Consider the following 57,671-nt stretch of genomic DNA (forward strand, 5'->3'; position numbering starts at 1 on the left):
ATGACCGCCGTCACCGAGAACCAGGCCGAGTCGGCATCGGTGGCCAACAGCACGAGCATCAAGACGTACTCCAGCGTCGCGGCGAGGGCGATCTGGAGCATCAGGTCGAGCAGAAAAGCGCCCGCACGGCTGGGGATGCGCGCGATGGGGAGGTCGAGCGCCACCGCTTCGCCGGTGGTGAATTCAGCCATGTGGCTAGCATTCCCGATATGGACACCGATGCCTACAGCTGGGCACGTCAACGGTCGTGGTATCGGCTCGATCAGCTGGTCCGCCAGCGCAAGCTGTCCGGCGCGGAGGCCGACGAGCTGGTCCGGTTGTACCGGTCCACCTCGCAGCAGCTGGCGAGATTGCAGGGGCACCACCCGGATCCGGAGCTCGTCGGCCGGCTGAGCGCGCTGCTGGCGCGGGCCCGTGGGCGGGTACTGGCGGCGCGGTCGCAGCCGTGGCGCGAAGTCGGCCGGTTCTTCACCCGGCACTTTCCCGCGGCTGTGTACAGAGCCTGGCCGTGGTGGTTGGGGACAACTGCGATCTTCCTCGGCGTCGCGGGCGTGATCGGGGTGCTTGTGGATCGTTCGGCGGCGGCCCGCGACGCGCTGGGGATACCGGAGGGCGACCTGTCGGATGTCACCGGACCTGGGGGTTCGTTCGAGTCGTACTACTCCGCGCACCCCAACGAGGCCTTCGCCGCGAAGGTGTGGACACACAATTCGCTGGTCTCGGCGATCGCGTTGTTCACCGGTGTCCTGATCCTCCCGGCTGTGTACGCACTGTTCATGAATGCGCTGAATCTGGGGATAACCGGTGGATTGATGGCCGAGGCGGGGCGGCTGGATTCGTTCTTCGGCTTCATCCTGCCGCACGGCACGCTGGAGCTCACCGCGCTGTTCGTCGCGGGCGGGGTGGGGTTGAAGCTCGGGTGGACGCTGGTCGACCCGGGCCGGCGCAGCAGGGCGGCCGCGATGGCCAGGCAGGGGCGTGCGACCGCGACCGTGGCCCTCGGGCTGGTGGGCGTGCTGCTGGTATGCGGCCTGCTCGAGGGTTTCGTGACGCCGAGTCCGCTGCCGGCGCCCGTCCGGATCGCGCTGGGGTTCGCGGCCGAGGCGCTGTTCCTCTACTACGTCTTCGGGATCGGCAGGCGGGTGGCCGAGGAACAGGATGCCGCGGCGGCGGCGCCGGTCGCGGCGGCGGATCCGGCCGATCGGTGGCTGATGGCGCCGGCGAAGGCCGTTGACCGGGCATGAGTTCGCAACTGTGCGTGCATTTGTGAGGCCGACAACTCCGAGCACACCGCGCCGGGACAGCACCGGACAATCGGCAGCTACGGAAGGTTAAGAGACGGTGACGAACTCCCCCATTTGAGTTCCGCTGGCCGCAGCGAGTCGGGCTCGAACTGCGGCCAGCGTTACCGTCAACTGTACACAATCGTTATGCCCACGCAACCCCCAACGCGCAGGTCCGGGGTAGGAATTGTGAACCTGCAAAGCCCTGTGGACGCACCGATTTTCACACCTTCAGCAAACTCCTGGCGCGACCCTCACCGAGCAGTCGGCGACACCGAGAATTCACCCCGAGCAAACCTTCGATAACGAATCACGCACCCTCAACAGAGCCCGCTCGCGAATGCCGGGCAAGGTTGCTTCGGATCACACTGAGGCCAAGACATAGCTGTCACCTGGGGTTTCGGCAACGGAATTACGGTTGCCGCCTACTTGAAACGTGAAAAGAAACCTCAGGTTTGTTAACTACGTTGCAAACGAGATGCGCGCCCAGCAATCACGGTGAAACACCGAATTCATCGCCTCTAACTGGACGAACGACTGGTTGCGAACGGTCCGCCGAACGGACAGAAATCGGCAGAAGAACATCCGGAATACAAGGTTGCACGCGCAGTGTGACCTTCGCCTCACCTGCGAGAATCGGGAGTATCCGACGGTGCGAGCGGGCATGTGTGTCTCGGCAGGGGCAGCAGCGATACCGGCAGGCCACGGTGGTCATCGGGCTGCCGAAACAGACGCGAGGTCGGGTTCAGCGCGCGAGACGGGCGCAGCCGATTCGGACGACCTCGGTGACGGTTCCTGCCGAGCGCGCTGCGCCGGGTGATGAGCGCGGCCCTCCCCAGCGGGTCCTCGGCGATCGCGCCCGGCAGCGGAGTCGAGGTGCGAACGGCGCGGGTCGAGGGGCCGAGAACGGCAGAATCGAATCCGTCGAGGGGGGTTGTCGGATCGGCCCCGACACGCCGCAGGGTCGTCGACGGCCAGCCGATCCCCGTTGCCGAGAGAGGTGTAGGCCCCGCCGAGCAGGCTGCCCCTCGGTCGACGGCCGACGGCGGCGCGAAGATGCCACCTACGATGACGAAATGACCGGGGTCAAAGATCGCCTGCTCACGACAATCGCCGGGCAGCTCGGCAATCCGCACGGTGTGCTCGGCAAGGGCGTGGCGTTCGTCCTCAACCGCGGGAACAAGCGTGCCATCGCGGCGGCGGTCGATGCCGCGGCGCCGCCCACCGGAGCGACGGTCGCCGATATCGGCTTCGGTGGCGGGGTGGGACTGGAGTTGCTGCTCGCTCGCGTCGGTGCCGAGGGCACGGTGCACGGCATCGAGCCCTCCCCCGACATGCTCACCCGCGCCCGTGGCCGTTTCGCGGTGGAGGTCGCGGAGGGCCGCCTCCTCCTCGCCGACGGCACGCTCACCGCGCTCCCACTGCCCGACGCGAGCCTGCACGCGGCGATCACCGTCAACACCATCTACTTCCTCGACGATCTCCCGGTCGCCTGCACCGAACTCGCCCGAGTCCTGCGTCAAGGCGGTACCGCGGTGATCGGCATCGGAGATCCGGACGCGATGGCCAAAATGCCCTTCACCCCTTATGGATTCACCTTGCGCCCGGTTGCCGATGTGGTGGCGGCACTGAGCTCCGCGGGACTGACGGTGGACCAGCGCACCTTGCCGAATCCGCCGATCCCCCACCACCTGCTGATCGCCCGCAAGGCCTGACCCAAGCCTTGACCGACCGGTCGGTCATAGCTACCGTCGGTCCATGACACCGTTCACCGTCACCACGCGGTACGGCGAGATCGCGGTCCACCTGAGCGGATGCTCGCCCGATGACGCACCGGGACTGCTTCTGCTGCACGCGAATCCGGGTGACCATCGCGATTTCGATCAGATCGTGCCGGCGCTGGACAAGACATGGGCCGTCGCCGCTGTCGACTGGCCCGGCTACGGCGCGTCCACGGTCACCGACCCGGACGCCGTCACCGTCGACGCGCTCGGCGACATCGCCGTGCGAGTGTCGACATCGTTGGCGCAGATCGGTTTCGGTTCACTCACCGTGATCGGCAACAGTGTCGGCGGGTACGCCGCGGTGCGGTTGGCCGAGCGCGCACCGGACCTGGTGCGCGGGCTGGTCCTGGTGCAGTCGGCCGGATTCGCACCGCTGAATCCGTTGACCAGAGCCATGTTCGGGCTGATCGCCTGCCCGTCGGTGGCCCGGCGGTTCGTCGTCCCGCACGCGCGGCTCTATCTTGGCTCGCCGCGCAACGAGGGTGTTCGCCCCCTCTTCGAGCGGGCACGCGAGGTATCCGGTGATCCGATCCGGCTCGCCGTGTATCGCAGTCTCTGGCGGAGCCTGGACGACCCGCGCGTTTACCTGCCCGCCGCGGCACCACTGCTGCCCGGGCTACCCGTCCAGGTCGTCTGGGGCCGCGACGACCCGACCAATCCCTGGCTGATGAACCGGCGCGGCATCGCCCGCGCCCTGCCCGGCGCGCCGGTCGCCGTCCTGCCCACGCGACACGAACCGTTCGCACAGGCGCCCGGGTTGTTCCTCGACGCCGTGCGCGAGTTCCTCACCGCCCGTGCTGGAATGCGGCAATGAGATCCGCCGAACCCGGGCGCCGCGCCCTCCTGAACGCGGGCAGGCAGCTACTGGCCACCGAGAATCTGAGCAAGCTCTCGGTCAACGCGATCGCGGCCGAGGCCAAGATGGCCAAGGGCAGCTTCTACCAGCACTGGCCGAGCCGCGAGTCCTACATACTCGCCCTGCACCGTGCCTTCCACGACGATCTCGACGATCAGGTCAGCGCGGCGACCGCCGACCTTGCGCCCGGCGAAGGACGGCTCGCGGCCGGGATCGCCGCCTACCTCGACGGCTGTCTGGCCGCCCCCGCGACGAAGGGCCTATTAGTACAGGCCAGAACCGATGCCGGCCTGGCCACCGAGGTGAGCGCCCGCAATTCCGCCGCCGCGGGCCTGCTCGCCACGGACCTCACGGCGATGGGCTGGTCCGACGCCGCGCCCGTCGCCGTCCTGTTGGTAGCGGCGATAGCCGAAACCGCCCTGCTCGAGCTGGACGCACAGTCGCCCCGGCCGGATCTGCGCGCGGCCCTGCTTCGCATCGCCCGTCACTGACCCCGGAAACGACCGAAGGCCCGATCCGGAAGGATCGAGCCTTTAGTCTTGTGGGCGAAGGGGGACTTGAACCCCCACGTCCTTACGGACACTGGCACCTGAAGCCAGCGCGTCTGCCATTCCGCCACTCGCCCGAGCGACTGGAAAAATCTAACATGCCCCGCGGGGGAAAATAAAATCGATTCCCTGACCTGCGGCGATGCCGATTGAAAGGGCGCGGGAACTGGGTCACGCCGCCGGGAGTTACCCAGGTAGAGGATCGTGGATATCATGCAAGGAACGTGGTCGGGTCCGGACACGCCGTAACCAGCGTGTCGAGGAGGGCGGACACGCGCACCGAAGGGAGGGCTGTGATGGGCATCGTGTCGAGATTCGAACGTCGCTTGCAGGGCGCTGTCGGTGACGTGTTCGCGAGGGTGTTCGGCGGCAGTGTGGTTCCCCAGGAGGTGGAGGCCGCGCTGCAGCAGGAAGCCGCAGATCAGATCCAGGATCTGGAGGGCGGGCACCGTCTCGCGCCGAACAGTTACGTGATCACGATCAACGAAACCGATCACGGCAAGCTCGACGCCGATCACGACCTGACAACCAAAGCGTTCGCCAAACATCTGCAGGATTACATCCGCGAGCAGGGCTGGCAGACCTACGGCGAAGTACACGTGGCGTTCGAGGCATCACCTACGCTGCACACCGGAATGTTCAGAGCGAGCGGCCGCGTCGACCCCGACGCCGGTCGCGGGACGGCCCCACCTCGCCCCGGACCGCCACAACGACCCGCACACCCGCAACCAGGAGCTGGCCCCATGACGCATAACTCAGGCTACGAGCCAAGCCGAGAGCCCGCGGAGTCCGATCCACGCAACCGCGGGTACGCACCGCCGCCCGCCGGCGCACCAGGGGCTTCCTACCCGGCCGACGATTACGGCCGCGGTGGCGGCTACGGCGCGCCCGAGGCGCAGCCCGGATACGGCGACGCGTACGGCCAGCAGGGTGGCGAATACCAGAACGGCTACGACCCCGCCGCGCCCGCACAGCAGGGCTACGGCCAGCAGGGTGGCTACGGCGCCGCGCCCGCGTACGGCGAGCCCGGTTACGACCAGCAGGGCGGCTACGGCCAGCAGGCCTACAGCCAGCAGGGCGGCTACGGCGCGCAGGGCGGCCAGGCCGGTTACGCCGAGCCCGGTTACGACCAGCAGGGCGGCTACGGCCAGCAGGGCTACGCCGAACCCCAGCAGCAGGGCTACGGCCAGCAGGGTGGGTACGGCCAGCAGGGCTACGCCGACCCGGGCTACGACCAGCAGGGCGGCTACGGCCAGCAGGGCTACGCCGAACCCCAGCAGCAGGGCTACGGCCAGCAGGGATACGGCGCGCAGCCCGGTTACGCCGAGCCCGCCTACGGCCAGGAGGAGCAGGGCGGCTACGCCCAGCCCGCCGCCGGCTACGGCCAGCAGGGCTACGGCCAGCCGCAAGGTGCGGGCTACGGCGCCGCCCAGTCGAGCTACTCGGCCACCCTCCAGCTCGACGACGGCAGCGGCCGCACCTACGCGCTGCGCGAGGGTTCCAACATCATCGGCCGCGGCCAGGACGCCCATTTCCGGCTACCCGACACGGGGGTGTCGCGTCGCCATATCGAGGTGCGCTGGGACGGCCAGACGGCCATGCTCTCCGACCTGGGTTCCACCAACGGAACCCTCGTCAACGGTTCCCCCGTGCAGGATTGGCAGCTCGCCGATGGCGACGTGATCCGGGCCGGACATTCCGAGATCCTGATCCGGATCGTCTGATCCCGTAAGCTGCGCGGTGCACGTCACGAGTCGACGCTGTCGGCTCTATGATGCTGCCATTACACGCACGGTCCCGACCTCGGGGCCCGCAAGCCAGCACGCTGGTGGGGGTGGTTCGCCCCGCACCTGCCGTACCGACGTACCCGGGCGAACAGGAGGTGGAACGCCGTGCAGGGATTGATCCTGCAATTGACCCGCGCGGGGTTCCTGCTGCTGCTCTGGTTGTTCGTCTGGGCCGTTCTGCGGACCTTGCGCAGCGATATCTACGCGGCATCCGGCATACGGATACAGCCGAGGGCAACCCGCGGAAATCGCGGATCCATCGGTCTGCCCTCCTTCAGCCGAAGCCAGAAGGGCGCCAAGTATCTAGTGGTGACTCATGGTTCACTCGCCGGCACTCGAATCACCCTCGGCACGCAACCGGTTCTCATCGGACGCGCCGACGATTCCACGCTGGTACTCACCGACGACTACGCCTCGACCAGGCACGCGCGACTGTCTCAGCGTGGTGACGACTGGTACGTGGAAGACCTCGGTTCCACCAACGGCACATATCTCGACCGCGCGAAAGTCACCACCGCCGTCCGTGTTCCGCTCGGCACTCCTGTGCGAGTCGGCAAAACAGTGATCGAGCTGCGATCGTGACACTTGTTCTGCGCTACACCGCGCGAAGCGACCGCGGACTCGTCCGGGGCAACAACGAAGATTCGGTCTACGCGGGCGCACGCCTGCTAGCGCTGGCCGACGGCATGGGTGGGCACGCCGCCGGAGAAGTGGCCTCCCAGTTGATGATCGCCGCGCTGGCGCATCTCGACGACGACGAGCCGGGCGACGACATCCTCGGCAAGCTCGACCACGCCACGCATTCCGGCAACGCCGCCATCGCCGACCACGTCGAGGCCGAACCCGAACTCGACGGCATGGGCACCACGCTCACCGCCATCCTGTTCGCGGGCCGCAAACTCGGCCTTGTTCACATCGGCGACTCGCGTGCCTACATGCTGCGCGACGGCGAACTCGCCCAGATCACCCGCGACGACACCTTCGTGCAGTCGCTGGTCGACGAGGGCCGGATCACCGCCGAACAGGCGCACACCCATCCACAGCGTTCGCTGATCATGCGTGCCCTCACCGGCAACGAGATCGAGCCGACGCTGATCATGCGCGAAGCCCGCGCCGGTGATCGTTATCTGCTGTGCTCCGACGGACTTTCGGACGTGGTGAGTGACGAGACCATCGGCAACACCATGCGCGAGGGCAACACCGACGAGTGCGCCGACCGGCTCATCGAACTGGCGCTGCGCAGTGGTGGGCCCGACAATGTGACCGTTGTCGTCGCCGATGTGATCGACCTCGACTACGGCCAGAGCCACCCGATTCTCGCGGGCGCCGCCTCCACCGAGGAGGAGGAAGACTCCCCGCCGCCGAACACCGCGGCTGGGCGTGCCGCCGCGATGCGTCCGCCGCGGGCGCAACCGCGCCGGGCTGCCGCCGCACCGCCGCCGCCGGAGACGAAGTCGCACAAGCTGCGCTGGCTGCTGCTGTCGCTGGCGTTGATCGCCGCGGTGGCCGTCGGACTCGTGGTGGGCTACAAGATGATTCGCAGCAACTACTACGTGGGCGCCGACAACGACAAGGTGGTCGTGATGCGCGGCCTGCCCGGTTCGATCCTCGGCTACTCGATCCACGATGTGGAGCTGACGGGCTGTGTGAACAGCAAGAGCGAGCTCACTCTGGTCGAGGTCGGCAAGTCCGCGCCGAGTGGGTGCAAGCCGCTGCTGGTCAGTGACCTGAAGCAGACCGGACGCGACCAGGTGCAGAAGGGCCTGCCGCCGGATTCGCTGGACAAGGCGCGCGGCAGCATGAAGGTGCTGGCGCAGAACGAGCTCCTGCCGCCGTGCCCGAAGAAGGAATCGGTACCGCAGCCCGGCGTGCTTCCGCCCGAGCAGACCCCGGTGATCCCCGGCGGCGCACCGACTCCCGGCCCCGACCAGCCCGCGACACCGACCACGACCGCGCCTGCCCCGACCACCACCACCGTCCCCCCGACAACCCCGCAGATCTCAGGGGAGAACTGCCGGGTGACGGACTGATGTCCGCACCGCCACCGCCGTCGGCTGGGGCGTTCCCCAGTCCCCCTGGTGGATTCGCGCCGGCGCCGCCGCCGTCGACGCGACGCAACCAGGAGTTGCTGCTGCTGGCGGGCGCGGCGGGCATCACCACGGTGTCGTTGTTCATCGTCGAGGCGAGCCAGGAACAGTCGATCACCACCGACATCGCCAAGTACGGGGTGGCTTTCCTCGCGCTGTTCGGGATCGCGCATCTCGCGGTGCGCCGGTTCGCGCCGTTCGCGGACCCGCTCCTACTACCGATTGTGGCGCTGCTCAACGGATTGGGGCTGGTGCTGATCCACCGGCTCGATCTCGCCGAAGCGCAGAAGGCGGCATACGACGCGACATCGGTCCCCTCCCCCGACGCCAACCAGCAGATCATGTGGACCGGCCTCGGCATCGTGGTGTTCATCAGCCTGCTCATCGTCTTGCGGGACTACCGCACGCTGGCGCGCTACACCTACACACTAGGCCTGGTAGGCCTGGTCGCGCTGGCGATTCCGGCACTGTTGCCGAGCCGGTTCTCCGAAGTGAACGGCGCCAAGATCTGGATCCGGCTGCCCGGATTCAGCATGCAGCCGGGCGAATTCGCGAAGATCCTGCTGATCATCTTCTTCGCGGGCGTACTGGTGGCCAAGCGTGACCTGTTCACCGCGGCGGGCAAGCACTTCCTCGGCATGGAATGGCCGCGACCGCGCGATATGGGCCCGATCCTGATCGTGTGGATCGTCTGCATCGGCGTGCTCGTGCTCGAAAAAGACCTCGGCACTTCGCTGCTCATCTTCGGCACGGTGCTGGTGATGATCTACATCGCCACCGAACGGGTGGGCTGGCTGATCATCGGTGGCGGCCTGCTCGCGCTCGGATTCGTGTTCGCCTACGAACTGTTCGGGCACGTGCGCGTGCGCGTGGACACCTGGCTGCACCCGTTCGACGACTACCACAACACCGGGTACCAGATCTCGCAGTCGATGTTCGGCTTCGCCACCGGCGGACTCGCCGGCACCGGCCTCGGCAGCGGACGGCCCCAGCAGGTGCCCTTCGCCAAGACCGACTTCATCGTCACCACCATCGGCGAGGAACTCGGCCTGATCGGGCTCACCGCGGTACTGATGCTGTTCCTGATCTTCATCGTCCGCGGGTTGCGCACCGCGCTGGCCGTGCGTGACAGCTTCGGCAAGCTGCTCGCGGCGGGCCTGTCGTTCACCATCGCGATCCAGATCTTCGTGGTCGTCGGCGGCGTCACCAAACTGATTCCACTCACCGGTCTGACCACGCCGTTCATCTCCTACGGCGGTTCATCGCTGCTGGCGAACTACGCGCTGCTCGGGCTGTTGATCAAGATCTCCGATGCGGCCCGCGCACCGGCACCGGCCCGTAAGCGCGCGCCCGCCCCGATCGCGGACGCGGCCACCGAACTGGTCCGCAGGCCGGAAAGCAGGGTGAGCGAATGAACACACCTCTGCGTCGCGTCGCCGTCGCCGTGATGGTGATGGTGGTGGCGTTGCTCGTGAACGCGACCTACCTGCAGGTGGTCAAGGCCGACGACCTGCGCAGCGATCCGCGCAACTCGCGGGTGCTGCTCGACGAGTACTCGCGCCAGCGCGGTCAGATCTCCGCGGGCGGCACCGTGCTCGCCGGCTCCGTCGCGACCGACGACCGGTACAAGTACCTGCGCGAATACCCCTCCGACCCCTCGGCGTACGCGCCGGTCACCGGCTTCTACTCGATGCAGTACGGCAAGACCGGGCTCGAATTGGCCGAGGATCCGCTGCTCTCGGGCAACGACTCGAGCCTGTTCGGCCGCCGGCTCATCGACATGTTCTCCGGGCGCGATCCGCGCGGCGCGAACGTGCTCACCACGCTGAATCCGATGATGCAGCAGGTCGCCTACGAACAGATGACGTCGAAGGGCTACACCGGCGCCGTGGTGGCGATCGAGCCGAGCACCGGCAAGATCTTGACCATGGTCTCCACGCCCAGCTACGACCCCAACGAGCTGTCAGGCCACGACGGCGCGGCGGGTCGCGCCGCCTGGGAACGACTGAGCACCGATCCGAGTCAGCCGATGCTCAATCGCGCCGTCTCGCAAACCTATCCGCCGGGGTCGACGTTCAAGACCGTCGTCACCGCGGCCGCACTGTCCAACGGCGTCGCCGGTCCGAACGACCAGTTCACCGCAGCGCCCAACATCACCCTGCCCGGAACCAGCACCACGCTGGAGAACTACAACGGCAGCACCTGCGGCGACCAGGCGACGGCCAGCCTGTACGAGGCGTTCCGGCGCTCGTGCAACACCGCGTTCGTCGAACTCGGCGTCAAGGTCGGCGCGGCCAAGCTCAAGGACGAGGCTGCCGCGTTCGGTATCGGAGTCGAGGATCCGCCCGGTGTGCCGATCCCGGTCGCCGAATCGACCGTCGGCCCGATCCCGGACAACGCCGCGCTCGGCCAGTCGAGCATCGGCCAGCGCGATGTGTCGGTGACACCGCTCAATGTCGCGGTGATCGCCGCGACCATCGCCAACGGCGGCACCAGGATGCAGCCGTATCTGGTCGATCAGACCCAAGCGCCCGATCTGTCGGAGCTCAGCAAGACCAAGCCGGTCAGCGTCGGGCAGGCGGTGAGCCCCCAGGTAGCGTCGACCCTGACGGATCTGATGGTCGCTTCGGAAGCCAATACCGCGGGCGGTGGACGGTCGCCGTACCAGATCGCGTCCAAGACCGGAACCGCCGAACACGGCAGTAATCCCCGTAACACCCCGCCACACGCCTGGTATATGGCCTTCGCGCCCGCGCAGAACCCGAAGATCGCCATCGCGGTGATCGTCGAGAACGGCGGCGATCGGGCGCTGGCGGCCACCGGAGGTTCGGTAGCCGCGCCGATCGCCAGGTCGGTACTGGACGCGGGCCTGGCAGGGGGCTGAACGAAATGAGTGTGCGAGTGACAACACGGGGGCCCCGATGCTGAACAACGGCGCCATGATCGCCGACCGCTACCGCCTGCAGCGGCTCATCGCCACGGGCGGTATGGGTCAGGTGTGGGAAGCGATGGACACCCGGCTCGATCGCCGGGTGGCGGTCAAGGTCCTCAAGACCGAGTTCTCCGCCGACCCGACCTTCCGTGCGCGGTTCCGCGTCGAGGCGCGCACCACCGCGCAGCTCAACGCGCCCGGGATCGCGGGCATCTACGACTACGGCGAGACCACCGACCCGTCGGGCGGCGAGACCGCCTACCTGGTGATGGAGCTCGTGCAGGGCGAACCGCTCAACGCGGTGCTCAACCGGATGGGCAGGCTCTCGGTCGTCCAGGGTCTCGACATGCTCGAGCAGACCGGGCGCGCGCTCGAGGTCGCCCACGCGGCCGGGGTGGTGCACCGTGACGTGAAGCCGGGCAACATCCTGGTGACGCCGACCGGGCAGGTGAAGATCACCGACTTCGGCATCGCCAAGGCGGTCGACGCCTCGCCGGTGACCAAGACCGGCATGGTGATGGGCACCGCCCAGTACATCGCGCCCGAACAGGCCGTCGGCGAGGACGCCACCGCGGCGTCGGACGTCTACTCCCTCGGCATCGTCGGCTACGAAGCACTGGCCGGCGTCCGCCCGTTCACCGGTGAGGGCGCGATCACCGTCGCGATGAAGCACGTGCGCGACGCACCGCCGCCGATGCCCGACGACCTGCCCGCGAACGTGCACGAACTGATCGCCATCACCATGGCCAAGGACCCGCTGCAGCGCTACAGCAGCGGCGGCGAGTTCGCTGATGCCGTGGCCGCGGTGCGTGCCGGGCACATGCCGCCGATCCCCGGTGGCGCCACCGGTCCGTCGATGACCGGGGCCACCCGGGTACTTCCGCCCGGCCCGACCGTGGTGCTCCCCGCCGCCGCGGCAGCCGCGGCCGCGGCGGACTACGACGGCGCGACCATGCGCTTCGGCCATCAGCCCGGCGGCCCGGTCGGTCCGCCCACCGGCGGTTACAGCGGTCCGGCCACCCAGGCTTCCGCACCCGCGCCGGTCCCCGCGAGCAACGCCAAGAACAACCAGAAGTGGCTGATCGCGCTCGGTGTCGGCGCGCTGCTGCTCGGCGGCGGTGTGCTGTGGCTGCTGTTCGGCGGTGAACCGAACCGGGATTCGGGGACCACGACCACCACCGTGCAGACCACCAAACCGCTGCCGCCGCCGGTGACCACCACCCGGCCGGTCCCGCCGCCGCCGGTGACCACCGAGGAGCCGCCGACCACGACGGTCCCTCCGACGACCACCGAGCCGCCGACGACGACCACCGAGCCGACGACGACCACGACGGTGCCGCCGACCACCACGACCAAGACCAAGCCGACGACCACGCCGAAGCCGACCAAACCGGAGCCGACCACCACGGCGCCGGCCGCGGGCACCACCACCGTCGGTCGTCCCCGGCTGCCCACCTTCGACCTGCCGTTCCCCGATGGCGACACGGCGGTAGGCCCGACCATAGGACAACCATGACGACCCCGAAGAATCTCTCCTCGCGGTACGAGCTGGGCGAGATCATCGGGTTCGGCGGCATGTCGGAGGTGCACCGCGCCCGCGACGTGCGGCTGTCCCGTGACGTGGCGATCAAGGTACTGCGAGCGGATCTGGCCCGCGATCCCACGTTCTACCTGCGGTTCAAGCGCGAAGCCCAGAACGCGGCCGCGCTGAACCACCCGGCCATCGTGGCCGTGTACGACACCGGCGAAGCCACCGTCGACGGCGGGCCGCTGCCCTACATCGTCATGGAATACGTCGAGGGCGACACCCTGCGCGACATCGTGCGCGGCAAGGGACCGCTCGCGCCGCGCAAGGCGATGGAAGTCGTGGCCGACGTGTGCGCCGCGCTCGACTTCAGCCATAAAGCCGGGATCGTGCACCGCGATATGAAGCCGGCCAACATCATGATCAACCGCGCCGGTGCGGTGAAGGTGATGGACTTCGGTATCGCGCGCGCGATCGCCGACAGCGCCAACCCGATGACCCAGACCGCCGCGGTGATCGGCACCGCCCAGTACCTCTCGCCCGAACAGGCGCGCGGCGAGACCGTCGACGCGCGCTCGGACGTGTACTCGGTGGGCTGCGTGCTCTTCGAGATCCTCACCGGGCAGCCGCCGTTCACCGGTGACTCGCCGGTCGCGGTCGCCTATCAGCATGTGAAGGAAGATCCGCCGCTACCGTCGTCGGTCAATCCCGGTGTGCCGCGTGAGCTCGATTCGGTGATCCTCAAGGCGATGGCCAAGAACCCGGCCAACCGCTACCAGACGGCAGCGGAGATGCGGGCCGACCTGATCCGGGTGCTCGGCGGGCAGAAGCCCAGCGCGCCCATGGTGATGAACGAGGAAGACCGCACCGATTACGACGACGAGCCGGGGCCGCGGAGTTTCCACGACCGCCGCGACGACACCTCCGAACACCCCGTGGTCGGGCCCGACGGCGAGGAACGTAACCGCACCGGGCTGATCGCGCTCGGTGTCGCGGCCGCGCTGGCTGTGGCGTTCGGGCTGTTCTGGGTACTGGTCGGTCCTGGTAGCCGGGCCGATCAGGTCGCCGTCCCCGATCTGTCGGGCAAGCCCGCGCAGCAGGCGCAGACCGCACTGCAGCAGGCCGGTTTCTATGTGGCCGTGCAGGAGAAGCCGGACGGCAAGGTCGCGCCGGGCAATGTGATCGCGACCCAGCCGCTCGGTGGTTCGCGCATCGACGAGGGCAGCACCGTGACGCTGCAGATCTCGACCGGGCCGACGCAGGTGCAGTTGCCGCGACTGATCGGCATGAGTCAGGCCGACGCCGAACGGCAGCTGAATTCGCTCGGTCTGCAACTCGATCCGAATGTGGCCCGCAAGCCGTCGAGTACGGCAGACACCGACAAGGTGATCGCGCAGGAACCGAGTGCTGGTGTGCGGGTCGACATCGATCAGCCGATCATCATCACCATCGGCGGCGGGCCGGAAGAGGTCCGAGTGCCCTCCGTGGTTGGCCAGGACATCTCCGTCGCCCAGCCGAATCTGGTGGATTCCGCCGGTTTCAAGGTCGAGATCCAGGAAATGAAATCCTCGCTGCCGAAGGGCCAGGTGCTCGCCACGAACCCGGCAGGCGGCAGCAACGCGGAGAAGGGCTCGACCATCACGGTCCATGTCTCCGCCGGTGACCGGATCACCGTCCCCGATCTCACCGGGCTCACGCCGGTGCAGGCGCAGGAAACGTTGCGCGGGCTCGGGTGGACCGGTCAGCTCAGCCAGACCACGGTGATCACGCTCGACGGCAATGCCTCGGGCAAGGTCGTCGGGCAGAATCCGGCGGCCGGTTCGGCAGTGACGATCAACGGCAATGTGGTGCTGCACGTGGGAGCGTCGCCGATTCCGCGATGAGGTCTCGATTGGATGGCGAACACGTCCGCCGCGTCCGCGCGGGCGCAGAATGAGGCTGCTTTCATCCCATCCAGCGTTGCTGACGAGGAGGTAGCCCCCTATGACGACAGCCAGGGACATCATGAAGCCCGGTGCGCAGTGGATCACCCGTGGTGACACCGTGACGACCGCGGCGACGGCGATGGCCGATCTCGGGGTCGGATCGATCGTCGTCGCCGATGACGACGAGCGCATGTGCGGCATCATCACCGACCGCGACATCGTGGTGAAGTGCGTCGCGCTCGGACTGTCACCTGATCTGACGACAGCGGCGGAACTCTGCGAGTCGACGCCGCGGTGGGTCAGCGCGGACGCCGATGTGGAAGACGTGCTCGACCAGATGGAATCGCACCGGGTGAAGCGGATGCCGGTGATCGAGAACAAGCGCCTGGTCGGGATGATCAGCGAGGCCGATCTGGCTCGGCACCTCGACGACAATCAGCTCGGCGAATTCGTGACCGCCATCTACGGGCGGCCCTGAGCTAACTCAGGTCGAGGTGGGTGTTCATCGACTTGGCTTCCGCGGCCAGGTCGGTGAGCTCCACCACGCGCACGCCATGGGTGCGGAGTTTGTCCACACCCTCGCAGGCGGCGACGAACAGGCTCGGCTCGCGCCAGGCGATCACCACCGTGGGGATGCCGGCGGCCAGGATGCGATCGGTGCACGGCAGCCGGGTCGCGGTGGCGCGGGTGGAGCACGGCTCGAGGGTGCTGTAGATCGTGGCCCTGGTCAGGCGGGGGTCGTCGGGGTCGAGCTTGTTGAGCGCGGACTCCTCGGCATGCACCTTCTCGTCGGTTTCGCGGGAGAAGCCGGTCGAGATCTCCACCCCGTCGGCGACGATCACGGCGCCGACCGAATAGGCCGTCTCGCTGGGCGGACAGTTCCTGGCGAGCTCTATAGCCCTGTGCATGAACCGGTGGTCGGTGTCGTCGTGGCTCATGTCGTTTCCCTGTGGTCGGCGAGTTATCCACAACTCTCGCGTGATGTGGAATCGGTCATGTTCAGGTGTGGAGCAAAGTTGTCCGCGAACTGTGGACAGCTGAATTTTCCCAGGTCGATGCAGTGATTCTGTTCGCGGTATCAGTTAGTTGCGGGGCTGTGAATCGGAGCTGACCAGGTAGTTCAGCACAGCGACATCCCCAAGTTGTTCCACACCCGCCAGGTGCAACCTGCGACCCGCCCCGCCGGGGAACTGCGCCGGTCCGACGAAGCGCGGCGCCGCCGGATCGCCGACCAGGATCGGCGCGATCGCCAGGCGGATCTCGTCGACCAGATCGGCCGCGAGGAAGCCGGTGTGCATGCCGGTACCCCCTTCGACCATCAGCCTGTGGATACCTCGCGCGCCGAGGTCGGCGACGAGGGCCGGGAGCGCGAGTCGCTCGCCGAGGCTGACCACCTCGGCGAGTCCGTCGAGCCGGTCGCCCAGCCTCCTGAGGCCCGCATCGGAGGTGTAGACGAGTTTGCCGCCGCCGGTGTGCCAGAAGCGCAGCCCCGGATCGAGATCACCGGACTCGGTGACGGTCACCTTCACCGGGAACTCCGGTTCACCCGCCGCCACCCGAGCGGCCCGGCGCTCGGCGCTGTTCACCAGCAGGCGGGGATTGTCGGTGCGCAGAGTATGCGCACCGATCAGGATCGCGTCGGACTCCGCGCGGATCTGGTCGACCCGATCGAAGTCCGCGGAGTTCGACAGCAGCAGGCGCTGCGCGCTCGCGTCATCGATATAGCCGTCCAGACTCGCCGCCACCGACAACCGCACCCACGGCCTCACTGGGTGACCAGCGCGGCGACCTCCGCCTCGAGCGCGGAGACGAGTGTCTCGGACGGACGCTCGCCGCAGACCTCCAGCCAGTTGGCGAGCATCCGGTGGCCACCCTGGGTGAGCACGGACTCGGGGTGGAACTGCACGCCGTGGATGGGCAGCGTGCGGTGGCGCATCGCCATCACGATGCCGCTCTCCGTGTGGCCGACCACCACCAGCTCCTCGGGAATGGTTTCCGGGAGAACCGTCAGCGAGTGGTAGCGGGTGGCGGTGAACGGGTCGGGCAGGCCGGCCAACACGCCGGACCCGAGATGGAAGACTTCGCTGGTCTTGCCGTGCAGCAGTTCGGGCGCCCGGTCGACGGTGCCGCCGAACGCCTCGCCGATCGCCTGGTGCCCGAGGCACACGCCGAGCAGCGGCTTGTTGTGCCGGGCGGCCGCGTGCACGAGCGGAATGCTCGCGCCCGCGCGGTCGGGGCTGCCCGGCCCGGGGCTCACCAACACGCCGTCGAACGCTCCACCTTCGTTCCCGACGGTGAGGAGGGTGTCCAGATCGTCGAGGCGGGGGTCATCATTGCGCCAGACCACGACGTCGGCACCAAGCTGGCCGAGGTACTGCACCAGGTTGAACACGAAGCTGTCGTAGTTGTCGACGACCAATACACGCATGCGTCGAGGGTACGGGAGTTGCGATAGCCTAGGAGTTACCTGTACTCCGAATTCGAGGACGTCATGCCCAAGTCCAAGGTCCGCAAGAAGGCCGACTACACCCCGAGCCCCGCCAGCCGCACGCCGGTGAAGGTGAAAGCGGGGCCGTCGCCGGTCTGGTACGTCGCGATCATGCTGGGCTTCATGCTCGCCGGCTTGGTGTGGCTGATCGTCTACTACCTGGCGCAGGACCACATCGGCTTCATGCTCGATCTGGGCGCCTGGAACTTCCTGATCGGGTTCGGCCTGATGGTCATCGGCCTGGTCATGACCATGCGATGGCGCTGATCGCAGCGGATTACACCGGTGTTATTCATGCACACCTGTGGATAACCCTGTGCACAACTCGAGGATAGAGGGGCGAACAACCGCGTGAGCGATGCACAACCCGTCTCGTGGTCCACCCCTGTCGCAGGTCTGCTCGCCATCAGCGGTGGCGGAATCCTGCTGGCCGTGCTGGCGATCCTCGCCCAGGACGGGCCGAGCAGGCTGCTCATCGGCGTCGCCGCGGCCGCTGTGCTGGCGATGTCCACGCTCGGTATCCGGCAGCGCCCTCGGCTCACCATGGTTCCCGGCCCCGCGCCGCGCCTGGTGGTCGGCACGCTCACCGGCCCGAAGGACTACCCACTCGACCGGATCGACCGGATCCGGATGGTCTCCTACCGCCGCATCGGCCGCAAATCCTCGATGCTCGAGGTCGACGTGCGCCACGAGGACACCGAGCGATTGCTGATCTTCGGCCGCTGGGACCTCGGCACCAATCCCCACGACGTGTACGACGCTCTGGTCGTCAACGGCTTCGCCTCGGTGACTTCTGACTGACGTTGTTTCACGTGAAGCAAAGAGAACTCCCCGCCGCGACGGTCCGCGGCGGGGAGTTCTGTGTGTGGCCTTGATCAGTCGATCGTCACAGCCGAGATGATGACCGGCTCGTCGGGGCGATCATTGCGATCGGTCTTCACCGAGGCGATAGCGTCGACGACCTTGCGCGAATCGGGGTCGACCACCTCGCCGAAGATCGAATGCTTGCGGTTGAGGTGCGGCTGCGCGCCGACGGTGATGAAGAACTGCGAACCGTTGGTCTCGGTACCCGCGCCCGCATTCGCCATCGCGAGCAGATAGCCGCGGTCGAAGCGCAGATCCGGGTGGAACTCGTCGGCGAACTCGAAGCCCGGCCCACCACGGCCGGTGCCTGTCGGATCGCCGCCCTGGATCATGAACCCCGGAATGATCCGGTGAAAGACGGCGCCGTCGTAGAACGGGCCACTTTCCGTCCCACCGGCATTGACGGTGGAGTACGGCGCGGTGCCGTCGGCGAGACCGACGAAGTTGCGCACCGTCTTCGGGGCGTGGTTGCCGAAGAGCGCGATCCTGATATCGCCGTGGTTGGTGTGCAGAGTTGCCACGGCCGTCTGGTTGGGTGAGGTCACGCAGTTATGGTGCCACGCGACACGTCGAATCTGTTTGTGCCACAGTGGTCGAATGAAGCTTCGTAATCCGCTGCTCGCGTCGATCGCGCTCGCCGGGGCGGGTGCCCTGGCCTACCTGGCCCGCGCCAAGCGTCCACAACTGCCGGAACCGGCCGCCGAGCCGCCGCGTCTGGGGTATTCCCGCAACGGCTCGGCGCACTAGTTCCGGCTGTTGTTCAGCGGCTGACCGACTTCTTGTACTGGATCTGAGCCAGCGGCACGAAGACGATCAGGATCACCACGATCCACATCAGCGTGGTGGTCACCGGATGCTGCATCGGCCACGCGTCCGAGGGCGGCGCCATCGGGTTGACGTTGCCGAACAGGTCACGCACCGCCTGGGTGAGCGCCGAGACCGGGTTCCATTCGGCGAAGACCCGCAGCGGAGCAGGCATGTTGTCGAGCGGGACGAACGCGTTGGACAGGAACGTCAGCGGGAAGATCACCATGAAGCTGGCGTTGTTGAACACCTCCGGCGCCCGCACGATCAGGCCGACCACGGCCATCATCCACGACAGCGCGTAGGCGAACAGCAGCATCAACGCGTACGCGAGCACCGCGTCGAGGAACGATCCGCGGATCCGCCAGCCGACGACCAGACCGGTCAGCGACATCACCACCAGGCTGACCACGTTGATCACCACATCGCTGATCGTGCGCCCGACCAGCACCGCAGACGGCGCCATCGGCAGCGACCGGAACCGGTCGATGATGCCCTTCTGCATGTCTTCGGCCAGGCCCGCGCCGGTGAAGGTGGCGCCGAACACCACGGTCTGGGCGAAGATGCCGGCGATCAGGAACTCCCGGTAGCCGCCTTCGAGCCCGGGGATCGAGATCGCCGAGCCGAAGACGTAGGCGAACAGCAGCACGAACATGATCGGCGACATCGTCGTGAAGATCAGCACGTCGGGCACGCGCTTGATCTTGATGACGTTGCGTTTGGCGATGGTGATGCTGTCGCTCACCACCATCGACAGTCGTTCGCCGAAGCTGGGAGGGTGCAGCTCGGCCTTGTCGAGTGCGACGGTCATCGGTTCTTTCCTTCCGTGGCGCCCACGGTCTCCGACTCGCGATCACCGTTGACGAGTTCTTCGGCCTCGTGCCCGGTGAGCGTCAGGAAGACGTCGTCGAGCGAGGGTCTGCGCAAGGCGACATCGTTGATGTCCACCTTGTGCTCGGTGAGCCTGCCGATGGCGGTGACCAGGTCCTGTGACCCGTCGGCGACCGGCACGATGAGCTTGCGCAGGCCGGGTTCGAGATGGATCTCGCCGTCGGCGAGCCCGCTCAGCACCTGCTGGGCGACGGCGAGCTGGTCGGCGGCGCCGACGGTGAGTTCGATCCGGTCGCCACCGACGAGGGCCTTGAGTTCGTCGGCGGTGCCGCGGGCGATCACCTTGCCGTGGTCGATCACCGCGATCGAATCGGCGAGGCGGTCGGCCTCGTCCATGTACTGGGTGGTGAGCAGCAGGGTGGTGCCGCCGGCGACCAGCTCCTCGATGACATCCCACAGGTCGAGCCGCGCACGCGGGTCCAGACCCGTGGTCGGCTCGTCGAGGAACAGCACCGGCGGGTTGGCCACCAGGGCGCCTGCCAGGTCGAGGCGCCTGCGCATACCGCCCGAGTAACCCTTCACCGGCCGGTCGGCCGCGTCGCTGAGGCGGAAGCGGTCGAGCAGTTCGCGGGCCCGCTCCTTACTTCGCTGGGTGCCGAGGTGGTAGAGCCTGCCGACCATTTCGAGGTTCTCGAAACCGGTGAGGTATTCGTCGACCGCGGAATACTGGCCGGAGGCGCCGATCCGCGAGCGCAGGGCCTGTGGATTGTCGAGTACGTCGATGCCGGCGACGGTGGCGCTGCCCTCGTCGGGTATCAGCAGCGTGGTGAGAACGCGAACAGTCGTGGTCTTTCCCGCGCCGTTGGGGCCGAGAAGCGCGGTGACGGTACCTTCCGGAACGGACAGGTCGAGTCCGTCGAGGGCGACGAGCTGCCCATACCGTTTGACCAGACCCTCGGCGACGATTGCGTCGGGCATGATTCTCCTGAAGTCGTGGTTGGCGATGCTGTGCCCAGTATTGCCCTACCCACCGACAAGTCGCATCCCAAATTTCCGCGCGACCGCATGTCAGATGTACACATTTGTTCGACATGCCGACGTGTCGCGACACGCGGCGAATCGGACTGATTTTCTGTCTCCCGACACGAACAAGAGCGCCTGTTCGCTGGACGGTCGCCACCCGCGAGACGAGAACATGTTCACCGGCGATTCCCCGTAAAACCTTGTGTACCAGCCGATTCCGATGTCCGTAAGACACCTGACAGGTGCCGGGAGCGCGCACCGGCCGAGCGCCGCACCCCGGGCCATCGCCGACACCCGCACCGGCACCCGAAAAATCTCGTGAACTCGCCCGGTGCGCGTACACGAATTCCGCGCGTATCGCGTAGGATCGTTCAGGTCGGCCCCTCCCCCCCGGGCCGACCCTACGCGGGCCTCGGCTAACTCCCCCCCTTCGCCGAGGCCCGCTCCCCATTTTCCGGCAAGGTCGCAGCTCGGCAGATCAGCCGAAGCGCACCGCAACGCCGAGCGTCACAGTCCGGCCACGTTCCGGCGATCACCCGGCAACCAGGGTTATCGTCGGCCGATGGTGCCTGGTCGCGGTGCGATCGCCGGGGTCGTCCTCTCGATGACGATCCTCGTTGGTTGTAGCGGATCCACCGAGGACACCCACACCACTACGACGACCACCGCCGAGCTCCCCCCGAATCAAGTCGCCGGTGTCGCCCTGCCCGCCGACGCGGTCGGCAAAGCCGTCGGGCAGCTCGACGAACTGGTGGGCTCGCTGATGGACTCCAGCCGCATTCCCGGCATGGCCGTCGCCGTGGTCCACGGTGGAAAGACCGTGTACGCGAAGGGTTTCGGTGTTCGCCAGGCAGGCGCGCCCGACAAGGTCGACGCCGACACCGTCTTCCAACTCGCCTCGGTGTCGAAGTCGCTCGCCGCGACCGTCGTGGCCAACCAGGTCGGCGCGGACACGATCGAGTGGACGACCCCGGTGGTCGCCCACCTCCCGTCGTTCGCGCTGGCCGATCCCGCCACCACCGCCCAGCTCACCGTCGGCGACCTGTTCGCGCACCGCAGTGGCCTGCCCGATCACGCGGGCGACCGGCTCGAAGACCTCGGCTACGACCAGGCCGCGATCTTCGACAAGCTGCGCCTCGAGCCCCTCGACCCATTCCGGATCACCTACCACTACACCAACTTCGGGCTCACCGCCGGCGCCGAAGCCGTGGCCGCGGCGGCCGGGAAGGATTGGGCCCAACTGTCGTCGGATGCCCTCTACGCACCACTCGGCATGCGCGACACCAGCTCTCGATTCGACGACTTCCTCGCCCGGCCGAATCACGCGGTGGGACACGTGAACATCGACGGCGACTGGGTGGCCCGCTACGTGCGCGACCCCGACCCCCAGTCCCCCGCCGGCGGCGCGAGCTCCTCGGTGAACGACATGGCCCGCTGGCTCACGATGCTGCTCGGTAACGGCACGGCGGGCGCGACAACCATCGCCCCGCCCGAAGCGCTGCTGCCCGCCGTCACACCCCAGATCGTCTCGGCGCCGCCCACGTCCCCCACCGCGCGGGCGGGCAGCTACGGGTACGGGTTCAACGTGTCGGTCTCCGCGGCCGGGCGCACCACCACCAGTCATTCCGGTGCCTTCGGCCTCGGCGCGGCGACCAACTTCCTGGTGATCCCGTCCGCCGACGTGGCCATCGTCGCGCTGACGAACGCCGCGCCGCTCGGCATCCCGGAGACGTTGACCGCCGAATTCGCCGATCTGGTGCAGTTCGGCGAGGTACGCGAGGACTGGCGCGGCCTGTACCGCGACGCGTTCGCCGCCATCGACGATCCGGAAGGCGACCTGTCCGGTGAGCCCGCCCCGGCGAATCCGGCCCCCGCACAGCCACTACCGACTTACGAAGGCACCTACGACAGTGCCTATTGGGGTCCCGCAACGATCGTCGCGACCGACACCGGCTTGCGCCTGACCATCGGCCCCGAGCAGCGGACCTATCAACTCCGGCACTGGGACGGCGACACCTTCGCCTTCGACCTGAGCGGCGAGAACGCCCCGCCGGGCAGCGTCACCTCGGCACGGTTCGCCGACGGCACACTGACCATCGACTACTTCGACGAGAGCGGTCTCGGCACGTTCACCAGAACGGATTGACACCGCACCGGAACCGGTCGATCAGGCCAGCGTGCGCCACGCGGTCGCCAGCCGCGCCGCCCGCACCTTGCCCGCGACCCCGAGCAGCGGCGCATCGCGCTCCCAGCGCTTCCTGACCTCCGGATCCACCGGCGTCCACAGCGGCTCCAGTTCGGTCCGCAGACCGGTCAGCCGATCGAAGATGCCTCCGAGCGCGATGTGCACACCCGGGGAGCTCGGGTCCTCGGCACCGACCCCACGCACCGCCGCAAACAGCGCCAGCAGCTGTTCTACGGGCTCCGCCGGCCACTGCGCTAGCCGGGCGACCCGGACGAGCTGACCGAGCACAGCGGCCACTACATGCAGGTCCTCAACGGTCCGGAACGGCTTCAGGTAATCGGCGTAGCCGTCACCGGGCAGCAGTTCGCCCGGCGCGGCATCGAAGACGACTTCCGCGTGTGGGATCTCCGGCGCGAACGGCAGCGTGGGCAGCGGCGTCACCGCGGCCGACGCACCGGCGCGGACGAGCACAGCGCGCAGCAGCGGCCTACCGTCGGGCTGGGTGCCGGAGCGGGCGATCACCAGGAACCGATCGGCGAACGCGCCCAGCGTGGCGAAGGATTTGGTGCCGCTGACGGTGCCGTCCTCGCGCACTGTTGTCGTCATCGTCGACGGTCGCGCACCGGCGCCTTCGGTCGCGCACATCGAGGAGAGCTCGGCGGGATCGAGCGAGGGAACCAGCGCGTGCAGGGCTTCCTGATATCCACCGAGGAAAGCGGGACCTGTTCCCGCGCCGTCGAATCCGGCGATCGCGGCCCGATCGAGCGAACTCGCGAACCCGGCCGTCCTGGTGCGGTGTCGCGCCCAGTCCGCCGCGAAATCAGCCGAAACGGCGTCGGCGGGAGTGCTGGTGAGAAGAAAATCGAATACCGAGGAATTCACAGATGTGGAGCCTAGGGGAATCGAACCCCTAACCCCTGCCTTGCAAAGGCAGTGCTCTGCCAATTGAGCTAAGGCCCCTTACCGGTCATCGACCGGTTGGCAACCCGAAATCAGCGGGTGGTGACCTCGCGCCAGAGGTCTGCGTCGTCGCGCTTGCGGAATTTGTTGACACCGATGAGAACGGCGATCACAACACCGACCATGAGGACAATCTTCATGATTCCCACCCTACTGTGCTGTTCGGGAGTGGGCCTAGGAGGACTTGAACCTCCGACCTCTTCGTTATCAGCGAAGCGCTCTAACCGCCTGAGCTATAGGCCCGAACTCATTTCGATCCCCGCCGGAGCAGTGAACCGCAACGAGAAACGAGGTTACCTTACCTGCCTGCCGATAACCAAAACGGCCGGTCAGACCCAGTTTCCTGGGACCGACCGGCCGTACCGGAAACCGCTTCTAGTCGGGATCGGCCAGAGTTACCTGGATGCCACCGACGAGATCGCAGCACTGGTTGTAGATGAACACGCCGACCGTGGCCAGCGCGGTGAACAGCACCACGTTGATCAGGCCGATCACACCCGCGTAGCCGAACACCGTGCCCGCGTCGATCAGGCTCGACGAGCTGCCCTCCTGGTTCAGCATCTCGCCCAGCGAGTTGTCCAGGTTGTCCCACACGCCCATGCCCGCCAGCACGATGTAGAGCAGGCCGACGGCCAGCATCCACACGAAGAACAGCGCGACACTGATCACCAGGGTGATCTTCAGGGTCGACCACGGGTCGATCCGGCGGATCTGCACGGTCGCGCGTAGTGGCTCACCCGACGCGGCGGCCGCGATGGCCACCGGCACCGCGGGCGAGACGCTGCCCGCCGCGGCTGCCCGCGCGCTCGGCCCCATGTTGTGCTGGGGCTGCGGCGCCATCGGCAGCCCGGGCGGCGCCACCGGCGCCTCGGGTGCCGGGTGGCGCACGTCGGACAGGTCGGGCATGTCCTTGACCAGCTCCGGACGCGCGATGCTGCGGGTCGGCCCGTCGATCCCGACGGACTTCACCATCGCCGCTTCCTTGCGGGCCGCCTTGGCCGCCAGGTCGGCAGTGGTGCGGGCGTTGGACGCCCCACTGCCCTTGAGACCGCCGCCGCCCGGTGCCCCGGACGAAGGCCGCCCCTGACTCGGCGATTCGCCGGGCCGGTACAGGTTCGACTGCGGTTCACGCTGCGGAAGCTGAGCCCACCCGTCCTGGTAGGGCGAGGATTTGCTGCTCTTGCCCTCGAACGAATCGGTCCCGGCCGCACCGGATTCCGGCGCCGCGCCCTCGGCCGGACCGCCCTGGCGTGGGATCGGCCGCGGCGGGATCGGAGACGTGGCGATCCGCTCGGTGACGCCGTTGGTCTGGTTCCGATCGTCGTTCGACTGATTCGGTGTGGTCAATGGAATCCTCAGATCCGTTCGTTGCCGCCGCTATTTGGTGTGTTACTCCGAAGCCACGTCGCCGAGGAGCTGATCGGGATCGGGCTCGTCGGCGTTGCGCGCGATCGCTAGCAAGGTATCGCCATCCGCGAGGTTCATCAATCGCACGCCCTTGGTCTGGCGTCCGGCCTTACGAACCTGCTTGGCTGCGGTGCGGATGACGCCACCACTGGAAGTGATCGCGTACAACTCGTCCTCGTCGTCGACGATGAGCGCACCCACCAGGCTGCCACGCTTCGGATCGTATTGGATTGTCAATACGCCTTTTCCGCCACGTCCCTGCGCGGTGTACTCCTCGATCGCGGTCCGCTTCGCGTACCCGCCGGCCGTCGCGACCAGCAGATATGTCTCCAAACGCACCACATTGAGCGAGAGCAGCTCGTCGTCGGTGTTGAAGCGCATACCCTGCACGCCGGAGGTGGCGCGACCCATCGGACGCAGCGCCTCATCGGTCGCCGCGAAGCGGATCGACTGACCGTGCGCCGAGACCAGGAGCAGGTCATCGTCGGACGAGCACAGCACCGCACCGACCAATTCGTCGTCATCGCGCAGGTTCACCGCGACGATGCCGCCGGAGCGGTTGGAGTCGAAATCGGTGAGTTTCGACTTCTTCACCAAACCCGCGCGTGTCGCGAGCACGAGGTACGGCGCGTCCTCGTAGGTCTTGAGCTGGATGATCTGGGCGATCTTCTCGTCCGGCTGGAACGCGAGCAGGTTGGCCACGTGCTGACCACGCGCGGTCCGGTTGGCCTCGGGCAGCTCGTACGCCTTGGCCCGGTAGACGCGCCCCTTGTTGGTGAAGAACAGCAGCCAGTCGTGCGTGGACGACACGAAGAAGTGCTTGACGATGTCGTCCTGCTTGAGGCCGGCGCCCATCACGCCCTTGCCGCCGCGCTTCTGCGAGCGGTAGAGGTCGGTCTTGGTGCGCTTGGCGTAGCCGGTCTCAGTGATCGTGACCACCACGTCCTCGCGGGCGATCAGGTCCTCGTCGGCGACGTCACCGTCGGCGGCGATGATCCTGGTCCGGCGGTCGTCGCCGTACTTCTCGACGATCTCGGCCAGCTCGTCGCGCACGATCGCGCGCTGACGCTCGGGCTTGTCGAGAATGTCCTTGTAGTCGGCGATCTCGATCTCGATCTTGGCCAGATCGTCGATGATGCGCTGACGCTCGAGTGCCGACAGGCGACGCAGCTGCATGTCGAGGATGGCGGTCGACTGGATCTCGTCGATGTCGAGCAGCTGCATCAGGCCGGTGCGCGCGGTATCGGTGTTGGCCGCGCCGCGGATCAACGCGATGACCTGGTCGAGCATGTCCAGGGCCTTGACCAGGCCGCGCAGGATGTGGGCCCGTTCCTCGGCCTTGCGCAGCAGGTAGCGGGTGCGCCGCACGATGACCTCGAGCTGGTGATTCACGTAGTAGCGAATCATCTGATCCAGCCGCAGCGTGCGCGGGACGCCGTCGACGATCGAGAGCATGTTCGCGCCGAAGCTGGTCTGCAGCTGGGTGTGCTTGTAGAGGTTGTTCAGCACCACCTTGGCCACCGCGTCACGCTTGACCGTGACCACGATGCGCATGCCGACGCGATCCGAGGACTCGTCGTGGATATCGGAGATACCCGCGATCTTCGCGTCCTTCACCTGCTCGGCGATGGAGTTGACGAAGTTGTCGGTGTTGACCTGGTACGGCAGTTCGGTGATGACGATCGTGGTGCGGCCACGCGCGTCTTCCTCGATCTCCACCACACCGCGCATGCGGATGGAACCGCGGCCGGTGGTGTACGCGTCGTGGATGCCCTGGCTGCCGACGATCAGGCCGTGCGTCGGGAAGTCGGGGCCCTTGACCCGTTCCATGCAGGCGGCGAGGGTGGATTCCTCGTCGGCCTCGTAGTTCTCCAGCGCCCAGTAGATGGCGTCGGCCAGCTCGTTGAGGTTGTGCGGCGGGATGTTGGTGGCCATGCCGACCGCGATGCCGTTGGAGCCGTTCATCAACAGGGCGGGCACGCGCGCGGGCAGCACGGTCGGCTCCTGCGAGCGACCGTCGTAGTTCGGGACGAAATCGACCGTCTCGGAGTCGATATCGCGCAGCATCTCCATCGCGAGCGGCGTCAGGCGGCACTCGGTGTAGCGCATGGCGGCCGCGCCGTCGTTGCCGCGGGAACCGAAGTTGCCCTGGCCGTCGACCAGTGGATAGCGCAGCGACCACGGCTGAGCCATGCGCACGAGGGTGTCGTAGATCGACGAGTCGCCGTGCGGGTGGTAGTTACCCATGGTTTCGGCGACGGGGCGCGCGGACTTCACGTAGCCGCGGTCCGGGCGGTAGCCGTTGTCGTACATCGCGTAGAGCACGCGACGGTGCACCGGCTTGAGGCCGTCACGCACGTCGGGCAGCGCACGGCCGACGATCACGCTCATCGCGTAGTCGATGTAGCTGTTCTGCATTTCGGTCTGGATATCGACCGGTTCGGTCCGGTCGCCCGCACCGCCGGACGGGGGCAGCGTGGTCTCAGTCATCAAATCTCCTTCGAGGGGCCGACATGCGAGCGGGCGCGCCCGAGGGCGCAGCGCCGCTTACACATCGAGGAAACGGACGTCCTTGGCATTGCGGGTGATGAAGCTGCGACGCGCCTCCACGTCCTCGCCCATCAGCACGGAGAACAACTCGTCGGCCGCGGCCGCGTCGTCCAGCGTCACCTGACGAAGCACCCGCACCGAGGGATCCATCGTGGTCTCCCACAGCTCCTTGGCGTTCATCTCGCCCAGACCCTTGTAGCGCTGGATCCCGTCGTCCTTGTTGATCTTCTTGCCCGCGGCGAGCCCGGCCTCGACCAGCGCGTCGCGCTCACGGTCGGAGTAGGCGAACTCGGGATCGGACCGCATCCACTTGAGCTTGTACAGCGGCGGCTGGGCGAGGAACACGTGACCGTGCTCGACCAGCGGACGCATGAAGCGGAACAGCAGCGTGAGCAGCAGCGTCGCGATGTGCTGACCGTCCACGTCGGCGTCGGCCATCAGGATGATCTTGTTGTAGCGCAGCTTGGCGATATCGAACTCGTCGTGGATACCGGTGCCGAACGCGGTGATGATCGACTGGACCTCGTTGTTCTTGAGGACGCGGTCGATGCGGGCCTTCTCGACGTTGATGATCTTGCCGCGCAGCGGCAGGATCGCCTGGTACATCGAGTCGCGGCCCGACTTCGCCGAGCCACCGGCGGAGTCACCCTCGACGATGTAGATCTCGCACTTGCCCGGGTCCTTGGACCGGCAGTCGGCCAGCTTGCCCGGCAGTCCGCCCAGGTCGGTCGCCGACTTGCGACGCACCAGCTCGCGCGCCTTACGGGCGGCCATCCGGGCCTGTGCCGAGGACACCGCCTTCTGCACGATGGTCTTCGCGTCGGCCGGATTGGCCTCGAACCAGTGCTGCAGGTGCTCGTTGCAGGCACGCTGCACGAACGACTTCACCTCGGTGTTGCCGAGCTTGGTCTTGGTCTGGCCCTCGAACTGCGGCTCGCCGACCTTGACGCTCACGATGGCGGCCAGGCCCTCGCGGATGTCGTCACCGGTGAGGTTGCCGTCCTTCTCCTTGAGGAGCTTCTTCTCCTTGGCGTACTTGTTGACCACCGTGGTGAGCGCCGCGCGGAAGCCCTCTTCGTGGGTGCCGCCCTCATGGGTGTTGATCGTGTTGGCGAAGGTGTGGACCGACTCGGAGTAGCCCGAGTTCCACTGCATCGCGACCTCGAGCTCGTGGCCGGTGCCCTTGACCGTGTAGCCGACGACCGAGTTGTGGATGGCCGACTTGGTGCGGTTGATGTGGCGGACGAAGTCCACCAGGCCGCCCGGGTAGTGGTAGGTGCGGGTCTTCACCTTGTGCTCGACCGCTTCCGCGGCGACCTCTTCGGCGTGCTTGGGCGCCTCGGCGGTCTCACTGACCACTTCGTCGGTCACGTCGCCCACGGCGACCCGCTCGTCGGTGAGCTTGATGGTGAGGCCCTTGTTCAGGAAGGCCATCTCCTGCAGGCGCCGCGCCACGGTCTCGAAGTTGTAGGTCGTGGTCTCGAAGATGTCGGGATCGGCCCAGAAGCGCACCGTGGTGCCGGTGGCCTTGGTCGGCTCGCCCTGCACCAGCTTGCCGGGCTTGGCGTCCTTGTAGGTCTGGGTCCAGTGGTAGCCGTCGACGTCGATCTCGACCTCGACCTTGGTCGAGAGCGCGTTCACCACCGAGATACCGACACCGTGCAGACCACCTGACACCGCGTAGGAGTCGGAGTCGAACTTGCCACCCGCGTGCAGCTGGGTCATGACGACCTCGATCGTGGGCACGCCCTGTGCGTGCATCCCGACCGGGATACCACGGCCGTCGTCGATCACCTCGACGCCGCCGTCGGCGAGCAAGGTCACCTCGACCTTGGTGGCGTAGCCGGCCATCGCCTCATCGACCGAGTTGTCCACAACCTCCCAGATGAGGTGATGCAGACCGCGTTCACCGGTGGAACCGATGTACATGCCAGGGCGCTTGCGCACCGCCTCGAGGCCTTCGAGGACCGTGATGGAAGAGGCACCGTAGCCTGAATTGTTGCCCGATGCGTTGGAGTCGTTGGCAGCCACTTCTCGGTAGCTCTCCTTACTTGCTGATCCCTGGCGCAGCGATCCGGGCAGCACGCGCACGGCTCGCAAAGAGCCATCGAATACACGGACTGCACAGCACGCGCCGAGGGTTCGCCGCTGGTTACGTCACCATCCTACTGGTAAGCCCAACTTACAGTGCACCTACGACACCCCTGGCTTCGCCGTGAATGCAAGAAATCGTCCAACCGCGAGACGGTTCCGCCTCCCCGAGTATTTTGCCGGTCGTAGGCGCGAATAGAGTGTTCAGTCGGACCGGCGGTCGGGATGCTCGAGTTTTGTGGGGTTCCAGGCGAGTTACCCATGTCCTCGCGAAATCAGATTTGGCCTTCGAAGTTATCCACAGGCTCTATGCACATGTCCACAACTTCGGGCCTGAGAGCGGCGCGGGCCCAACGGATCTCGCCCCGGTCACCGCGCGGCTACCCGTAGGTATCGCGCGGGCCACGGCCCTTGATGTGGCGATCGCCCTTGCGCCAGCTCGGCGCGGCGGGGCCGGTGATGCGCAGCGAGGTCACCACTCCATGACCGACCGCGGCATTGATCTTGGCCAGGATCTGGCTCTGCAACATGCGCAGCTGGGTGGCCCACGCGGTGGACTCGGCGGCGATCTTGAGCACGCCGTTCTCCAGGGTCACCGGAGTGGCGTGGGAGGCGATGTCCTCACCGACCACCCGCGGCCAGCTGCCGAACACCGTGCCCTCGGCTACCTTGCCTGACCAGCCACGATTCTTCGCGAGCGTGCCGCTGAGCGCCCCGAGGAGCTGGGGATCACGGGCATCGGGACCCGACCCGGACCAACCACTGCGGCGCCTGCCACCGGCCCGCAGCTTGCGCACCGGCGAGGCCCTGCCCTGCCCGACGGACTTGCCGCTGGCCTTGGCCGCGGCGCGCGCCTCTTCCAGCGCCCGGCGGGCCAGATCGATGCCGCGCAGTTCCGGTGCGGGTTCTTCCGGCACGGGTTTCCGCCTTCCGGTGTCGAGGGTGGCCGAGTGTGGATGGAGTCTACGCCGGGACGCCGACGGGCTCGTCGAGCACCGATCCGGCATATATCCAGCATGTTGCCGGTTTTCCACAGGGGCTGGGGATAACTATCGCGATCTGTGCATATCTTCGGCGTGTTGGGCGACTTCGGGGACGATCTGTGAGGTACGCCGGTCCGCCTCGCCGGTCGTGTGCACACGCAACGGTTCGGCGGCCAGTTCCGACGGCACGTCCTCGGCCACCGCGGCCGTGATCAACACCTGCTCGGCACCCGCGGCCACCTCCGCGAGCGCGGTGCGCCGGCGGCGGTCGAGCTCGGCGAACACGTCGTCGAGCAGCAGCACCGGTTCGGAACCTTCTCCACGCAACAGCTCGAACGAGGCCAACCGCAGCGCGAGAGCGAACGACCAGGATTCCCCGTGACTGGCGAATCCCTTCGCCGGTGCGCTGCCGAGCAGCAACTCGAGATCGTCGCGATGCGGGCCGACCAGACAGACCCCCCGATCGAGTTCCCGGTTCCTGGCGGCGGCCAGCTCGCGCAGCATGATCTCGTGCAGCAGCTGTGCATCACCGGCCTCCGGCACTCTGGCCGGATCGAGAAGTTCCGGTGGGAGATACCCGGAGCGGTAAGTGATTGCTGCAGGACGTGATTCGGGTGCGATCGACCGATATGCCTGGGACAGATGGGGATACAGGTCGTGGACCAGGCGCAATCGTTCGGCGAGCAGCACCGCCGCATGATCGGCGAGGTGCCCGTCCCACACGTCGAGGGTGCCCAGATCGGCACGTGAACGCGATTGGCGCCCAGCGGTTTTCAACAGCGCCGAACGCTGCCGCAACACCTTGTCGTAATCGGCGCGCACACCGGCGAGCCTGGGCAACCGGGCTGTGGACAACTCGTCGAGGAACCGGCGCCGCTCCCCCGGATCCCCACGCACCAGCGCCAGATCCTCCGGCGCGAACAACACGGTCTGCAGAATCCCCAGGATCTCGCGCGAGCGGCGCACCGGCGAGCGATTGATCTGCGCGCGGTTGGCGCTGCCCGCCTTGAGTTCCACATCGACGCGCAGTTCCCGCCCGGTGTTCACCACGGTGGCCCCGATCCTGGCCTGGGTGGCGCCCATCCGGATCAGCGGCGCGTCGGCGGAGACCCGGTGCGAGCCGAGTGTCGCCAGATAACCGACGGCCTCGAGCAGATTCGTCTTGCCGTTGCCATTCGCCCCCAGGAGCACCGTGCGCCCTGGGGACAACTCGAGATCGGCGTGTTCCCACGAACGGAAATCACGGACCGACAGCTCACGGATGAACATGTAGGCCTAGCCGCCCCTGCCTGCTCAGCCGGGCAGCCGGACCGGCATCAACAGGTAGATGTACTGGCTCTCCAGCGCCGCGAACGCGCCCGACTCGAGCACCTTGGGCTCCTCGTCGGAGGCCGGCAGCAGCACCGCGGGACGGCTGGGCGTGGTGAACCCGAACGTGACCCGGTCGGTGTGCAGCGCGGCCAGGCCCTCGGTCAGGTAGCCGGGGTTGAACGCGATGGTGAGCGGTTCGCCGCGGAAATCGGCTTCCAGCCATTCCTCGGCCCGGCCCGCGTCGTCCCCACCCGCCGACAGCAGCACGCCGTCTGTGGAGAACTCCAGCCGCACCTGGGCACCGCGCTCGGCCACCAGGGCGACACGCTTGATCGCCTCGGACAGCACGGCGACGGGCAGGGTGGCGATGGAGGTGTGCTCCTTGGGGAGCAACTGGCGGAACTTGGGGAATTCCGCGTCGAGCAGTCGGGTGGTGGTCCGCCGGCCACCGTTGACGATGCCGAGCAGGCCGTCGGCGCCACCACCGCTGCCCAGCGACAGCTGCACGGGCGCCTCGGCGGCACCGAGGGTCTTGGCGGCTTCGGACAGCGTGCGCGCGGGGATGAGCACCGCGGTCTCGATGTCGGAGCGGGTCGGGTTCCACTGCAAGTGGCGCACAGCGAGGCGGAAGCGGTCGGTGGCGGCGAGCACCACGTCGTTGCCCTCGATCTCGACGCGGATACCGGTGAGCATCGGCAGGGTGTCGTCACGGCCCGCGGCGACGGCGACCTGGCCGACGGCTTCGGCGAACACGTCGACGGTGAGTTCACCGGTCTGCTGCGGCACCTCGGGCAGCTGGGGATAGTCCTCGACCGGCATGGTCGGCAGGGAGAACTTCGCGCTGCCACAGGCGATGAGCACACGGGTGCCGTCGACGGAGACATCGACCGGCTTGTTCGACAGCGACTTGGTGATGTCGGCGAGCAGGCGGCCCGAGACCAGTACCTGGCCGGGACCGGCGACCTCGGCCGCGACACGCATCTGCGCGGAGACCTCGTAGTCGAACCCGGAGACCGTCAGGCCGTTCTCGTCGGCCACCAGCAGCACACCACCGAGAACAGGCACCGGAGGCCGGGACGGGAGACTGCGCGCCACCCAGGCCACCGATTCGGCGAAGTCCTCTCGGGCGACCCGAAACTTCATGCTCGCAAGCTCCATCGCCCGATTTGTCCTCTCCGAGTTTCGAATCCGTGTGCGGGTGTGTGTCAGCGGAGTTGAACTGCTGTGTCGGCCGCGCATTGAGTCTCGCACAACCGACCGACAACCAAACGGTACCCGTGCAGTGCGCGAACTCCGCATCGACCCTCCCGGTCGATTCCCGCTCGTCGAACCACCCCGCTCCTCCTTGCCTGTCTGTGAGTGAACGACCGCCTGACTCGAGCCTCCCCAACCGAGTTTCCACACACCCTGTTTTAAAAGAGTTCTCTCTAGAAGGAGAACTGAAGTAGTAGTAGGCACTGTGGAATCTGTGGATTTCGCCCGAATCCGCAGGTCAGAGCGCTTGATGGCATGGGGATGGCCTTGGGGTGACTCGAGGATGAATCAGCGGTGGCTGTGGAGGCGTGAAGTTGTCCCCATTCCATCCTCGAGTTGTCCTCGAGTTGTTCCACCGGATTCACCCAGTTGTTCACACGTCGGGCCAGCCTGGTGGCAACGGTGGGGATTCCTCGAGGACTCCACAGGGACTCCTCGAGGAATCCACAGGCCGGATTCGGTGACGCCGCAGGTCACCGCTAGTGCACAGGTGTTAGTGGAGCGTCTTGTGGATGATGTGGACAACTGCCTGTGCATGAACGCTGCACACCCTCGCCCAACACCCTGTGCACCGACCGGTGCACAAAGGTGTGGATTCCTCGAGGAATCCCCAGGAATTCCTCGAGGAATCCCCAGGGCAAAAAAGAACACCGCCCCAGGTCAGGGCGGTGTTCCGGGTTGGGGATGAAATCAGCGGGAGCGCTGTTTGATTCGGGCTGTGAGTTCTTGGACCTGGTCGTAGACCCGACGGCGCTCGGTCATCTCCTTGCGGACTTTTTTCTCCGCGTACATCACCGTGGTGTGGTCTCGACCGAACGCCTGCCCGATCTTGGGCAGCGACAGGTCGGTGAGCTCACGGCACAGATACATCGCGATCTGCCTGGCCTGCGCCAGCGGACGCGCCTTGCCCGGGCCGGTCAGCTCCTCGAGCGTGGTGTTGAAGTACTCGGCGGTGACAGCCATGATCGTCGCCGCGTTGATCTCCAGTGCCGCCGTGTCGGGCATCAGATCGCGCAGCACCACCTCGGCCAGCGAGAGGTCGAGCGGCTGACCGTTGAGCGAGGCGAACGCCGTCACCCGGATCAGCGCACCCTCGAGCTCGCGGATATTGCGCTCCACCCGGCTCGCGATCAGCTCGAGTACGTCGTGCGGCACATCGAGCCGGTCCATCCGCGCCTTCTTGCGCAGAATCGCGATGCGAGTCTCCAGCTCAGGCGGCTGCACATCGGTGATCAGGCCCCACTCGAAGCGCGTCCGCAGCCGTTCCTCCAGGGTGGCCAGCTGCTTGGGCGGGCGGTCCGAGGACACCACGATCTGCTTGTTCGCGTTGTGCAGGGTGTTGAAGGTGTGGAAGAACTCCTCCTGGATGCCTTCCTTGCCCTCGATGAACTGGATGTCGTCGACCAGCAGGATGTCGGTCTCGCGGTAGCGACGCTTGAACGCGACCTTGCGGTCGTCGCGCAGGCTGTTGATGAAGTCGTTGGTGAATTCCTCGGTCGAGACGTACTTCACCCGCATGCCGGGGAACAGCCGCTGCGCGTAGTGACCCGCCGCGTGCAGCAGGTGGGTTTTGCCCAATCCCGAAGCGCCCCAGACGAACAGCGGATTGTAGGCACGCGCAGGCGCCTCCGCGATGGCGACCGCGGCAGCGTGCGCGAACCGGTTGGACGCGCCGATGACGAAGGTCTCGAACGTGTACTTGGCATTGAGACTGGCCGACGAGGAGGACTGCGGCGGCGCCTCGGGCGACTTGCTGAAATAGGTCGGCCAGTTGTTGCGGTTGCTCACCACGGGTTCGTCGTCGACCGGCTGCGCGCCGGGCTGACCGGGGAACGGCTTGTCCTGGCCCTCGCCGCTCGGCTCCTCGGCACGAGCGGCGGCCGGCTCTTCGGACGGCCTGCCGCGGTTCGGCGCGCGCTGCGGCGCCGGGTCGGGAGTGAACAGCGATTCCTGGCCGGAGTGATCGCGCCGCGGTGCCGCGGCTTGCTCGCGGCGGGCGGGCGGTGCGGTCTCGGGGACTCGCTGGTCCGGACGCGCGCCACGGAACTCACCGCGGCCGCCGAACTCGGCGCCGGGATAGTCGGGTACCGGGTACGCCGCGGTCGGCTCGAAATCGGTGCCGGGGAACTCGTTGCGGTCGCCCTGGTACTCGGCAGGCTGGCCGAAATCGGACGGTGCCTGCTGGTATTCCGGCTGCTTGTACTCCGGTTGCTGGCCGTACTCCGACGGTGCCTGCTGGTACTCGGGCTGCTGGCCGAATTCCGACGGACTCTGCTGGTACTCCGGCTGTTGCTGGTACTCGGGCTGTTGCTGCTGGTACTCCGATTCGGCCGGGTACTCGCGGTGCCCCGCGTAGTCGTTGCGCTCGCCGTACTCGCCGGCCTGCCCGGGGTACTCACGGCCGCCGTAGCTGCTCGGGTACTCGCCGTTGGCCGGATAGTCGGGGGACGACTGATAGTCGTTGCCGTACTCGCCACCCTGGACGGGGTACTCGCCCGCGCCGTAGCGCGGCCTGCCGTACTCACCACGGGCGGCGTAATCGGGAACACTGAAATCGGGACCGGGATAACCGGCGGGTGGGCGCACCTGCTCGCGCGGACGCTCCGGCCTGCTCGTCATCCTGGCGTGCCGGGGCGAACTACCGGCCCGCTCCCCCGCGGCCGGGCTCGGCGCGGCGATGCGCACCCCGAGTCCTTCCACTTGGGGGCCCAGCCGACGGCCGAGCGATCGCAGGATCGGCTCGCGCAGATCACGCTCGATCGCCTCCTGTGCCAGCGAGGACGGGACCGACAGCAACGCGAAACCCTGCGCGACGGTGAGCGGCTTCACCAGCTTCAACCAGGCCTGCTGTGCGCGACTCACCGCGGGGATGGCGCCGTCGGCAGAGCCGGTGGTGAGCTCGGCAACCACCTCCGGCCACACTGTGGCCAGCACGTTCTGCTCGTCGTCCATACAGCGTCCTCCCCGGACCGGTTTGTTGGGGCCCACGGCCTTCGCGCACGCCAGAAAGCACCCGTGAACAGGTGTAATCCAGTGATCCTGCGTACAACCGAAGCCGGTTCGAACGCTGTGGCCCGGTAATTCCGGACTGCGGCGCGGGCACCGACGGCCTTACGAATATGCCACTGCGGCCGTCTGTCCACATAATTATCCACAGATGTGGACAAACCTGGGGATAAAGGAATTCTGCCAGCGTGTGGCAGTGAATGGGGCTGGACCTGCGGTTCTTCAGCAATCCCCCGGCTACAGAGGTTAGCTGGCCGCGCCACGCAACGCCAGGGGTGTGGAAGAACTCACGAAAAGTGGCTGCATGCGTCACTGCGGCCCGGGCGTGTCGTGCCTGGTCGGGCCAGACCTCTGGTCCGTTCGGGCGTCCGGTAGCCTTGACCTGTGCCGGTGACAGGTACGTGGGGGCCGAGTTTGACCCGTCCCTTCGGGATAAGTACCCTCGTACAGTCACCCCTTGGCGCGGTTGGCGGCTGTCTGCTGCACACCGATCGCCAAGGCAATCTGTGCGTAGACCGCGGTCCGCAGCGCAGACAAATCATTTGTACAGACTTCGGGCGCCGAATGGTGCCCACCTACTACAGGAGTGTTGACCGTGGCCAAGGGCAAGCGGACGTTCCAGCCGAACAACCGTCGTCGGGCGCGCGTCCACGGCTTCCGTCTCCGGATGCGGACCCGTGCGGGCCGCGCCATCGTTGCGGCGCGTCGCCGTAAGGGCCGTACCGAACTGACTGCCTGATCGCGCGTAGTCGGACGCTCGGGTGTTGCCTGAGCCGTATCGGTTGCACCACCGTGCCGAATTCTCCCGCACGGTGCGCCGCGGTCAGCGAATCGGGAGGCGAGATCTCGTCGTACACGCGCTCACGCACGCGTACGACGATGTCGCCGACGGCGATTCTCTGGTCCGCGTAGGTGGTCCTCGGTTCGGACTGATTGTCAGCAAGGCGGTGGGAAACGCGGTGGTTCGCCACCGGGTGGCCCGCCGCCTGCGTCATATGTGCGCCCAGGTGGTCGATGAACTGCCGGTCGGCACCGATGTCGTGATCCGGGCGCTGCCCGGCGCCGCCACCGCCGATTCCGCCGAGTTGCTGCGCCAGCTGCGCACCGGCCTGCGCAAGCTCGGCTTGCGTGGGGAACCGGAGCTCGCGCTCGGTCGCACCTCGGCCGGTGAACGGCGATGAGGACCCTCACCCGCCTGCCCGCGAAAGCCTTGATCGCCCTGATCGAGCTCTACCGGACCTATGTCTCCCCCACCCGGATGCCGATCTGCCGGTTCACCCCCACCTGCAGTGAGTACGCGGTGACTGCTTTGCGTACCCACGGGTTGGTCGTCGGATCGGCACTGACGGTCGTGCGGCTCGCGAAATGCGCGCCCTGGCACCCTGGAGGGTGGGATCCCGTGCCTGAGCGCGGGTCGAATGCCTGCACAAAGTCATCGCCCGCGCTGATCGGCGATACGAACGACGGGAGTACCTAGAGCCGTGCTCGACATCATCTATTGGCCGGTATCCGCAATTCTGTGGTTCTGGCACAAAGCCTTCGGCTTTGTGTTCGGGCCTGACAGCGGTCTCACTTGGGCACTGGCGATCGTGTTCCTCGTGTTCACGCTGCGCCTGGTGCTGTACAAGCCGTTCGTCAAGCAGGTACGCACAACCAAACAGATGCAAGAGCTGCAGCCCCAGATCAAGGAGCTGCAGAAGAAGTACAAGAACGACCGCGAGACCATGGCGAAGGAGATGCAGAAGCTCCAGAAGGAGCACGGCTTCAACCCGCTCATGGGCTGCCTGCCCGTCCTGGTGCAGGTGCCGGTCTTCCTCGGTCTGTTCCACGTGCTGCGCTCGTTCAACCGTACGGGCACCGGCTGGGGCCAGATCGGGATGTCGAACTACGACAACGCGCACACCGCGAACTACATCTTCAGCGCGGCCGACGTACAGTCCTTCCTGAGCGCTCGCATCTTCGGTGCGCCGATCGCGGCGTTCATCACCGCGCCGCCGGAGCAGCTGGAAGCATTCGCGGACTGGGGTGGCACGCCCACCAAGCTGAGCATCGCGCTCGTCGCCGTCCCGCTGATGATCATCGCCGGCCTGGCAACCCACTTCAACGCTCGCGCCTCGGTGCAGCGGCAGACGCCCGAAGCCGCCGCCAACCCGCAGGCCGCCATCATGAACAAGTTGTCGCTGTGGGTCTTCCCGCTCGGCGTGATGGTCGGTGGCCCCTTCCTGATGATCGGCATCCTGCTCTACTGGGTGGCGAACAACATCTGGACCTACGGACAGCAGCACCTGGTGTTCGGCCGGATGGAAAAGGAAGACGAAGAGCGCAAGCAGAAGAAGCTGGAGCTGCGGTCGCAGAACGCGCCCAAGCCCGGTGCCAAGCCGGTCGACGTCCGCAAGAAGCAGGACGCCCCGGCCGTCGATGACGAGCCTTCGGTGAACGGCACCGCGGCGACCAACGGCACCCCCAAACAGTCGGCCAAGCAGGGCGGTGGCAAGCGCAGGCCCGGCGGGCAGCAGCGGCCGGGTAACCGTGGCCGTGCGAACCAGAAGCGTAAGCGCTGAGACGCGATCGGATAGAGGGAATCCAATGACTGTTGAGACCGAGACCGACGGAGGGGACGCCACTGTGGCGACGACTGCTGTTGACGTCGTGAACGACGCCGAAGAAGCGTTGATCGAAGAGGGCGAGATCGCCGGCGACTACCTCGAGCAGCTACTCGACGTGCTCGACTTCGACGGCGATATCGACCTCGATGTCGAGGGCGACCGCGCCATCGTGAGCATCGACGGCGGCCGTGATCTGACCAAGCTCGTCGGACGTAACGGTGAAGTGCTCGACGCGCTGCAGGAGCTGACCCGGCTCGCCGTGCAGCAGGCGACCGGCGTGCGTAGCCGGCTGATGCTCGATGTGGCCGGTTGGCGCGCGCAGCGCCGGACCGATCTGAGCGAGATCGGCGTCGCCGCCGCCAAGCGGGTGCTTGAGTCGGGCGCGCCCGAGGCGCTGTCCGCGATGACTCCGTTCGAGCGCAAGATCGTGCACGACGCTGTCGCCGATATCGAGGGTGTGGCGAGCGAGAGCGAAGGCGTCGAGCCGAATCGTCACGTGGTGGTAGTGCCCGAGTAGGCTGACTTCCGCCGTAACCACGAACGATGTGATTAGGCCTCCGGTCTCGGACCGGGGGCTTTTTCATTGCCATCACTCGGAAGGATGTTTCACGTGGAACGAGAACTGGGTGCGCCGGCCGACGAGCTGGAACCGCCCGCCGCCGCTGCCCGAGTGTTCGGCGACCGCTTGGACATCGCCCGCCGGTACTACGCGGCGCTGGCGACGGCCGGTGTGGAACGCGGTCTCATCGGTCCCCGTGAGGTTCCCCGGCTATGGGAGCGCCATATTCTCAACTGTGCTGTCATCGGCGAGCTGATCGATGAAGGCGCTTCGGTTGTCGATATCGGCAGTGGTGCCGGGCTTCCTGGAATCCCCCTCGCGATCGCCCGGCCCGACCTTCGCATCACTCTCGTGGAACCGCTGCTGCGTCGGACGATCTTCTTGAGCGAGTTCATCGAAGAAGCCGGGTTGGATGTCACGGTGGTTCGCGGTCGGGCGGAGCAGTCCGGTGTGATCAAAGAAGCGGGCGGCGCGGATGTCGTCACTTCGCGCGCGGTGGCTCCTCTCGCCAAACTCGCCCACTGGTCGCTCCCCCTTCTTCGCGACCACGGTCGCATGCTCGCTCTCAAAGGAACCAGTGCCGCCGAAGAACTCGAGCGCGACGGTGCCGAGCTGATTCGCGACGGTGCTACCGATCTCCGGGTTGTCGGGTGTGGTGCCGGCATCGTGGAAATCCCCACTCTTGTCATCAGTGCCGAACTTCTCCCCCGCGCCGAGCGTCCGACTCGTCGCAGTGAACGGAAAGCCGCCGGGGTGGAGAAGAAGGCTCGGAAGCGTCGCGAATCCTGATCGGCCTGAAATCTCTTCCATTTAGCGGGTTCGCGCGTTTCGTAACGTGACGAATCTTGCCGAGGGTCGTTGTATGGGCTTGGGGCGGGTCTATTTTTGGTAGTTGCGGATGGGTGTCGCGTTCGGGGAGCGGAAGTGTTTCACGTGGAACGCGACAACCTCTCCTCTTCGTTGTTGATCGAACTTCGTATGCGTCGTGCGTACTTCGCTAGTCGGGTTTGGGTCGTGGTGGATTCGCTCGCTCGGTTTGAAGCGGAATGCCATCTGTTGGGGAAGTGCATTGGCTGTGAGTCGGGACAGGTCTGGTGAGATCGAATCTTCGGCTCACGGGTCGGGGTGATCGTCGGGCGTCCGTTGGGTGGGGTGAGCGTCGGCGAAGTCGAGGGCGAAAATCTGGCGGTCTGTTGTGTGGCAGATCCTGGGATGGAAGTTGCCGTGAGCGAGTGTGTTCGGCAGTTATGTGTTTGCCGATCAGCAATGGGCGTTGGTGTCCGATCGGAAGATGTGTGGCATCGGGTCTTCTCGGCGGCGCAGCTGGGTTCCGCTTCTCTTGTTGAGTAGCGCCACAGTGGTCGTCGCGGGCGACGCGTTCGGCTGGACCCTCGTTGACTGCTGGGTGTGTGGAGATCGGGGTGGAGATAGTCCGGTGGTGATCGGGCGTCGTTCGGTTCACGTAGGGGTGGGGTCAGAAGCTAGGCGGGTCGGATGTCGGCGAGACGGGCTGAGACTGTGAGCCGATGATTCATGTGGATCTGTTTGAGATGGGGCTCGGGGCGAGTGGTGAATTGGTTGGGGTGCTGTGCTGATGCTGAGGGGTGCTTCTCCGCTGACTCCGGGTGCATGGGTGATGGGGAGTGCGGGTGGGATTTGTGGCTGGGATTGGGTGTTCGGTAGTCCCAGGGGTTTGAGGCTGTGTTTGTTGGCGCGCTGGCGCGCGCGTGTCCGCGGCCCTGAGGGGCCGCCGGTTAGCGCTCGAGACTCGCGCCTGCGGCGCATGCGCTTCGAGCGCTAACCGGCGACCCGGCCGCGGACCGGCCACTTCGTGGCCGCCGCTCCCTAGGGGTCGCGGGGGCGGGGTTGGGAGTGCGGTCATGGCGGATCTGGGGAGTGCGGTGTGGCTGGGAGTGCTGTCTGGTTGGGAGTGCGGATTCCAGACGGATCTGAGGACGGGGTGGATGGGACGGTCTGAGTGTGGGAGCTCTCTGGGCGAGCTCGGCTCATGCGTTGAGGCACTCATCGGCCGTCTGATTGTGTTGCCCACTTCCCGGTTGTTTCCCGTGAAACATCGGCCGTGGGCTCTAATTTGTGAGTGTTGGGTGTGTCCTTGTCGGCGTGCCGCGATTCAGCTTTCCTAAGTGTCCTGGGGCTGGCAAGCTGTCAGAGTCGGGCGGGAGTGAGCCACCCTCCTCGAGTCTTCGAGTTCTCCACCGACACAGTTTGTTTGTGACGACACGGCGCCGACGTTCGTCGGGGATACGTGATCTGAAGTTTCTCGGGTAAGGAGCAATCTATGTCGAGCGGTCCGGCGAATGTTTCACGGGAAACAACGTCGCGGGTCCCGGGGATGCTGGATTCCAGCAGCTTCGACGCGGAGACGTTCGGGAATACTCCTTTCGGGCATATCTCCCCGGCCGAGACCCCGATCGCGGCGGAAGCGCAACGCGCCAGCCAGATTCTGCATCCAGGAAAGGTCACTGTGCCGAAACCTCGCGAGCAACGGATCATCACTATCGCCAACCAGAAGGGCGGCGTCGGTAAGACGACTACGACGGTCAATCTCGCTGCGGCGCTAGCGCACCAGGGAATGACGGTCCTTGTGGTCGATCTTGATCCGCAGGGCAACGCGAGTACGGCGCTGGGCGTCGCACACAACTCGGGTGTGCCGTCCAGCTACGAGCTGCTCATCGGTGAAGTGACGGTCAAGGACGCGATCCAGGTGAGCCCGCACAGTGAGCGATTGCTGTGTGTCCCGGCCACGATCGACCTGGCCGGCGCGGAGATCGAACTGGTCTCTATGGTCGCCAGGGAAGGGCGGTTGAAGACCGCGATCCGTGAGGCGGGCATGGTCGGCTTCGACATCGACTACGTGTTGATCGACTGCCCGCCCTCCCTCGGTCTGCTCACGGTCAATGCGCTCGTGGCGGCCAAGGAGGTGCTGATCCCGATCCAGTGCGAGTACTACGCGCTGGAGGGAGTCGGTCAGTTGCTCCGCAATATCGGGCTGGTGCAGGCGCACCTCAACCCGGAGCTACACGTGTCGACCGTCCTGCTGACGATGTACGACGGCCGCACCAAGCTGGCGGACCAGGTGGCCGAGGAAGTGCGCAACCACTTCGGCGATGTGGTCCTCAAGTCGATGATCCCGCGCAGCGTGAAGGTCTCGGAGGCACCGGGCTACGGGATGACCGTGCTCGATTACGATCCAGGCTCGCGCGGTGCGATGAGCTACATGGACGCGGGGCGCGAGCTCGCCGCTCGTGCGCAGCTGAAGCAAGACGCGTCTTAGCGTGAGTTGGAACGAGGAAGGGATCGGTAGCCGATGAGTCAGGCGAAAAAGGGCGGTCTCGGTCGCGGGTTGGCCGCATTGATCCCGACGGGTCCGGCCGTGGCGCCGGGCTTGAGCAGTGCCGCCGCGAGCGTGATCGGGATCAATCCGATCGGCCCGCAACCGGCTGAGGCGTTCCTGCATCGTGTTCCGGACGCGGAGCCCGCGCCGGAGCCCGAGCCCGAATCCGATCTGGTCTCCCCCGGCGGCGCGGTGTACCGCGAGGTGCCCGCGGACCTGATCGAGCCGAACCCGAAGCAGCCACGTCAGGTCTTCGAGGAAGACGCACTCGCGGAGCTCGTGCACTCGATTCGCGAGTTCGGTCTCATGCAGCCGATCGTCGTGCGCCGCGTCGAACCGGGCGTCGACAAGTTCCAGTTGGTCATGGGCGAGCGCCGCTGGCGCGCATGCCAAGAGGCCGGACTCGCCACGATCCCGGCGATCATCCGGGACACCGACGACGGCTCGATGCTGCGCGACGCGCTCCTGGAGAACATCCACCGCGTGCAGCTGAACCCCCTCGAGGAGGCGGCGGCCTATCAGCAGCTGCTCGAGGAGTTCGACGTCACGCACGAGGAATTGGCTTCGCGAATCGGTCGCTCGCGGCCGGTGGTGACGAATATGATTCGTTTGCTGAAGCTGCCGATTCCCGTGCAGCGTCGGGTGGCCGCCGGGGTGCTCTCGGCCGGACACGCCAGGGCGCTGCTCGGTTTGGATGCCGGCGCGGACGCACAGGAAGAGTTGGCTGCACGAATCGTCCGTGAGGGAATGTCGGTTCGGTCTACGGAGGAAGCGGTGCAACTCGCGAACCGCGAGCCCTCGCCGACCGCTCCCCCGGCGCCGAAGCGTAAACCGATCCACATGCCGGGTCTGCAAGATGTTGCCGAGAGACTGTCGGGTTCCTACGACACCCGGGTCACGGTCAGCCTCGGCAAGAACAAGGGCAAGATCGTTGTCGAGTTCGGGTCCGTCGAAGATCTCGAGCGCATCGTGGCGCTGATGGAGCAAGTCGGCCCCGAAACGTCACTGTGACTGAAAGAGGCGGCACGTACTGTGGATAGTGATGTGGCGTGAGCGTGGATGAATCCGACAGCTGGAGGCTGAACAGAGCGGTGTCGACCAGCGTCACGGCTTTGACTCTCGACGGGCTCGGTCAGCTCCCGGCGCACACCCGGCGGTGTGTGTTCTGGGAGCTCGACCCGGCCGTCGCCGCGGACTCGCACGCGTTCAGCGATCCGGTCTTCGAAAAGGAAGCCTGGCTCTCGACGGTGATGCTCGAGTGGGGTTCGTGCGGGCAGGTGGCCCACGTGGACAACAACCTCGCGGGCTGCGCGCTGTACTCACCCCCGAGTGCCGTGCCACGTTCCGCGCTGTTCCCCACCTCCCCAGTAAGCCCGGACGCGGTCCTGCTGACCACGCTGCAGGCCGAATTCCCCTACGACGAGGCCGATGTAGCCCATCGCCTCGTTCAGGCCGTGGTGGCCGATCTGGTGCGTCGTGGCGTGCGGGCACTGGAAGCGTTCGGCATTCGCAACGGCCCACCGTCGAGTTCGGTGGCCGATCGCGGCTTCGGATCGTCGATGCGGCTGATGGAACGGATCGCGGCGCCGCTGCGGGACCCGTCGTCGGCGACGAGGTGCACTCCCGAAACCTGCATGATCGACGCGGATTTCCTCGCCGAGGTCGGTTTCGAAGTGGTGGCCCCGCACCACCGCTTCCCCCGGCTGCGCCTGGAACTCGACTCCGATCACGGCTGGAAGGAAGACGTCGAGCGCGCGCTCGACCAACTCCTGGCGGCGGCGTCGATGGAACCGCCCTCGCGCGTCGGCGCGCACTGACCCGAGACAACAAGAACGGCCCCGCGGACAACCGCGGGGCCGTTGGTCTTGTGTGGGGCTAGACGCGCGGGGCGGGCACGTTGCCCGCGTCGGCGGCCGCCAGTTCTTCGGCGAGCAACTCGGCAAAGGTGTAGGTGCCGGTCGGCTGGTCGTCCTGGCCGAGCAGATAGAGCCGCTTCACCGAGATCAGAATCGCTTCGGCGATCACGTCGCGCATGCGCGGGTTGGTGAGGACCGAGGCGTCGTAGTCGTTGGTGAGGTAGCCGAGGTCGACCTGCACGGTCGGCATCTTGGTCAGGCGCAACAGGTCCCAGGTGCGCTGATGAGTCCGGCAGTCCTGCACCGAGGTTCGGGCCACCACTTCGCGCTGGATGAAACCGGCCAGTACCTGACCGATCATCGACACCGAACCGTGCGAGTTGCCCCAGTAGAAACCGGCCACTCCCTTCGCGGACGGATTATCACTGGTCGCGCAGCGCAGCGAGATCATCAGGTCGGCATCGAAGGCGTTGGAGGTGTCGGCGCGTTCGGCATCGGTGGGGTTGGCGCCCCACGGCCGGGACAGGAAGGTTTCCATGCCGGTCGCGGCCATCCGGCCTTCGAGCCTGGAAGCGAGATCCCACAGGATCTCCGACTCGTAGACGTCGCCGTACTCGGTGGGCACCGCGAAACCCTTGTCGGTGCCGCCGAATCCGGGATCGATGACGATCCGCTTGCCGGTGAGCTGCGGGCCCGCACGGTGCACCACTTCTTCCTCGGCGATGCGATGCGGGTTGCCACCGGTGACGCGCGCGCCGAGCAGATCCAGCGAGCGCAAGGTGTCGGGTCCGCAGATACCGTCGGCGGACAGGCCGATCTCGCGCTGGAACGCGCTGAGCCCGTCGTGGGTGTGCGGGCCGAAGTGCCCGTCCACCCGGTACACGTAGAAGCCGAGATCCTGCAGCTTGCGCTGCAGGGTGGCCACGTCGTCACCGTAGAGCGGCGCCGACAATTGGTAGATCAACGTGCGAGCACCCAGCCGGTAGGAGGCTTCCTTCAGCGCGCGATAGGTGGCCGGACCGACCACCCCGTCGACGAGGAGACCGCGCTGCTGCTGGAACGCGCGGATCGCCGAATCGAGGGGCCTGTCGAACACCGCCTCGGTATCCTTCCAATACTCCGGTCCGTCAGTGGATTCGACGTGTGGGAGATGCAGGAAACCGAGGCTTGCGAGGGTGCTCCGAACCTCTGCGACGGCTGGTCCTGAATCGCCGTGACGAAGTCGGTGCATGCGTGAGAGCCCTTTCCTTCGGCCGGAGCGTCCGTCGATTGTCTCAGACCCGGGCCGCTTTGCGGGAATCCCGGGTCCAGGCATCCTACGGCGCGTCGGCCGGTAGGAAGCGCTTTTGTCGGATGCTCTGTGTTAGATGAGACCGTCGAGCTCGCGCAGCAGCGCCGCCTTACCTTTCGCGCCGACGATCTGCTTCACCGGCTTGCCACCCTGGAACAAGATCATCGTGGGCAGCGACAGGATCTGGTAGTCGCGGGCGGTGCCGGGATTGGCCTCGGTGTCGAGCTTGGCGATGGTCAGCTTGTCGGCGTGGGTGCCCGCGATCTCCTCCAGCACGGGGGCGACCATCTTGCACGGGCCGCACCAGTCGGCCCAGAAGTCGACGAGCACCGGCTTTTCGCTGAGCAGGACGTCGTCGGCGAAGGACTGGTCGGTGACGGTGATGGTGTTGGCACTCTCGGCCATGGGTGTCTCCTCGACAGGGGTGGAACTCGAAATCAGTTGGCGCGCACAGCGGCCGGGCCGTCGGCGTGGTCGAGCGTGTTGGCAGTGATGTCGCCCTGCTCGGCGAGCCAGCGTTCGGCGTCGATCGCGGCGCGGCAGCCGGTGCCCGCGGCGGTGATCGCCTGCCGGTAGGTGTGGTCGACGAGGTCGCCCACGGCGAAAACACCCGCGACATCGGTGGCGGTGCCCGGATCGGTCACCTGCACATAGCCTTCACCGTCGAGTGCGACCTGGCCCTTGACGAGTTCGCTGCGCGGATCGTGCCCGATGGCGACGAACAGGCCGGTCGCGTCGAGCTCGGACTCCGCGCCGGTGCGGGTGTCGCGCAGGGTGAGGCTGGTGACGCTCTTCTCACCGTTGACCTTCACGACCTCGGAGTTGAGCTGGAACTTGATCTTCTCGTTGGCCTTGGCGCGCTCGAGCATGATCCGTGACGCACGGAACTCCTCACGGCGGTGCACGATGGTGACGCTCGCGGCGAACTTGGTGAGGAAGGTCGCTTCCTCCATGGCGGAGTCGCCGCCGCCGACCACGACGATGTCCTGGCCCTTGAAGAAGAAGCCGTCGCAGGTGGCGCAGGCGCTCACGCCGCGGCCGAGCAGGTCCTGCTCCCCCGGCACGTTCAGGTAGCGCGCGGCCGAACCCATCGCGAGGATCACGGCGTAGGCCTCGAAGGTCTCGTCACCGACGGTGACCTTCTTCACGGGGCCGGACAGGTCGATCGCGTCGACGTCCTCGGTGCGCAGCTCGGCGCCGAAACGCTTGGCCTGGTCGCGCATCTGCTCCATGAGATCGGGGCCCATGATGCCGTCGCGGAAGCCGGGGAAGTTCTCCACCTCGGTGGTGGTCATCAGGGCGCCACCGAACTGGGTGCCCTCGAAGACCAGCGGCGAAAGCTCCGCGCGCGCGGCGTAGACGGCCGCCGTGTAGCCGGCGGGCCCTGAGCCGACGATGATCAGGTCGCGAACTGGCGTGCTCATGGGGACCTTCCGAGAAGTAAAGCTGGGACGTGTCGGTCAACAACAGCCTAAACGGTGTTGTTCCCGGTATTTCCTCGCGGCTGGTCCCTCAGCCGATGTCGCGCAGGGTGAGCCGTTCCGGGGTGCCGGTGGTGCAGCCGGTGCCGACCACCAGGGCGGTGATGGTGGGGGCCTGCTCGCCCTGGACGAGGACCAGGACGGCGTCGGAGCCACGGAAAGTGATATTCGACGCTCCCAGCACCGCGCGGTCGATGCCGTTGGCTTGCACGCAGCGGGTGAGGGCTGCTTCGTCGGCCAGCGGGCCGATCACGTCGCGTTTGCCCAGCGCGCGTAGTGCGGCGGCGGTGGTGAGTTCGTCGGCGGCCGCAGGTTCGGTGAACGGCGCGGCCGTGGGGGTGCCCTCGGTGGTGTCGAACGTGCTGAACACCGCGCCGGCGCCCGCCAGGACGGCCACGGTGGCGGCGGCCGCGGCGAGTAGCCCCAGTCGGCGCCGGGAACGGTAGCGATCCAGCGAGATCGGGGCCTCGTCGGCCGGTGTGGGGGGAACGGCCGCGAGCGGCGTGATGCGCTCGGTCGGGCCCTCCCCCGCGTCGAGTTCGGCGACGAATCGGAACATGCGGTCGGCCACGTCGTCGGGCATGCGGTGCATGACCCGCTCGTCGGTGGCGAGCGTGCGGAGGTGGGTGTTCACCTCGTCGAGCTTGTTCAGGTAGTGCAGCGCGTCTTCGTCGGTGCGGACCACGGGCCACAGCTGCTCGCACAATTCGGGCGCGAGGTTGTCGGCATGCAGATCGGCCAGCAGTTCCGACGGGAACGGAGGCTGCGGCACGGATCGAGACACCCTCGCACCTCCCCTGTTCTGTCGATATCGGATCGCAGGATTTACATCGCTGACTTGTTCGTCACTGTTAATGACGCATCCCGACTACATCCGGTTCCCTGGATCCCGGAAAAATTCCAAACGTTCTTGCAAACGTACGCGCGCTCGGGCGCATCGGCTCTTGATCGTGCCCGGCGCCACGCCGAGCGCAGCGGCGGTTTCGGCGACGCTGCGGCCCTCCATCTCGGTCATGACCAGGGCCAATCGTTGTTCGTCAGGGAGGGTGAACAGCGCCTCGCTCACGACGGTGGACAGTTCGTAATGCGCGAAGGCGTCGTGCGGGTCGACCGCCTCGGGCATGGTGTCGGGCAGGATCGACACGGCGCGACGGGTCTTGTTGCGCCGGATCCGGTCGAGGCAGGCATTCACCACGATCGCGTGCAGCCAGCTGCGCACCTCGGATTCGGCGCGGAACGAGTCGGCGGTGCGATGGGCCGAGAACAAGGCGTCCTGCAGACAGTCGGCGGCGTCCTCGCGGTTGTAGGACGTGCGCAGCGCGGTCTGCCACAGATGGTCGGAATGCCTGCGCAGCAGTTCGGCGAAGACATACGGTTCCCCGCGAACGTGGGCGGCAAGCAGTTGCTTGTCGCTGCCGTTCTCCAGGAACGAGCGGACGCTGGGCGCGACCTGCCGCGGTGGCACACCGCGGACTTGCTCGTTGACATCCGGCGACAAAACTGACCCCTTGGACAGCGCTCATTACGGCGACTTCGAGCCGACGAACAAGGCCGATCCATCACCTGACTACAACGCGGCGTCCAGGATCGACGTCAACAAATCCTGGGTAACTCTCAACCGAGAGCGCGGGGGGATCATATCGTTGATAACAATTACGCACCAACCGGACCGCGGTTCGATGAAGATCGGCAACGGGCCCGGAAATGATCGACCACCTGCACAGATAGCAGAGGTGGGAGAGTTTTACGGCGCGATGAGACTAAGGGGCCGCGTCGAAGCGGACGTCGGCGATCGCGGTCTGGAACTGACCGCCGGAATTCGCCAGGCCGGTGATCCAGACGAGCACGAAACGAGCGGCCTGATCGGTCTGCACGGCGATATCGGTGATGCCGTCACCGAGCTTGGCCGAACCGATCAGCTGGGTCTGGTCGAGAGTGGGCGCCTCGGTGGGCGAGGTACGGATCTCGACCGTGCTGCCCACACTGGGTGAGGTGATCGACACATTGGTGAGCTTGGCCGGCGTCGGCAGCGTGGCCAGCAGCCCCACGCCCTTCTTGAGGGCGGGGAACTGCTGGAAGTACTGATCTGTGCGCCACACCGTCGCCGCGTTGTGGTCGAGGACCGCGCCCGCCGCCGCGGCGCCGTCGGGGGTGCCCTCCGGGGAGAACACCGCGGCACCGGTGACCGGCACCGGCACACTCGTCGGCGGCGCCGCGGGGTCGTCGGCGGGCGGTGCGGACGCCGCGGGCGGCGCCACACTCGAGGTGAGGCCGATATTGATCTGCTGGTCCAGCGGCTTGTCCGACGCGCCGGGCGCGAAGATGCTGACCATCCACCAGATCAGCACGCCGACCACCAGCGCGGCGAGCACGCCGAGGCCGACCATGATCCACATCATCCGCTTGGAGCGTTCCCGCTCGGCCGCGAGCAGTTCCGGGTCGGCGAGTGAATCGGCACCGGGGGCCACAGCCCGCTGACCCAGACGTAAGACCGGAATGAAGTCGGTCTTCTGATCGACGACCGAGGCCTGCTCGAGCACGTGCTGCACGGTGGCAGCGGTACGCACGCCCTTGTTGGACTCCAGCGAGCGAACCGCGACGGCCGAGATCTCGAACGGCACCTCCGGCCGGATCTGCCGCGGTTCCACCGGCGTGCCGTCCGGCCCGAAATCGGCCAGTCGCAGACCGCCGATGGTGGCCGCCGACCCGGTGACACCGCCGACGCGAATCGGCCAGCGTGCGGTGATCAGGGCGTAGAGCATCGCGCCGAGGCCACGGACGTCGCCTTGCGCGTCGGAATCGCCGAGGGTGCCGGGGAACGCGAGGACGGCGTCACCGGAGGCACTGATCCGGATCCGATCGGGGTGATCGATCGACAGCGAGCCGCCGCCACGGTGAGCGAGTTCGGCCGCCGAGGCGAGCGCCCTGATGGCCCGGGCCGCGCCGACCGGCGACGGCACGGTCTCGGCCATTTCGCGCAGCGAACGACCGGGGGTCCACTCGGCCACGACGATGCCGCCGGAGCTGCCACGGACCACGTCGAGGACTCTGGCCAGGCCGGGCGAATTGATCCGGCCCAGCCGCAGCGTGCGCGACAGCACCGCCTGCGGGCCGTCGTGACCGGAGTTCTCGCCCGAGGTCTGATCGGCGTCCACGAAGGTCAGCGCGACCTCGCGATCGAGCTTGATATCGAGTGCCTGCCAGAACTTCAGCCCGCGCGCACCGCCGTGACCGGCCAGCAAACGGTACCGGCCACCGGCGACGGACGCGCCGGGGATGAGCTTGGGGCCACGCTGCCCACGGTTGGCCGCGGCGCTCGGGGGCACCTGCGGTGGAATCGGCAACATGCCGGTGTCGTATGTCGGATCGTGCGGCGGCATGGCCGAACGCGCGCCGTCTTCGTGCGTATCGCCTTCGTCTGGCGCGTCGGTATGCTCGGAATCCGTCGAGTTCGGCGCATCGGGCCCGACCTCGGTGGACATTCCTGCTGCCGCGCGCGCCGCAGAATCAGCGGCCGGGACGCCGCCCACCGCGTCATCGCTCACCCTCGGTCCTCCTTCGGCCTGAAAACCCGTGTCGGTCTGCGGAACAGCGTACGGGAACTGTGCTTTACCGGTGCTGTCAACAGCGCCCGGTCGAATGACGGGAAGCACCATGGTCTGGGTGTCCAAAGACTGCCCGTATGCGGGGAATCCGTAGGTATCGGGACGGCGCAGGACGGTGGTCGCGTAGATGTCGTCTGCCGGGGTGTCGTCGAGTCCGAGATCCGGCGCAGGCGGGGTGATGCCGAGCTTGCGCGAGATCGCCACGGTGATGGCGACGACCTCGGGGATACCGGCCAGACGCATCAGCCCGAAGGCCACCGAGAACATGACCAGCGAATCGATGACGACACGCAGCAGCGAGCCGGCGCCGCCGGAGACACGGTCGAGTCCGGTCACCGTGTCGACGATCAGCATCACCGCGCCGCCTGCGATCGAGGCGAGCAACACTCTGGTCACAGTTCGGCCGACATTGACCATGCGCAGGTCGCCGAGGCTGCGGTGCAGCAGGAAACCTCCGACTACCGCTCCGGCGGTGAATCCTAGGCCGGTGGCCACACCGAGAATGATCACCACATCGTCGCTGTCGCGGGCAAGCACCGGCGCGAGGGCTGAGAACAGGACCTTGATTGTCGTGATGCCGAGGATGATCCAAGTCGGCGTCCACGCTTGTTCGCGCGCGTAAAACACACGCAAATGGATGAGCACCAGCGAATACGGAATCAGCGAGAACGCCGACCAGCTCACTGCGTCGCCGAGACGTGCGGCATCCTCGGAGAAGCGGGCGTAGCCGTAGAGTGCCTGGCCGATCTCGGGGCCCGCAAGGGTCATGAATGTAACGATCGGGATCAACGCGATCATCGTCAGTCGAGTGGCAACGGACAGGTCGTCGACCACCGCAGGTGTGTCGTCGTCGGCGGCGCTTCGGCTTAGCCTTGGCATGATCGCCGTGAGCAGGGTTACTCCGATCACGCCGTAGGGCAGCTGCAACAGCGCCCATGCGTTCGAGAAGATCGCGGGCCCTGCTTCGTCTGCAGAGGAAGCGATGTTGTTCGCGACCACAAAGCCGATCTGGCTGATCAGTACGTACAAGATGATCGCGACGCCCATCCTGCCGAACTGCTTGAGGCGTGCGTCGACTCCCCAAAGGGGACGCAAATTGATCCCGTGTCGGCGGATCGCGGGTAGCAAACTGAACGCCTGTGTTGCCACGCCTGCGGTGACACCGATGCCCAGAACCAGCAGCTTCGGGTCGCTCATGCGAACCGGATCGAGGGTGATCTCGCCGGGTGTCAGGGCGTAGACAGCCAGAACCGTCAATGCGACCAGGTTGTTCATAACTGGAGCCCATGCACCCGGCTTGAACGCTTGCCTGGTGTTGAGGATCGCGGTGAACAGCGCCGACATTCCGTAGAAAAGAATCGCTGGTGCCAGTAGGTATGCGAGCGCGACGGTCAGGTTCGTGTTCACCTTGCCGTCGGACGAGACGAGTACGTGACCGGCCAGAATCGGCGTTGCCGCCAGCGTCAGAACTGTAGCGACGAACAGCACCGTAAAGGCCGCTGTCACCAATCTGCGGACGAACGCGGCGCCGTTGTCGTCGTCCTCCTGTTCTGCGCGAACCAGAGTCGGCACGACGATGGCAGTGAGTACGGCGCCGAGGACGAGCTCGGCGATCATGTTCGGGATCAGGTTCGCCGAGATGAACGCACTCGCGATGGCCGGACCGAGCACCGTCAGCAACAGCAGCTGCTTGGCGAATCCGGTGATCCGGCTGATCAGCGTCGCGACCGCGATCGAACCCGAGTCCTTGAGCAGCTTCGCGTTGGCACTCATCGGGGCGCCGCCCGCTTTGTCGGCAGGTTCGGCCGCTACCTTCTGCGGCCGGGCGATGACCTGAGTCCGCTCCGCTGACCCGGCAGGCACACCGCTCGCGTTCCGTCCACGATCGCCGAATCCGGCACTTGCCTGGCGCCCATCCCGCGCGGGATCCGCGGCGGGCATCCCCGGGAAACTCCCCCGCGGTGGCACCGGACGTCCCTGCTCCGGCGGAGCTTGCCTGCGGCCACCAACCTGATCGGGCCGATCCTGTCTCGGAATGGCGCCGGACTGCCCACCACGCGGCGGGACGGGTCGTTGCTGAGGGAATTCGCCCGACGGGTTCGGCCCGGATCGCCGCGGGGCGAATCCGTCCGGTCCGGGTCGTTGCTGCTGGGGGAACTCGCCCGAGCGCCCGGCGGAACCGGGTCCGGGGCGCTGCTGTTGCGGAAACTCACCTGAGCGCCCGGCGGAACCGGGTCCGGGGCGCTGCTGTTGCGGAAACTCACCTGAGCGCGCGCCGGAACCCGTTCCGGGGCGCTGCTGGGGAGGTGCGGGGCGACCGTCCGGCCCGTAAACAGGAGGGCGCGGTGGCCGGCCGGGCGGACCGGCAGGGGGCTGCGGCGGGCCGGGAGGGCCGCCGACACCGGGGCGCGGGGGCGGGCCGGGACGTTGCTGCTGCGGGAATTCACCCGAACGATTCGCCTGGCCGGGCGGTCGTTGACGGGGAGCGGGCCCGCGCCCTTGGCGTTCGCCCTGCGGCGTTCGTTGCTGATCCGGGCGATAGTCGGCCGGTCGTGGTTGACCCTGTGCCGGGCGGAACCCGGCCGGTGGCTGTTCAGTGGGGCGACCGGGAGCCGGCGCAGCGCCGTGATCCGGCCCGGGACGGTATCCGGCCTGTTCGGGGCGCACCCCGGGCCGAGGACCTGGCGCGGCGGGCCGCTCACCGGGATGACGTGGCGCGCCGGGCAGATCCACCGCGGGCCGATTCCCCGGCTGACGAAATCCACCGGGCTGTTCGAACGCCGGATCACCGGGGCGTACCGGCGGTCGGCCATCGCGAGGTGCGGGGTCCGGTCGATGACCAGGCGCGCCGGGCCGCCGATCCACGTGCTGTGCGGCCTCGTCGCGGTCGGCGTCGTGTCCGGCCGTCATCCCGCGTTCCCACGGAGCACTGGGCGCCCGGCGCAGGGTCGGGTCGTCGTCGTGGTCACGCCGATGAGCGGAATCATCGTCGCCCATCATGCCTCCTGTACCCGGCGTAACCCGCGAATCCCGCCGGTCCGATGAGCGTTTCGCTCACCAGTGCCACTCTCGTCCTTGTCTGTCATGGTGCCCTGACCGCGCGTCAGGCGCGGGTGTTCACTGCCGTTGCAGCCGCTGACGTGCGCGCCGCAGTCGACCCGCCCGTTCGACCGTCTCCGGGGTGAACCCTTCGTCGGCGGGGTCGGGCTGTCCGCGGAACCGCCGCAGCAGTCGGCGCCCGGCCAGCAGCAACAGCAGTATCGCGGCACATGCGGTAATTATGGCCAGGGCTTGACCGTAGGCGTTCGAGCGCACCGAGACCGAGGTCGCCTCTCCTAGCGCTATCCCGTCCGGGGTGGTAAGGGCGATCGGAATGACCAGCTTACGGCTGTCGCTCACCTCGGTCGGGATCTGGAACGACCGGGTCCCGGACGGCGGAAGCAGCTGTTCGCCGATATCGGTGATGTTCGTCTCGGCAGGCGCTTCGATCCGGAACATCACCCGGATGGCGACGGGCAGTTCATTGCGCGCCACCAGCAACAACGGGCTCTGCTCGGAGGCCAGCGTGTACACCCCGCCCGGTGGCAGCACCGAGACCGAGGAGAACATCGTGTCCAGTTCGCGGGTCGCCTGGTCGATGCGCCGCTGGGCGTGCAGGTCGGCGAGCGTGTCGTTGTCGGCCCTGCGGTCGGACAGGCTCAGCGCGCGCAGCAGGTCCTCGCGCGCCGGGGTGAGGAACGCGTGCGGGGTGAGCTCGGATTCGGGCAGTTCGACCAGTGCGCGCATCAGTTCGGTCACCCGGGCGCCTTGGTCGTGGACCGGTCCGATGAACTGTTCCGGCGCGGCGTCCTGGGCGGCGCGCGGCAGGTACTCCAGCGCGAACGGCCGCGGATCGGGTGCCTGCGTGACGAGGTCGGTGAAGCTGCGCGGGCTCGCGAGGTTGTTGCGGGTGAGCAGTTCGACCTGTTTGAGCAGCGCGACGCCCTCCTCCCGGCTGGCACCCCACTGCTGCGGTGGCATCAGCAGCTGCGAGCGCGGCCGGTCCGGCGACGGATTGAGCGCACTCCACGCCATCGCGCCGAGCGCGTCCTGCAACCGGGCCGCGCGTGAGTCGTTGGTGACGTCGAAACGCACCTTCGACGGCGTGAACGACGGCGTCGGCGGGTTCGAGCCGACCGCGGCCAGCGCGGTGGCCGACCAGATGTCGAAGGTGGTCACCCGCAGCGCGGGATCGGTCCCCGCGGCGGCGCCGGCGGGCGGTTCCACGCTCACGCCCGGCACCCGCACGACATCGGGCGCCGACTGTTCCCCACCGACGACCACATCGGGCGTGAGCGTGGTCGGGGCGGAGGTGAGCGCGTTGTCGGTATCGGCGGGCGACCCGTCACCCGACACCGCGGAACCGGCCAGCACCGCCGTGCCGTATCCGTGCTCGCGCAACAACAGCCCGGCCGGATCGTCGATGCTGCCCGAATCGGGCAGGCTCACCCCGCGCAGCGACTGCGTGCCGAGGATCGAGTCCACTACATCGGCGGGCGCGAGCAGGGCCCGCGCCGACAGACCCGGATCGTTCACCGCGGCCAGTGCCGATACGTCGACCTGCGCGAACGGCAGGGCCACCGTGCACATCGATCCGGCCAGCGCGCGCAACCGGTCGAGCCAGGCCTGCGCGTTGGCCGCCCCGGCCCCCTCCCTGGTCGCCCCGCTCGGATCCGACGGACTGGCCAGCACCCGATAGCCGCGCGTCATCGTCTGCACGGTCGAGACCAGGTCGGGGTCGATGGCGATACACACCGATCCGGCCACACTTCTGTCTTTGCCCGGCGCAGGCACCACCGATTCCAGCGCGGCGACGAGCTGTTCGAGACGCCCGCCCTTGCCGACCGAGGCCGCCAGTTCGTCGTCGATCAGTTCGGCCTGGCCGTTCACCGAGCCGGGTTTGCCCGCGACCATGCGGGGCCGGTCGGCCAGCGGCCAGATCATCGTGGTCGCGATCGGTGACGCTTCCGGTGGCGGCGTCACCGCCGGTTCCGCGCTGCCGTCCACACCGGTGGGCGGCAGTCCGAGGACCGGGAGCAGGAATCGCGCGTCGTCGAGTCTGGCCTGGGTGCCGTAGGCGGGTTCACCGTTGACGTTGAGCAGCAGCGGATACACCCCGGGATCGGTGAGCCCGAGCGATGCCTCCGAGCCCGCGCGCAACGCGATGCTCACCGAGAACTGTTTGCGCTGACCGGGACTCAGCTGGGGCGCCACATCCTGGAAAGGACCGGTCACCTCGTAGTTCGCCTGGTCCAGCCGCAGCGAACTACGCAACCCGCTCGGCGAATCCACCGCGGCGGCCCGCTGGATCCGCACGCTCACATCGTCGACGACCCGGTCGCCGATATTGGTGACTGTGCCGGAGATGGTCAGCTTCGGGTCGCTGCCGGTGGTGACAGTGCCCGGGGCCACCGCGTCCAGGGTCAGCTTGAGAAACTTCGGCGTGCCCGACCCGTCCGTTTGAGCGTGCGCGACCGCGGGCAGCAGCGTCATCGAACCCAAGATGGTCAGGACCGCCGTGATCAGCCGGATCAGTCCACCCGTCATCGCTTGCCGGTCTCCATCCGGTCGATCAATCGGTTCGCCACTTCGGCCAACCGCCGTTCATCGGCGTAGGCCAACCGGGAATCCAACTCGCTCAACGGAACCCACGCAACCTGGGTCACTTCGACGTCGGCGTCGGACAGCTCACCGCCCAGACACCGCAGCAGAAAATGGTGCACGGTCTTGTGTACCCGTCTGCCCTCGGTGACGAACCAGTAATCGATGCTGCCGAGCTCGGCGACCACTTCCCCGTCGATTCCGGTTTCCTCGGCGACTTCGCGGATCGCGGTCTGCTCGGAGGTCTCGCCCTCTTCGATATGTCCTTTGGGTAGCGACCACAACAGCCGTCCGCGACGGTCGGTGCGCCCGATCAGCGCGGCGGTGCGCTGTTCCTTCGGGCCGTCGAGCCCTTCGACGACCAGGCCGCCGGCCGACGTTTCCCGGACGGTACGCATGCGGGGTTTGCCGGCGTTGTTCGCCGAACCGCGCCGCCGCGGCTGGCGGCGTCGACTGTTCGCGCGATCGGCCGGAGGAGACACCCAGCCAGCTTAGCTGTGTTGTCAGCTCCTTCGGGCGCGCGGGGAATCGATTCGACGGCGCCAGTAAAGTGCTTGTTTGTGGTTTCCCCTGACGTTGTCCCTGATGCTGTGGCGGATCGTCGTGCTCGCCTGCTGGCGGGGGCGGCGGTGACTCTGGGGCAGCTCAATGATGTTTTGGCCCCGCTGGGGGCGATGTTCGCCGAGCGGGGGCACAGCCTGTATCTCGTCGGTGGCAGCGTGCGCGACGCGGTGCTCGGCCGGCTCGGCAACGACCTGGATTTCACCACCGACGCGCGGCCGGAGGTCGTGCAG

At 67.0% G+C, this 57,671-nt stretch carries 51 protein-coding genes and 3 tRNA genes (2 of these 54 cut by a window edge); 27 read left to right on the top strand and 27 right to left on the bottom strand.

Going from position 1 to position 57,671, the window contains the following annotated elements; genetic code table 11:
- On the bottom strand, window positions 1-191 hold the 5' end (the start) of the coding sequence (locus tag ACFULV_RS05555) for an RDD family protein (protein WP_378653484.1). It extends 556 nt beyond the left edge of the window; only the first 191 of its 747 coding nucleotides appear in the window; its start codon is at window positions 189-191; its stop codon lies beyond the left edge, outside the window.
- Between the two features lie 18 nt (window positions 192-209).
- Between ACFULV_RS05555 and ACFULV_RS05560 the strand changes: the two genes are divergently transcribed.
- From ACFULV_RS05560 to ACFULV_RS05575, 4 genes are all read left to right on the top strand, one after another.
- Window positions 210-1,244 carry a stage II sporulation protein M gene (locus tag ACFULV_RS05560; protein WP_378653486.1) on the top strand — a complete coding sequence of 345 codons (1,035 nt, stop codon included), beginning with the start codon at window positions 210-212 and terminating at the stop codon, window positions 1,242-1,244.
- 1,115 nt (window positions 1,245-2,359) lie between these two features.
- Window positions 2,360-2,998: a methyltransferase domain-containing protein gene (locus ACFULV_RS05565; protein WP_378653489.1), complete on the top strand. Its 639-nt coding sequence runs from the start codon at window positions 2,360-2,362 to the stop codon at window positions 2,996-2,998.
- 43 nt (window positions 2,999-3,041) lie between these two features.
- Window positions 3,042-3,881 carry an alpha/beta fold hydrolase gene (locus ACFULV_RS05570; protein WP_378653492.1) on the top strand — a complete coding sequence of 280 codons (840 nt, stop codon included), beginning with the start codon at window positions 3,042-3,044 and terminating at the stop codon, window positions 3,879-3,881.
- A complete protein-coding gene (locus ACFULV_RS05575; RefSeq protein ID WP_378653494.1) occupies window positions 3,878-4,414 on the top strand; it encodes a TetR/AcrR family transcriptional regulator in 537 nt (178 codons plus the stop codon). The genes ACFULV_RS05570 and ACFULV_RS05575 overlap by 4 nt, the downstream gene beginning before the upstream one ends.
- Before the next feature lie 51 nt (window positions 4,415-4,465).
- Here ACFULV_RS05575 and ACFULV_RS05580 read toward each other — a convergent pair.
- Window positions 4,466-4,548 (bottom strand) — tRNA-Leu (locus tag ACFULV_RS05580).
- Between the two features lie 219 nt (window positions 4,549-4,767).
- On the opposite strand from ACFULV_RS05580, the gene ACFULV_RS05585 reads away from it, so the two are divergent.
- The 8 genes from ACFULV_RS05585 (at window position 4,768) to ACFULV_RS05620 (ending at window position 15,205) form a co-directional block, all read left to right on the top strand.
- Complete coding sequence (locus ACFULV_RS05585) at window positions 4,768-6,195, top strand: DUF3662 and FHA domain-containing protein (RefSeq protein WP_378634555.1); 1,428 nt, start codon at window positions 4,768-4,770, stop codon at window positions 6,193-6,195.
- A 168-nt stretch (window positions 6,196-6,363) separates the two neighbouring features.
- Window positions 6,364-6,840: an FHA domain-containing protein gene (locus ACFULV_RS05590; protein WP_062992366.1), complete on the top strand. Its 477-nt coding sequence runs from the start codon at window positions 6,364-6,366 to the stop codon at window positions 6,838-6,840.
- Window positions 6,837-8,288, top strand: a complete 1,452-nt coding sequence (locus ACFULV_RS05595) for a PP2C family protein-serine/threonine phosphatase (RefSeq protein ID WP_378634558.1) — start codon at window positions 6,837-6,839, stop codon at window positions 8,286-8,288. Before ACFULV_RS05590 ends, ACFULV_RS05595 begins: the two co-directional genes overlap by 4 nt.
- Window positions 8,288-9,760: an FtsW/RodA/SpoVE family cell cycle protein gene (locus ACFULV_RS05600; protein ID WP_378634561.1), complete on the top strand. Its 1,473-nt coding sequence runs from the start codon at window positions 8,288-8,290 to the stop codon at window positions 9,758-9,760. Before ACFULV_RS05595 ends, ACFULV_RS05600 begins: the two co-directional genes overlap by 1 nt.
- Window positions 9,757-11,229, top strand: coding sequence for a peptidoglycan D,D-transpeptidase FtsI family protein (locus ACFULV_RS05605; RefSeq protein WP_378653497.1), 1,473 nt, complete (start codon window positions 9,757-9,759; stop codon window positions 11,227-11,229). Before ACFULV_RS05600 ends, ACFULV_RS05605 begins: the two co-directional genes overlap by 4 nt.
- 37 nt (window positions 11,230-11,266) lie before the next feature.
- Window positions 11,267-12,793 (top strand): protein kinase, encoded by a 1,527-nt coding sequence (locus tag ACFULV_RS05610; protein WP_378653500.1) that lies wholly within the window; start codon window positions 11,267-11,269, stop codon window positions 12,791-12,793.
- The gene (pknB, locus tag ACFULV_RS05615; protein ID WP_378653503.1) at window positions 12,790-14,685 is read left to right on the top strand and encodes a Stk1 family PASTA domain-containing Ser/Thr kinase; all 1,896 of its coding nucleotides are present in this window, start codon (window positions 12,790-12,792) and stop codon (window positions 14,683-14,685) included. The genes ACFULV_RS05610 and pknB overlap by 4 nt, the downstream gene beginning before the upstream one ends.
- A 100-nt stretch (window positions 14,686-14,785) precedes the next feature.
- On the top strand, window positions 14,786-15,205 hold the full coding sequence (locus tag ACFULV_RS05620) for a CBS domain-containing protein (protein ID WP_378634571.1): 420 nt from the start codon (window positions 14,786-14,788) through the stop codon (window positions 15,203-15,205).
- Window position 15,206: 1 nt separating this feature from the next.
- Here ACFULV_RS05620 and ACFULV_RS05625 read toward each other — a convergent pair whose 3' ends face one another.
- The 3 genes from ACFULV_RS05625 to ACFULV_RS05635 form a co-directional block, all read right to left on the bottom strand.
- Window positions 15,207-15,665, bottom strand: a complete 459-nt coding sequence (locus tag ACFULV_RS05625; protein ID WP_378653506.1) for a deaminase — start codon at window positions 15,663-15,665, stop codon at window positions 15,207-15,209.
- Window positions 15,666-15,809: 144 nt separating this feature from the next.
- Complete coding sequence (locus ACFULV_RS05630; protein WP_378653509.1) at window positions 15,810-16,484, bottom strand: RibD family protein; 675 nt, start codon at window positions 16,482-16,484, stop codon at window positions 15,810-15,812.
- 8 nt (window positions 16,485-16,492) lie between these two features.
- The gene (locus tag ACFULV_RS05635) at window positions 16,493-17,155 is read right to left on the bottom strand and encodes an aminodeoxychorismate/anthranilate synthase component II (protein WP_378634577.1); all 663 of its coding nucleotides are present in this window, start codon (window positions 17,153-17,155) and stop codon (window positions 16,493-16,495) included.
- Between the two features lie 63 nt (window positions 17,156-17,218).
- Here ACFULV_RS05635 and crgA point away from each other — a divergent pair, with 63 nt between their 5' ends.
- Together crgA and ACFULV_RS05645 are read left to right on the top strand one after the other, a co-directional pair.
- The gene (gene crgA / locus ACFULV_RS05640; RefSeq protein ID WP_378634580.1) at window positions 17,219-17,482 is read left to right on the top strand and encodes a cell division protein CrgA; all 264 of its coding nucleotides are present in this window, start codon (window positions 17,219-17,221) and stop codon (window positions 17,480-17,482) included.
- A gap of 84 nt (window positions 17,483-17,566) precedes the next feature.
- Window positions 17,567-18,016 carry a PH domain-containing protein gene (locus tag ACFULV_RS05645; RefSeq protein WP_378653511.1) on the top strand — a complete coding sequence of 150 codons (450 nt, stop codon included), beginning with the start codon at window positions 17,567-17,569 and terminating at the stop codon, window positions 18,014-18,016.
- Between the two features lie 74 nt (window positions 18,017-18,090).
- On the opposite strand, the gene ACFULV_RS05650 is transcribed toward ACFULV_RS05645, so the two are convergent.
- On the bottom strand, window positions 18,091-18,624 hold the full coding sequence (locus tag ACFULV_RS05650) for a peptidylprolyl isomerase (RefSeq protein WP_378634585.1): 534 nt from the start codon (window positions 18,622-18,624) through the stop codon (window positions 18,091-18,093).
- A 52-nt stretch (window positions 18,625-18,676) separates the two neighbouring features.
- On the opposite strand from ACFULV_RS05650, the gene ACFULV_RS05655 reads away from it, so the two are divergent.
- Window positions 18,677-18,826 (top strand): hypothetical protein, encoded by a 150-nt coding sequence (locus ACFULV_RS05655; protein ID WP_170112099.1) that lies wholly within the window; start codon window positions 18,677-18,679, stop codon window positions 18,824-18,826.
- A 13-nt stretch (window positions 18,827-18,839) separates the two neighbouring features.
- On the opposite strand, the gene ACFULV_RS05660 is transcribed toward ACFULV_RS05655, so the two are convergent.
- Window positions 18,840-19,694 (bottom strand): ABC transporter permease, encoded by an 855-nt coding sequence (locus ACFULV_RS05660; RefSeq protein WP_378634589.1) that lies wholly within the window; start codon window positions 19,692-19,694, stop codon window positions 18,840-18,842.
- Window positions 19,691-20,692 (bottom strand): ATP-binding cassette domain-containing protein, encoded by a 1,002-nt coding sequence (locus tag ACFULV_RS05665; protein ID WP_378653513.1) that lies wholly within the window; start codon window positions 20,690-20,692, stop codon window positions 19,691-19,693. The genes ACFULV_RS05660 and ACFULV_RS05665 overlap by 4 nt, the downstream gene beginning before the upstream one ends.
- Window positions 20,693-21,299: 607 nt before the next feature.
- On the opposite strand from ACFULV_RS05665, the gene ACFULV_RS05670 reads away from it, so the two are divergent.
- Window positions 21,300-22,883 (top strand): serine hydrolase, encoded by a 1,584-nt coding sequence (locus ACFULV_RS05670; protein ID WP_378653516.1) that lies wholly within the window; start codon window positions 21,300-21,302, stop codon window positions 22,881-22,883.
- A gap of 21 nt (window positions 22,884-22,904) precedes the next feature.
- Here ACFULV_RS05670 and ACFULV_RS05675 read toward each other — a convergent pair whose 3' ends face one another.
- The 11 genes from ACFULV_RS05675 to dnaA form a co-directional block, all read right to left on the bottom strand.
- Entirely contained in the window at window positions 22,905-23,804 is a 900-nt protein-coding gene (locus ACFULV_RS05675; protein ID WP_378653518.1) for an acyl-CoA dehydrogenase, read from the bottom strand.
- Window positions 23,805-23,809: 5 nt separating this feature from the next.
- Window positions 23,810-23,882: transfer RNA gene (locus tag ACFULV_RS05680), tRNA-Ala, on the bottom strand.
- Between the two features lie 32 nt (window positions 23,883-23,914).
- Complete coding sequence (locus ACFULV_RS05685; protein WP_214516728.1) at window positions 23,915-24,022, bottom strand: DLW-39 family protein; 108 nt, start codon at window positions 24,020-24,022, stop codon at window positions 23,915-23,917.
- A 29-nt stretch (window positions 24,023-24,051) separates the two neighbouring features.
- Window positions 24,052-24,125: transfer RNA gene (locus ACFULV_RS05690), tRNA-Ile, on the bottom strand.
- Between the two features lie 132 nt (window positions 24,126-24,257).
- The gene (locus ACFULV_RS05695) at window positions 24,258-25,229 is read right to left on the bottom strand and encodes a DUF3566 domain-containing protein (protein WP_378653520.1); all 972 of its coding nucleotides are present in this window, start codon (window positions 25,227-25,229) and stop codon (window positions 24,258-24,260) included.
- Between the two features lie 42 nt (window positions 25,230-25,271).
- Complete coding sequence (gene gyrA / locus ACFULV_RS05700) at window positions 25,272-27,779, bottom strand: DNA gyrase subunit A (RefSeq protein ID WP_378634601.1); 2,508 nt, start codon at window positions 27,777-27,779, stop codon at window positions 25,272-25,274.
- Window positions 27,780-27,836: 57 nt separating this feature from the next.
- On the bottom strand, window positions 27,837-29,870 hold the full coding sequence (gyrB, locus tag ACFULV_RS05705; RefSeq protein ID WP_378634604.1) for a DNA topoisomerase (ATP-hydrolyzing) subunit B: 2,034 nt from the start codon (window positions 29,868-29,870) through the stop codon (window positions 27,837-27,839).
- Between the two features lie 440 nt (window positions 29,871-30,310).
- A complete protein-coding gene (locus ACFULV_RS05710; protein WP_245914449.1) occupies window positions 30,311-30,847 on the bottom strand; it encodes a DUF721 family protein in 537 nt (178 codons plus the stop codon).
- A 132-nt stretch (window positions 30,848-30,979) separates the two neighbouring features.
- Window positions 30,980-32,182 (bottom strand): DNA replication/repair protein RecF, encoded by a 1,203-nt coding sequence (gene recF, locus ACFULV_RS05715; RefSeq protein ID WP_378634609.1) that lies wholly within the window; start codon window positions 32,180-32,182, stop codon window positions 30,980-30,982.
- Window positions 32,183-32,206: 24 nt separating this feature from the next.
- On the bottom strand, window positions 32,207-33,382 hold the full coding sequence (gene dnaN, locus ACFULV_RS05720; protein WP_378634611.1) for a DNA polymerase III subunit beta: 1,176 nt from the start codon (window positions 33,380-33,382) through the stop codon (window positions 32,207-32,209).
- A gap of 786 nt (window positions 33,383-34,168) precedes the next feature.
- Window positions 34,169-36,430: a chromosomal replication initiator protein DnaA gene (gene dnaA / locus ACFULV_RS05725; protein ID WP_378653523.1), complete on the bottom strand. Its 2,262-nt coding sequence runs from the start codon at window positions 36,428-36,430 to the stop codon at window positions 34,169-34,171.
- A gap of 649 nt (window positions 36,431-37,079) precedes the next feature.
- On the opposite strand from dnaA, the gene rpmH reads away from it, so the two are divergent.
- The 9 genes from rpmH to ACFULV_RS05770 all read left to right on the top strand — a co-directional run bounded on the left by rpmH (window position 37,080) and on the right by ACFULV_RS05770 (window position 44,821).
- Window positions 37,080-37,223: a 50S ribosomal protein L34 gene (rpmH, locus tag ACFULV_RS05730; protein WP_082843828.1), complete on the top strand. Its 144-nt coding sequence runs from the start codon at window positions 37,080-37,082 to the stop codon at window positions 37,221-37,223.
- A gap of 22 nt (window positions 37,224-37,245) precedes the next feature.
- Complete coding sequence (gene rnpA / locus ACFULV_RS05735) at window positions 37,246-37,665, top strand: ribonuclease P protein component (protein WP_378634616.1); 420 nt, start codon at window positions 37,246-37,248, stop codon at window positions 37,663-37,665.
- Window positions 37,662-37,961 (top strand): membrane protein insertion efficiency factor YidD, encoded by a 300-nt coding sequence (yidD, locus tag ACFULV_RS05740; protein ID WP_378653526.1) that lies wholly within the window; start codon window positions 37,662-37,664, stop codon window positions 37,959-37,961. Before rnpA ends, yidD begins: the two co-directional genes overlap by 4 nt.
- Before the next feature lie 4 nt (window positions 37,962-37,965).
- The gene (gene yidC, locus ACFULV_RS05745; RefSeq protein ID WP_378634619.1) at window positions 37,966-39,045 is read left to right on the top strand and encodes a membrane protein insertase YidC; all 1,080 of its coding nucleotides are present in this window, start codon (window positions 37,966-37,968) and stop codon (window positions 39,043-39,045) included.
- 25 nt (window positions 39,046-39,070) lie between these two features.
- Window positions 39,071-39,607: a R3H domain-containing nucleic acid-binding protein gene (locus ACFULV_RS05750; protein ID WP_056822606.1), complete on the top strand. Its 537-nt coding sequence runs from the start codon at window positions 39,071-39,073 to the stop codon at window positions 39,605-39,607.
- Between the two features lie 84 nt (window positions 39,608-39,691).
- Window positions 39,692-40,438, top strand: coding sequence for a 16S rRNA (guanine(527)-N(7))-methyltransferase RsmG (gene rsmG, locus ACFULV_RS05755; protein WP_378634622.1), 747 nt, complete (start codon window positions 39,692-39,694; stop codon window positions 40,436-40,438).
- 1,510 nt (window positions 40,439-41,948) lie between these two features.
- Window positions 41,949-42,944 carry a ParA family protein gene (locus tag ACFULV_RS05760; RefSeq protein ID WP_378634625.1) on the top strand — a complete coding sequence of 332 codons (996 nt, stop codon included), beginning with the start codon at window positions 41,949-41,951 and terminating at the stop codon, window positions 42,942-42,944.
- 33 nt (window positions 42,945-42,977) lie between these two features.
- Entirely contained in the window at window positions 42,978-44,015 is a 1,038-nt protein-coding gene (locus ACFULV_RS05765; RefSeq protein ID WP_378634626.1) for a ParB/RepB/Spo0J family partition protein, read from the top strand.
- 80 nt (window positions 44,016-44,095) lie between these two features.
- Entirely contained in the window at window positions 44,096-44,821 is a 726-nt protein-coding gene (locus ACFULV_RS05770) for a GNAT family N-acetyltransferase (protein WP_378635240.1), read from the top strand.
- 58 nt (window positions 44,822-44,879) lie between these two features.
- Here the strand turns inward: ACFULV_RS05770 and ACFULV_RS05775 are convergent, their stop codons facing one another.
- The 6 genes from ACFULV_RS05775 to ACFULV_RS05800 all read right to left on the bottom strand — a co-directional run bounded on the left by ACFULV_RS05775 (window position 44,880) and on the right by ACFULV_RS05800 (window position 53,010).
- Window positions 44,880-46,091 (bottom strand): N-acetylmuramoyl-L-alanine amidase, encoded by a 1,212-nt coding sequence (locus ACFULV_RS05775; RefSeq protein ID WP_378634629.1) that lies wholly within the window; start codon window positions 46,089-46,091, stop codon window positions 44,880-44,882.
- Window positions 46,092-46,223: 132 nt separating this feature from the next.
- Window positions 46,224-46,556: a thioredoxin gene (gene trxA, locus ACFULV_RS05780; protein WP_189031738.1), complete on the bottom strand. Its 333-nt coding sequence runs from the start codon at window positions 46,554-46,556 to the stop codon at window positions 46,224-46,226.
- Window positions 46,557-46,588: 32 nt separating this feature from the next.
- Entirely contained in the window at window positions 46,589-47,575 is a 987-nt protein-coding gene (gene trxB, locus ACFULV_RS05785) for a thioredoxin-disulfide reductase (protein ID WP_378634632.1), read from the bottom strand.
- 88 nt (window positions 47,576-47,663) lie between these two features.
- Complete coding sequence (locus ACFULV_RS05790) at window positions 47,664-48,404, bottom strand: hypothetical protein (protein WP_378653530.1); 741 nt, start codon at window positions 48,402-48,404, stop codon at window positions 47,664-47,666.
- Window positions 48,405-48,500: 96 nt separating this feature from the next.
- Window positions 48,501-49,097, bottom strand: a complete 597-nt coding sequence (sigM, locus tag ACFULV_RS05795; protein ID WP_378635242.1) for an RNA polymerase sigma factor SigM — start codon at window positions 49,095-49,097, stop codon at window positions 48,501-48,503.
- 295 nt (window positions 49,098-49,392) lie between these two features.
- Window positions 49,393-53,010 carry a murein biosynthesis integral membrane protein MurJ gene (locus tag ACFULV_RS05800; protein ID WP_378653532.1) on the bottom strand — a complete coding sequence of 1,206 codons (3,618 nt, stop codon included), beginning with the start codon at window positions 53,008-53,010 and terminating at the stop codon, window positions 49,393-49,395.
- A 654-nt stretch (window positions 53,011-53,664) separates the two neighbouring features.
- Between ACFULV_RS05800 and ACFULV_RS05805 the strand changes: the two genes are divergently transcribed.
- On the top strand, window positions 53,665-54,282 hold the full coding sequence (locus tag ACFULV_RS05805) for a hypothetical protein (RefSeq protein ID WP_378653535.1): 618 nt from the start codon (window positions 53,665-53,667) through the stop codon (window positions 54,280-54,282).
- Between the two features lie 72 nt (window positions 54,283-54,354).
- On the opposite strand, the gene ACFULV_RS05810 is transcribed toward ACFULV_RS05805, so the two are convergent.
- Together ACFULV_RS05810 and ACFULV_RS05815 are read right to left on the bottom strand one after the other, a co-directional pair.
- Window positions 54,355-56,823, bottom strand: coding sequence for a DUF6049 family protein (locus ACFULV_RS05810; RefSeq protein ID WP_378653537.1), 2,469 nt, complete (start codon window positions 56,821-56,823; stop codon window positions 54,355-54,357).
- Window positions 56,820-57,275: an NUDIX hydrolase gene (locus ACFULV_RS05815; RefSeq protein ID WP_228536794.1), complete on the bottom strand. Its 456-nt coding sequence runs from the start codon at window positions 57,273-57,275 to the stop codon at window positions 56,820-56,822. Before ACFULV_RS05815 ends, ACFULV_RS05810 begins: the two co-directional genes overlap by 4 nt.
- A 162-nt stretch (window positions 57,276-57,437) precedes the next feature.
- Here ACFULV_RS05815 and ACFULV_RS05820 point away from each other — a divergent pair, with 162 nt between their 5' ends.
- Window positions 57,438-57,671: the 5' portion of a CCA tRNA nucleotidyltransferase gene (locus tag ACFULV_RS05820; protein ID WP_378653540.1), read on the top strand. The gene runs 1,230 nt beyond the window's last position; 234 of the gene's 1,464 nt are visible here — the first part of the coding sequence; the start codon lies at window positions 57,438-57,440; the stop codon falls past the right edge of the window.

Source organism: Nocardia sp. NPDC057272, from assembly GCF_042668615.1.
GTDB lineage: Bacteria > Actinomycetota > Actinomycetes > Mycobacteriales > Mycobacteriaceae > Nocardia.

Bases quoted from the DNA above. Each gene is read 5' to 3' on its own strand.
- ACFULV_RS05605 (WP_378653497.1), top strand. From the start codon at position 9,757: ATGAACACACCTCTGCGTCGCGTCGCCGTCGCCGTGATGGTGATGGTG.
- yidD (WP_378653526.1), top strand. From the start codon at position 37,662: ATGAGGACCCTCACCCGCCTGCCCGCGAAAGCCTTGATCGCCCTGATC.
- ACFULV_RS05620 (WP_378634571.1), top strand. From the start codon at position 14,786: ATGACGACAGCCAGGGACATCATGAAGCCCGGTGCGCAGTGGATCACC.
- ACFULV_RS05570 (WP_378653492.1), top strand. From the start codon at position 3,042: ATGACACCGTTCACCGTCACCACGCGGTACGGCGAGATCGCGGTCCAC.
- rsmG (WP_378634622.1), top strand. From the start codon at position 39,692: ATGTTTCACGTGGAACGAGAACTGGGTGCGCCGGCCGACGAGCTGGAA.
- ACFULV_RS05585 (WP_378634555.1), top strand. From the start codon at position 4,768: ATGGGCATCGTGTCGAGATTCGAACGTCGCTTGCAGGGCGCTGTCGGT.
- pknB (WP_378653503.1), top strand. From the start codon at position 12,790: ATGACGACCCCGAAGAATCTCTCCTCGCGGTACGAGCTGGGCGAGATC.
- gyrA (WP_378634601.1), bottom strand. From the start codon at position 27,779: ATGACTGAGACCACGCTGCCCCCGTCCGGCGGTGCGGGCGACCGGACC.
- ACFULV_RS05670 (WP_378653516.1), top strand. From the start codon at position 21,300: ATGGTGCCTGGTCGCGGTGCGATCGCCGGGGTCGTCCTCTCGATGACG.
- ACFULV_RS05625 (WP_378653506.1), bottom strand. From the start codon at position 15,665: ATGAGCCACGACGACACCGACCACCGGTTCATGCACAGGGCTATAGAG.
- trxA (WP_189031738.1), bottom strand. From the start codon at position 46,556: ATGGCCGAGAGTGCCAACACCATCACCGTCACCGACCAGTCCTTCGCC.
- ACFULV_RS05815 (WP_228536794.1), bottom strand. From the start codon at position 57,275: ATGCGTACCGTCCGGGAAACGTCGGCCGGCGGCCTGGTCGTCGAAGGG.
- trxB (WP_378634632.1), bottom strand. From the start codon at position 47,575: ATGAGCACGCCAGTTCGCGACCTGATCATCGTCGGCTCAGGGCCCGCC.
- dnaA (WP_378653523.1), bottom strand. From the start codon at position 36,430: ATGGACGACGAGCAGAACGTGCTGGCCACAGTGTGGCCGGAGGTGGTT.
- ACFULV_RS05760 (WP_378634625.1), top strand. From the start codon at position 41,949: ATGTCGAGCGGTCCGGCGAATGTTTCACGGGAAACAACGTCGCGGGTC.
- ACFULV_RS05655 (WP_170112099.1), top strand. From the start codon at position 18,677: ATGAAGCTTCGTAATCCGCTGCTCGCGTCGATCGCGCTCGCCGGGGCG.
- dnaN (WP_378634611.1), bottom strand. From the start codon at position 33,382: ATGGAGCTTGCGAGCATGAAGTTTCGGGTCGCCCGAGAGGACTTCGCC.
- ACFULV_RS05810 (WP_378653537.1), bottom strand. From the start codon at position 56,823: ATGACGGGTGGACTGATCCGGCTGATCACGGCGGTCCTGACCATCTTG.
- ACFULV_RS05800 (WP_378653532.1), bottom strand. From the start codon at position 53,010: ATGAGTGCCAACGCGAAGCTGCTCAAGGACTCGGGTTCGATCGCGGTC.
- ACFULV_RS05565 (WP_378653489.1), top strand. From the start codon at position 2,360: ATGACCGGGGTCAAAGATCGCCTGCTCACGACAATCGCCGGGCAGCTC.
- ACFULV_RS05765 (WP_378634626.1), top strand. From the start codon at position 42,978: ATGAGTCAGGCGAAAAAGGGCGGTCTCGGTCGCGGGTTGGCCGCATTG.
- ACFULV_RS05685 (WP_214516728.1), bottom strand. From the start codon at position 24,022: ATGAAGATTGTCCTCATGGTCGGTGTTGTGATCGCCGTTCTCATCGGT.
- ACFULV_RS05750 (WP_056822606.1), top strand. From the start codon at position 39,071: ATGACTGTTGAGACCGAGACCGACGGAGGGGACGCCACTGTGGCGACG.
- ACFULV_RS05635 (WP_378634577.1), bottom strand. From the start codon at position 17,155: ATGCGTGTATTGGTCGTCGACAACTACGACAGCTTCGTGTTCAACCTG.
- ACFULV_RS05775 (WP_378634629.1), bottom strand. From the start codon at position 46,091: ATGCACCGACTTCGTCACGGCGATTCAGGACCAGCCGTCGCAGAGGTT.
- ACFULV_RS05600 (WP_378634561.1), top strand. From the start codon at position 8,288: ATGTCCGCACCGCCACCGCCGTCGGCTGGGGCGTTCCCCAGTCCCCCT.
- ACFULV_RS05560 (WP_378653486.1), top strand. From the start codon at position 210: ATGGACACCGATGCCTACAGCTGGGCACGTCAACGGTCGTGGTATCGG.
- ACFULV_RS05575 (WP_378653494.1), top strand. From the start codon at position 3,878: ATGAGATCCGCCGAACCCGGGCGCCGCGCCCTCCTGAACGCGGGCAGG.
- ACFULV_RS05610 (WP_378653500.1), top strand. From the start codon at position 11,267: ATGCTGAACAACGGCGCCATGATCGCCGACCGCTACCGCCTGCAGCGG.
- crgA (WP_378634580.1), top strand. From the start codon at position 17,219: ATGCCCAAGTCCAAGGTCCGCAAGAAGGCCGACTACACCCCGAGCCCC.
- ACFULV_RS05660 (WP_378634589.1), bottom strand. From the start codon at position 19,694: ATGACCGTCGCACTCGACAAGGCCGAGCTGCACCCTCCCAGCTTCGGC.
- ACFULV_RS05665 (WP_378653513.1), bottom strand. From the start codon at position 20,692: ATGCCCGACGCAATCGTCGCCGAGGGTCTGGTCAAACGGTATGGGCAG.
- recF (WP_378634609.1), bottom strand. From the start codon at position 32,182: ATGTTCATCCGTGAGCTGTCGGTCCGTGATTTCCGTTCGTGGGAACAC.